The organism is Pseudoalteromonas sp. TAE56, from assembly GCF_000497955.1.
Taxonomy (GTDB): Bacteria; Pseudomonadota; Gammaproteobacteria; order Enterobacterales; family Alteromonadaceae; genus Pseudoalteromonas.
The window spans coordinates 1-57,671 of the sequence record NZ_AUTN01000082.1; the positions used below are offsets into that span (position 1 = coordinate 1).

Here is a 57,671-nt window from a genome sequence, read left to right on the forward strand (position 1 = left end):
CTAGGGGCTATTTACTCTTTGTTGCTCGGTTTTTACTTAGCCCACTAGGTTACAAACCTCGCGCCGCGATTAAATAGCCCCTAGTCTGAACAAATTTTAATCCGCAAAGATCAACAGACCCTAGCAGAGTTAAATTTACTTACAATAGGGGTAAGGTTAAGTAACTCAGCTAAAGACATCTCACTAAAAAACCACTAAAATACCTGCCAATGAATACATCAACTCCCTCTTCGAGCACACTAGTGCGTAAACCCGAAACTGTCCTCAAACAAGTGTTTGGCTACAGTGAATTTCGCGACGGTCAAAAAGCAGTTATTGACGCTGCTATTAATGGTCAAGACTCTCTGGTATTACTACCCACCGGCGGCGGAAAATCAGTATGCTATCAAATTCCTGCTTTAGTGCTTGAGGGTGTAACTATTGTTATTTCTCCACTTATATCGCTTATGCAAGATCAGGTAACACAACTGCAAGCACTTGGGGTAAAAGCAGCTTACGTTAATAACAGCTTAGCGCGAGAAGAGCAGCAATTAGTGTATCAACAGCTTCATCAGGGGCAAATTAAGCTTTTATATGTCGCACCTGAAAAAGTATTACAACGCGAATTTTTAGAACGTTTATCGCATTTAAATGTGAGTTTATTTGCCATTGACGAAGCGCATTGTGTGTCGCATTGGGGTCACGACTTTAGGCCTCATTACTTTAGATTAAATGAATTAAAGCAGCGTTTTGCACACGTCCCCATGATGGCGCTAACTGCAACTGCCGATAAAGCCACCCGTTTTGATATAGTTGAACAACTAAAACTACAACAGCCTTATATTCATACTGGCAGCTTTGATCGCCCTAATATTCGCTACACCATAGAAGAAAAATTTAAACCTATGGTGCAATTGCTTCGTTACTTAAAAGAGCAAAAAAGCCAAAGTGGTATTATTTATTGCACCAGCCGTAAACGTGTAGACGACATTGCCGAAAAATTGGCTGATGCAGGGTTAAACGCTGCCGCTTACCACGCTGGTATGAGTAATGAGCAACGACAGTTTGTTCAAACTGGTTTTGCCCGTGACGATATTCAAATAGTGGTCGCAACCGTTGCCTTTGGTATGGGTATAAATAAGCCTAACGTGCGTTTTGTGCTGCATTACGATATTCCAAAAAGTATAGAGTCTTACTATCAAGAAACAGGTCGAGCTGGGCGAGATGGACTCGCAGCTGAGGCCATAATGTACTTTGATCCAGCTGATATTGGCCGTGTAAGACGCTTTTTTGAAGACATAGACGACGAACAACGCCGCCGCGTAGAAGAACAACGCTTTAACGCAATGGCAAGCTTTGCAGAAGCACAAACGTGTCGTAGGCAAATATTACTTAATTACTTTAGTGAATATCAACGCGAGCCTTGCGGCAACTGCGATATTTGCTTAAACCCGCCAAAAAGCTTTGATGGTACCTTAGTCGCCCAGCAAGCACTTTCGTGTGTATATAGAGCTGACCAACGCTTTGGTCTTGGCTACATTGTTGAATTACTACGTGGTGCAAATACTAGCCGCATACGCGATAACAATCATCATGAGCTAAGTACTTACGGCATAGGTAAAGACAAAAGCAGTGAATTTTGGCTCAGTATTTTACGCCAGCTTATTCATCAAGGCTTACTTAGCCAAGATATAACGCAAGGTGCGTCACTTAGATTAACCGAAGCCGCGCGTGCAATTTTAAAAGGCGAGTACGCACTGCAATTAGCCGAACCACGCTTGCAAGCCAAACACGTTTATCAAGATAAGTTAGCGCAATTTAATTACGACAAAAAACTATTTGCTCGCCTGCGCGCACTACGTAAAGAACTTGCTGATGCCGATGATGTACCACCTTATGTGGTATTTAATGATAAAACGCTAGCCGAAATGGCGCAGCTTATGCCAACAAACGACAGCGAATTTTTAAAAGTGTCGGGGGNGGGGTAGGTTTTACCAAATTAAATAAATACGGCGGCGAATTCTTAACTGCAATTCGTAATTACCTAGCTACAAATTAAGAAAGTTATGACTCAAATAGAATATGACCACGCACACAAATACATTTTAATTACACCAGTCGAGCCGCCAAACGATGAAGACTTTGAGTTGTGGAGTACTCTATTTTTACACTCAGATGATGTAACACTCAACGAGTATTCTGCAGGTGCCGATCGCCATCAAGTTCGCTTTACCTATCATCAGCAAACCTTTAATTTAAACTATGAGCATTATAGCCAAAGTATTTGGATTAATGCCGAAGGCCGTGAAGCTGAGCACTTATTAGCCGCTTTAGCATTTTATTTAAGCTAGCTTTAATACCTCGCGCACAGGCGGCTCTAAACCAGGTTGGTTATTAACAAAAGTGAATATGAGTAACAATTAATTAGTTTCAAAATCCATACCTTTTACTTACATTATAATAACAATGATGTAAGCTGATATTACGGTAGTCATTTGCTACGTAGCAGTAAAGAGGTTTAATGGTGAACAAGAAATGGATAGCACAGTGTTGTATTAGCTTAACGGTTTTAAGCTCTTATGTGCCTAATGCATTCGCACAACAATCTTCAACGAAAACAGATAACTGCCTTGTAGAACAGACAGATTTAAGCACAGATAAAAACTTACGCCGAGAAGTCCAAGACAAAACATCCCTCACAAATAGTAACAGTAACGCAAAAATAGCCTCAATAAAGCTCAAGCAACTTAATGTATTTAATACTGAGCTTGAAGAGGAAAATAATGCACTATTTCGATTTGCTAACCGCGCTCATATTCAAACAGAGCCCGATGTAATCAATAACCTTTTATTATTCTCCCATGGTGACAAATACGACGCTAAAAAGCTTGCTGAATCTGAGCGTTTACTTCGTAAAGAAAGCTATTTATATGATGCACAAATTAGTGCAACCGAAAATTGCGACGGCAATGTTAATGTAGAAGTGGTTACCCGCGACTTATGGACACTTTTACCAGAAGTAAACTTTAGCCGTAGCGGTGGAGAAAACAAATCGAGTATAGGTTTTAGAGAATCAAACCTGCTTGGGTGGGGTAAGCGCCTTTCTTTGTCACGCACGACCGACAGCGATCGTAGCGGCTATTTATTTGTTTACGACGATCCTAATATTTTATCTACCCGCTACCGCGGCCGTTTAGAATATGCAGATAACAGCGATGGCAAGCGCCACTTACTTGAGCTTACCTACCCATTTTACGCAATAGACACCCCTTTTAGTTACGGTATTTTAAGCTATTCTGAGCAGCGCGAAGAGTCGCTATATAAACGCGGCGAAGAGTTTAGCGAATTTGATCAAACTACCGATTTAAACCGTGCATTTATAGGGCACTCAAAAGCACTTAATAATAATTGGACCCAGCGCTTAACCTTAGGTTACACCGACGAGCAACATACCTTTGAAGCAATAGACACAACCTTGGCACCACTTGCCGATGACAGAAGCCTAAGCTACCCCTTTATAAGCGGCCATTGGTTTGAAGATAACTATATAAAAGTACGCAATTTTGACAGCATATCTCGCACAGAAGATTTAAATTTAGGCTGGAATATTAAAAGCTTAATTGGCTATTCAGACGAGTCATTAAGTAATGACGACAGCCGCGCAGTGTATTCATTTAACTTCAAAAAAGCCCACTTTACTAACGATAATACTTTATGGCGCTTTAGCGCAGATATTGATGGCTATTGGAATAAAGAGCAGAAAAAGCTCGAAAACTTTATGGCCACCAGCCAAATACAATATTATTTAAATACCAGTGAAGACCAATCTTGGTATGTTAAAGCCCGCGTGCAGTACGCCAAAAACCTTACTGCTGATCAACAACTTACTTTAGGCGGCGAAACAGGCCTACGTGGTTACCCTATGGATTATCAACATGGCGACCGTAGTTTTTTAGTTAATTTAGAAAAGCGTTATTACTGGGAATACGATTTACTGCAATTATTTAAAGTGGGTGGCGCAGCTTTTGTAGATGTAGGCAGAGCATGGTTTAACGATAAAGATAACGGTGAAAACGCACATGTATTAAAAAATATAGGTGTGGGTCTTCGTTTAGCACCGAGTCGTGCAAACTCAGGAACTATGATCCACATTGATATTGCAGCCCCAGTTGATAGCTACGATGATGTAGACTCAGTACAGTGGCTCGTGAGCGTTAAAAACACTTTTTAAATAATACAAACGCGTTAAACTAATATCAATTGCATTAAATTAAATTTTTATAAAAGCTCAGGGCCTAAAGTGAAAATAATAGAAGTTTTAGAATTGTTTGCATCACAATATAAGTTAATTGTCACTGTAATCGCTATTTTGGTTTTCCCTCTGCTATTAAAAATAACCAAAAAATTACTCGAAAAAGCAATTAAGGGGAAGGTAGATTTACACCGAAAATACCGTGCAGAGCTCTTACTAAAAATAATACTCGCCTTTGTAGTGCTGTGTTTAGTTTTAGTATTTTGGGGTATAGAGCTGCGTGGCTTATTGGTTTTAGGCTCCTCTTTATTTGCCATGTTAGGCGTAGCGCTTTTTGCCGCTTGGTCATTACTGAGTAACCTAACCGCATTTTTACTGATGTTTATTCAAAATGACTGCAGAGTTGGCAATTGGGTACGAATTATTGACGGTGCTAATCATGTTGAAGGTCGAATAGTAGAAATGGGCTTGATGAATGTAGTGCTTGAACACATTGATGGGCACCGTGTAATTTATCCTAATAATTTATTTGTGACACGCCCTGTCATGGTTTTAAATAAAGAACCAAAGCCAACAAAAGCGCCCATTATAAAGCGTATTATTGGCCCTAAAAAAACATAGTTTAAAAAGCATCGTTTATAAAGCAGTATCCACAAAAAAGCCGCAGTAAGTAATTACCTACTGCGGCTTTTTAATGCTTAGCTAAACAGAATTTAGTTTAGCTATTAGTTATTTAGTTCAGCTGTTTTAAGCTCGTCATCTAAATCGTTTATTTCATCAATAAAGTTCTCTAGTTGCTGCTCTACTAAACTATTGTCATTTGCAAAGTAAGCAAGGTGGAATACCGCATCACCTTCATTTACTAATGGCATAGTTTGCTGACCAATAACAATCCCACCCTTAGGTGCTAAAAGTTCAAGCTCAGAGTCGCCTAATGGGCTACTAATATAAGCAAGTACTTGCCCTTTAGTCACATGCTCACCTAGTGATACTTGTGCACGCACAATGCCATCAACCTCTGCACGTATCCAACTAGTCGAACCGGCAATGATAGGATCTGGTAACTTTTTAGGACGCTTGCCACGGATCATTTTTAAATGACGCATAACATAATCAACACCCTGCACACCTGCCGCAATAGCTATAGGATCAAAACGCAGTGCTTCACCTGCTTCATAGGTTATAACCGGTATACCTAGGTTTGCAGCTTCACTTCGTAATGAACCATTACGCAATGACGCATTTATTACCGCTGGTGTACCAAATGCTTTAGCCATATCAGCCGTTGCTTCATCTTCTAAATTAGCGCGAATTTGCGGTAAGTTAGTTCGATGAATAGCGCCAGTATGTAAATCAATAATGTGAGTACAATGTACTGCCACTTGATTAAAAAACATATAAGCCATACGCCCAGCAAGTGAGCCACGCTCAGAACCTGGGAAACTACGGTTCATATCGCGTCGGTCTGGTAAATAACGCGATTTATGAATAAAGCCAAACACATTCACAATAGGCACAGCTATTATCGTACCGCGCAGTTGGCTTGGGTCTATTTTAGCAATTAACTGACGCACAACTTCTACGCCATTTAGTTCATCACCATGAATTGCCGCACACACCATAAGCACAGGACCTTCCATTACACCGTTAACCACTTCAATAGGAATATTAAGTGGTGAATGGGTATAAAGTTTAGCTGCCTCTAAGGCAAGTGTTTTACGCTCGCCTACGCCTACACTCTCTCCTAATAAGGAAAAAGGACGGTTAATTTTAACCTTTGCCACGTGTTGCTGTTCCTTTACTTGAAGCATTTTTTTCGATGAAATCAATTACCATGCCTGCAATGTCTTTACCTGTTGCTATTTCAATGCCCTCTAAACCTGGTGATGAGTTTACTTCCATCACAAGTGGTCCACGAGATGAGCGAAGTAAATCAACTCCCGCTACGTTCAAGCCCATTGATTTAGCCGCCGCTACTGCCGTTTTACGTTCTTCTGGAGTAATGCGAACTAACGTAGCGCTACCACCACGGTGAAGGTTAGAGCGGAACTCACCTTCTTGTGCTTGACGTTTCATTGCTGCTATTACTTTATCGCCTAGTACAAAACAACGTATATCCGCGCCACCTGCTTCTTTAATGTATTCCTGAACCATAATATTAGCTTTTAAGCCCATAAATGCTTCAATAACACTTTCTGCCGCTTTGCGTGTTTCAGCAAGTACAACACCAATGCCTTGTGTGCCTTCAAGTAATTTAATTACAACAGGTGCACCGCCTACCATCTCTAGTAAGTCTTTTACATCATCTGGTTTGCTCGCAAAACCTGTTACTGGCATACCAACGCCTTTGCGCGAAAGTAACTGAAGTGAGCGTAATTTATCGCGCGAACGAGAAATAGCGACTGATTCGTTTACTGGGTAAACACCCATCATTTCAAACTGACGAAGTACCGAACAGCCATAAAATGTAACCGATGCACCAATACGCGGGACGATTGCGTCAAATTCTTTTAAGTTTTCACCGCGATAGTGAATTTCTGGTTGCTCCGAGTTTATATTCATATAGCAGCGTAATGCATCAATCACCTTAACTTCGTGACCGCGTGCTTCTGCCGCCTCAATTAAGCGACGTGTTGAATATAGTTTTCTGTTGCGAGATAAAATACCGATTTTCATAGTTAAACCTTACGACCTAATAGTTGAGATAAAGCCGGGTCAACGACTATACGATTTTCCATGGCTGTACGCCCTAATAACATTCTAAACTTCATTGTTGCACGGCTTGTTAAAGTAAGCTCTATCGGCCAGCTATGCTCGCCTGCATGCAATGTCGTTTCTATAAAGTAGCGTAACTCTTTTTGCCCACTTGAGCTGGTTACGTACTTCATTTTTTTAACTTTTGCCTTGCAAGTGACTTGCGTTTGCTCATCATCCTGCAATGGTTGGGCCGTAAATTTAACCCATTTCTCTGAGTCAACTTCGTATTCTTCAATGTTAATTGCATGAATACATGAAGTGCGAGCGCCTGTATCAATTTTTGCTTTTATATCGTTAATACCAAGCTCAGGTAAACTTAACCACTCACGCCAACCAACTGTAATCTTTGCTGTCATAAATGTGCCCTTAATAAAAAAGTGACTTATACGCTACAGGTAAAAAAACACCAACGAAATAAATTTATCTAGTCGATTAGTAAATTAAATTGATCTTTTTAAACAACTAGTCACACAATGCACGCCTTACTGAACAGTACTTTATGCTACTTTGCTCAGCCCCGAGGCTCTGCATTTATTTAGTTGTTCAAACTTAACTTATTAAAAATAAAGGTAAGTTTAAAATACTTAAGTAGATACACTATAGTTAACGGTATTAAAAATACACTATTATGAGAAATAATTATGATTAATGGTTTACTACATGCACTTGTACTTGATGGACAAGGCGGCGCTCGCCCTATTGAAAGCACGAATGAGCTAAATAGCTGGCGACCAAGCCAAGGGAAACTTTGGGTGCACATGGACTATAGCCAAAGTGAGGCGGTTGAGTGGCTCAAGGCACAGCCTCATTTAAACGATTACGAATTAGACTCTTTAATTGCTGATGAAACACGACCACGTATTACAGCAACAACTAATGGGCACATGTTATTTTTACGTGGTGTAAATTTAAACCCAGCACAAAGCCCTGAAGACATGGTTTCAATTCGTTTATTTATTAGTGAAAATATCCTTATTACCACCCGTAAGCGCCGTTTATTATCGGTGCAAGATACGCTTGCGTGTTTAAATGAAAACAAAGGTCCATGTAATATTTCTGAGCTAGTATGCTCCATTACACAAAAACTAACCTCTCGCATGCAAAGCGTTATTGATTCACTCGATGAAACACTCGATGAGTTTGAAGAAGAAATAGATGAACCTAGTAAAAGGTTTGATAACCAAGGTTTATCACAGTTACGCCGTCAAACAATTGCCTTAAAACGCTATTTAAAACCGCAAAAAGAAGCCCTTAGCTCAATGGTAAATAATCACTATTCCTGGCTGTTGGATGACGATAAAGCAAAACTTAATGAAACGACTAACTTACTTATTCGTTATTTAGAGGAGCTTGATAGCTCGATTGAGCGTGCGCAAATCATTCAGCAGACAATCACTAACCAAGTCTCTGAACAGTTAAACCAGCGAATGTATGTTATGTCAGTAGTAGCGGCACTTTTTTTACCGTTAGGCTTTTTAACTGGCCTGTTAGGTGTAAACGTAGGGGGTATTCCGGGTACCGAAAGCCCTTATGCATTTAGTGCTTTTGTCATATTTTTAATTGTGCTTACTGGCGGTATTGGTGTGTATTTTAAAAATAAAAAATGGCTATAAATTAAAGCAATTTTAGTATGGCCACTCAATTGAGTGGCCATGATTGAGTAGCTAATTAGTTAGTTTCTCGGGTATAACTAACATTTGTCATCGTTACTTTAGATTCTGTAATCCCTAAATCTTCAAAGCACTCTTTGAAAGAATCCGAATTACCCGATTCCCCACACTCATCCAATGTATCAGGGTCTTGTGATTGTAGGTAATTACCAAATTTAAAGTATGACTCTGAGTCATCTTCTACAGGTATACCAAATGAGCGACCTAGTGCGCTAACATCAACATCGCCATAATTATTTTCAACACGTAGAGTAAACGAGCCACCACTAGTAATAGTACCAAGGGCAAATTTTTCTTCGTTACCGCTTGTATTTCGCAGACGAACATAAACGTCAAAAATGCCATTTCCAGCTACACTGTCATCAAATCCAGATTCATCTGTATCTGAAACATACACTTTAGAAATTGTCCCGGTATCGCTAGCATGGTGCTGAGAGATAATTGTTTTACCACCATCTGACATTTCAACTTTTACAGTTGCCTCAAAAACCTCATAGGTTTCGGTCATTGCAACACGTGCACTTTCTTTAACTTTATATTCATGACGCCAGCCATTCCCGTTTGGAGTGATATGACGCGCTTCTAAAGGAACAAACTCCAAAGTATCGCTATTTACTAATGGATGAGGATCATTACCTTCAAGATCAAAAATACTACCGTTGGTGATGTTACTCGCTATACCAGAGCCACTACCCGTATCACCGCCGCCAGTATCACCACCTGTGTCTCCACCGCCAGAAGAACTACCCTTAGTTAACGAAAAGTCATCAAAACGAACATCGCTTGAACTCTGATCATGCTTAGCAAATACTTGTAGTGAACCAGTGTTAGCCGTGGTGAAAGTTTTAGATACTTTTGTCCATGAAGAAACATTGAATTTCTCACTTTTAAACAAACCATTAAGATCATTGATCCCGATTTGCCCCTTACCGAGTACATAGGCACTTAACGTGTACTGAGTATTTCGATCTACATCTACATTTTGATAAACACGCCCTGGGCTACCTTGTATTTTCAGTGATTTAGAGCCTTTATACGAATCTGAAGATAGCGCTGCAGGCTCTGTTTCATTCCAATTACTCCAGCCACCTTCAAAACCTGAATTTTCAATCGAGGCAGCGTGCGCAAAAGAAGTACTTGCAGCAACTGCAGAGCAAATAAGTAACTTTTTAAATTTAACCATTATTTTTATTCCTTTAAACCTGAATAATAAGCAACCTTACAGCTTAGCTTGGCGATAAAAACCAAACCTAGATCGCATCATGTAAACAGACTTTTAAACCCAAAAAATTGGTAACAACAAAAAAGAATTTGAAAAGAAAAAACCTTTAAATTGGTATTACCAAATCCATCACCTAACCGGCAAAACAAGGCTATATTTTTTGTTACCAATATGTCAACAAGTTAATTGTTACCATGAAAACTATAAAACCTCTAAAGGGATATATTTAAAATACAAAAAAACACCTTAAAAACAATAGGATAAAAACGTATTGATTTCTATTTACACTATGTAATAAATTTTAAATTTAAGAAAATAGTAGTACCCAAAATAAAAACCACTATTACCAATATTTAACACAAAACTTAATGCCTTATGAATAAACACCGTTATTTCCTGATAAAATTGTTACCAAAACAGACTGGTAATACCTGTTAAATTTAATTTAACTTTAGTTATAAAGATAAACTTGCATGACTAAAATTTAAAAATACGCGCTTATATAATTTAAAATTTCAAAATATTAGTACAAATAAATAATTAAAAGTAAATTTTATATGTGAGATTAACCTTTCAAATTAATAGGTGATGATGAAATTGAAATACTAAACAGGTACTAATTTTGAGATTTCTTTGGAGTGAATAACACTTTGTTGTTTATATGGATACAGATGAGGGGCGTGAGCAGAACGCGGAAGCTGCGCTCGGTTAACTTATTCTTACATGGATGTAAGCAAGCTTGAATCATGTAAAATTAGCACTCCCTAATTCGAGACACAAAAAAGCGAGTACTTTTACAATACTCGCTTTCAAATTAATAAATCTAGACTCTAGTTAGCTGCATTACTCTTGAAAGTAAGTGCCCCAACCGTCGTACTCAACTTCGCATTCTACGGCTAGTTGCGCTAGCTTATCAACGTCTTCCATAATTACGTCTACGTCTAGCTCAGCTTCTACTACTATGTCGAAGCTCCAAATTTTGCTGCCGTCTTCAAGCTCAAGCTCTGCTGGCTCTTCAACATCGTAGCCTAGTTTAAAAGCAGCCAATGCTGCTTGCTCTAGCTTAGGGAAGTCTTCACATACAAAATGGTGTTCTACTTCATAAAGTATTTCAGGATCTGATCCATCTTCAAGTAGTGAACTTACGATGTCTTCACTTATTTCACGCCAGTTTTCCATTATTTATCTCTCACTTGAGCATCTAATTCAGTTATTTTAGCAGCCATAATGCTATGCACGCTTTTAGCATGCTCACGCGCGCTAGTGTTTTTATCAAGCGATATAGGTGCTAACATTTCGATGTGAATTGTACCATTATCCCAACGATTTAGCTTAATGGTTTTATGTGTTGTATTCATACATACTGGAATCATGGGTACATCTGCGCTCATTGCGGTGTGAAACGCGCCAGTTTTAAACGGCAATAAACCTCTTCCGTAACTTCGTGTACCTTCAGGAAACATCCATACAGATAAGCCATTCTTCTTAATTTTTTCGGCTGCTTTTGAAATAGTTCCCGCCGCTTTGGAGCGATTAGATCTGTCTATTAATATATTACCCGACAACCAGTAAAGCTGACCAAAAAACGGAATCCACTTTAAGCTTTTTTTACCTAAACTTACGCAATTTTTTGGCACCATTGCTGGCACTGTAAATAAGTCGTAGCTATTTTGATGATTAGCAACATAAACCGCAGGACCTGGATCAACGGCATCTTTATGACGTGTTAAAACTAACTCAACGCCAATCATTTTAGCCATTGAGCCAAACCAACCCGCTATTATATGTACATTATTAGGATGAAATGGTCTTACAATCGAAAGTAATAAACCAAAAATACAACTGAATAATATAAACAGCAGCATAATAAAAACGCGTATGACAGCTAGCAAATGGGCTTCTCCAAAAATCAATTATGATTATTATAGCGTTATTTTGTGACACAAACGAGTCAATAGCGCACAAGTGTACGCTGAAATATTTAAGCTGCTTGTTTTAATATTGCTTTAAAATGGTTTTAAAACAAAAACGGCCTGCAAATGCAGACCGTTTTTATTTGTACAAAAGAAGTCATTCGCTACTCTTCGCTAATGACTTCTTTTGGTTCATCATCTTGAGGTGTTAACTCAACAACCGCTTCGTCAACACGCTGTAAGCCACGTGGTAGTTTATTACCCCTACGCCCTCGCTCACCATGATAATGCTCTAAGTCACTTGGTTTAAGTGTTAGTTTTCGCTTACCAGCATGAAGCGTAACACTGCTACCTAGTGGCACAACAGCAAGCACTTTTACAAACTCTTCCCGGGCTTGTACTTTAGCACCCGGTATAGAAATGATTTTATTACCTTTACCCTTACCTAATTTTGGTAAGTCACGTAGCGGGAATAAAAGCATTCGGCCTTCGTTAGAAATAGCCATACAGTAATCGCTAGCAACATCGTTCACTCTAATAGGCGAAAGTAATATTCCACCCTTAGGGACACTTACCAGCGCTTTACCATTTTTATTTTTACTAACTAAGTCTTTAAAGTCGGTAATAAAGCCGTAACCTGCATCTGACGCCATAAGCAATACTTGCTCGTCTTCACTCATTACCACGTGCTCAAAATTAGCACCTGGTGTTAAGTTAAAGCGACCTGTCATTGGCTCCCCTTGGCTACGCGCCGAAGGTAGACTGTGTGCATCGGTTGCAAACGCCCGCCCTGCTGAATCTAAAAATACTGCAGGTTGATTACTCTTACCACGAGCCGAGGCTCTAAAGCCATCACCTGAGCGATAATTTAAGCCTTGTACATCTAAGTCATGACCTTTACCAACGCGTGCCCAGCCTTTGTCTGATAGCACAACAGTAACTGACTCTGATGGAATTAAATCTTTTTCGTTAAGTGCTTTTGCTTCTGAGCGCTCAATCACTGGTGAGCGGCGATCGTCACCGTACATTTCAGCGGCTTCTTGAATTTCTTTTTTAAGCAGTGTCGACATACGACGCTCAGAACCCAAAATTTGCGCTAATTTATCACGCTCTTTGGCTAGTTCATCTTGCTCACCACGAATTTTAAACTCTTCAAGTTTTGCTAAATGACGAAGTTTTAATTCTAAAATTGCTTCTGCTTGCGTATCAGTTAAATCAAAGCGCTCCATTAATACAGGCTTTGGTTTATCTTCACTGCGAATGATTTCAATCACTTCATCAATATTTAAAAAGGCGGCTAATAAACCCTCTAAAATATGTAGACGCGCTAATACTTTATCTAAGCGATACTGCAAACGACGACGCACTGTTTCGCGTCTAAATATTAGCCACTCACTTAAAATACAGCGTAAGTCTTTAACTTGCGGGCGGCCATCTAGGCCTAGCATATTTAAATTTACTCGGTAATTTTTTTCTAAATCAGTGGTTGCAAATAAGTGCGCCATTAATGGCTCAGCTTTAATGCGATTTGAGCGCGGAATAATTACAATGCGTGTTGGATTTTCATGATCTGACTCGTCACGTAAATCGGCAATCATTGGTAACTTTTTAGCGTTCATTTGCGCTGCAATTTGCTCAAGTACTTTACCACCAGAACATTGATGCGGCAGCGCTGTAATAACGATATCGCCATGCTCTTCGGTGTAAACCGCACGCATTTTGATAGACCCGCGCCCGGTTTTATATATTTTATGTATATCGGCTTTGGGAGTAATTATTTCAGCATCTGTTGGGTAATCTGGTGCATGTACAAGCTCAAGTAATTCTTCAAGCTCTGTTTTTGGTTTATCAAGTAATAAACAACATGCGCTAGCCACTTCACGTACGTTATGTGGCGGAATATCAGTTGCCATACCTACAGCAATACCGGTTATACCGTTAAGTAAAATATGCGGTAAACGAGAAGGCAGTACAACAGGTTCATCCATTGTGCCATCAAAGTTTGGTGTCCAGTCGACGGTGCCTTGACCAAGCTCTTTAAGCAGTACTTCTGAAAACTTAGATAAACGCGCTTCGGTATAACGCATTGCTGCAAACGATTTAGGGTCATCTGCCGCACCCCAGTTTCCTTGTCCATCTACCAAAGGGTAGCGGTAAGAAAACGGCTGCGCCATTAATACCATCGCTTCGTAACATGCACTATCGCCGTGTGGATGGTATTTACCGAGTACGTCACCCACTGTACGGGCTGATTTTTTGTACTTGGCATTAGCCGACAAACCCAGTTCGCTCATCGCATAAATAATACGACGCTGTACTGGTTTTAAGCCATCACCTACATGCGGCAAAGCACGGTCCATAATTACGTACATGGAATAATTTAAATAGGCGTCTTCGGTAAAGCGCCCCATTGTTTGTTGCTCAATTCCTTGCATTAGCAAGGTATCTGTATCACTCATTAAAGCTTACCTAGTTTTTCTTATAGCTTACACGGTAGATTACGTTGGCGTAATCATCGCTTACTAACAGACTGCCGTCACCTAATTCTGCAAATGCAACAGGGCGTCCAAATGTTGTTTCGTCTTTCATAAAGCCAGTAATAAATGGCGTATATTTAGTTACGCGACCTACTTCAATTGTTGCTAGCCCTACTTTATAACCTGACTTTTTAGAACGGTTCCATGAGCCATGTTCAGCAACAAATAATTGTTGCTTATAGCTTGCTGGAAATTGCTTACCGTTATAAAAATGAATACCTAATGGCGCTACATGCGCAGGAAGTGCAAGTGCTGGTGACGTATAATCGGCAATGTTTTTACCTTCACCAAACTCAGGGTCAATAATTGCACCGGCATGAACATACGGAAAACCAAAATGCTCCCCTTCTTGCGTTGCACGATTTAACTCATCAGGCGGAATATCATCGCCCATCATGTCGCGACCGTTATCACTAAACCATAGAGCTTGAGTAGCTGGATGAAAATCAAAACCCACTGTATTTCTCACGCCCTTGGCTATTGTTTTTATTTGTTTTGTTTCTACATTAAGCGCAAAAATACGGCCAAAACGTTCATCTTCAGCACAAATATTACACGGTACACCCACCGGAATGATTAGCTCACCCGTTGGTGCAAAACGCAGAAATTTCCAACCATGATGACGCTCGCTCGGTAGCTTGTTATAGACCACATCAAACTTTGGGTCTTTTAATTGGGTATCAATGTTTTTAAAGCGAATAATACGATGTACTTCGCCTACATATAAATCGCCATCTTTAATTGCTATGCCAGAGGGCATATTAAGGCCTTTAGCCACAACAATTTTTTTATCTGCTACACCATCGCTATTATGATCAATAAGTGCATATACGTTGCCCGCTTTACGAGAACCTACATACACAATCCCTTTTTTTGAAACGGCTATTTGACGTGCATTTTCTACATCGCTCGCAAATAAGCTTATTTCAAATCCCGGTGCTACTGTGAGCTTATCGAGTATATTTTTAGCCATTACAGGAGCGGTAGTCAGCCCAAGTAACAGCAAACTTCCTAGTAGTTTTTTCATTCGCCTCTCCTAGTGTTAAGCACAGGTAATTAAACGAGTGCCTTGTTACCATGATCTTCTAACCATTGACGACGATCAGGCGATCGTTTCTTAGCAAGCAGCATATCCATCATTTCCATGGTCTCTACTTCTTCATCAAGCGTAAGCTGCACTAAACGTCGGGTATTTGGATCCATCGTAGTTTCACGAAGTTGTAACGGGTTCATTTCACCCAGACCTTTGAATCGTTGTACGTTTACTTTACCGCGTTTTTTCTCGGCTTCTATGCGCGCCAAAATAGCGGTTTTTTCTTCTTCATCAAGTGCGTAATAAACTTCTTTACCAATATCTATTCTAAATAATGGCGGCATTGCTACATACACATGCCCTGTTTTTACTAACTCTGGAAAATGACGAACAAACAGAGCACATAATAACGTCGCGATGTGTAGTCCATCCGAGTCAGCATCGGCCAATATACAAATTTTATTGTAGCGCAGTCCCGACATATCCGTTGACTCGGGATCAATACCCAATGCCACTGAAATATCGTGCACTTCTTGTGATGCGAGTATTTGGCCTGACTCAACTTCCCAAGTATTTAAGATTTTACCACGTAGCGGCATAATTGCCTGAAATTCACGGTCTCGCGCTTGTTTAGCAGAGCCACCAGCAGAATCACCTTCCACTAAAAATAATTCGGTACGGTCGTTATCGGCCGCGCTACAATCTGTTAGTTTACCCGGTAAGGCAGGACCTGCAGTAACACGTTTACGCACTACTTTTTTAGCTGCACGCAAGCGAGTTTGCGCATTTGAAATACATAACTCAGCTAATAATTCTGCTGTATCTGTATGTTCATTTAACCATAAACTAAACGAGTCTTTTACAACCCCCGATACAAACGCAGAACATGAGCGTGATGATAGTTTTTCTTTTGTTTGACCGGCAAATTGAGGGTCTTGCATTTTAACCGACAACACGTAACTACAACGATCCCAAATGTCATCAGGAGTTAATTTCACACCACGAGGGAGTAAGTTTCTAAACTCACAAAATTCACGCATTGCTTCAAGCAAGCCTTGGCGTAAACCATTTACATGCGTACCACCTTGCGCGGTAGGAATAAGGTTTACGTAGCTTTCAGCTATTGATTCACCACCTTCTGGTAGCCATACAACAGCCCAGTCAGCGCCTTCAATTGAACTTTTAAATTCGCCTACAAATGGGTCTTGCGGTAATGTTTCAAAACCTTTAATTGCTTCAACTAAATAATCTTTTAAGCCTGTTTCGTAAAACCATTCTTGGGTTTCTTTTGTTTGCTTATTAACAAACTTAATTCGCAGTCCTGGACACAAAACTGCTTTGGCTTTTAATAAATGATTAAGTTTGGTAATTGAGTAGTTTGGTGAATCAAAGTAGCTAACATCAGCCCAAAAACGAACCGTAGTACCGGTGTTACGTTTACCCACTGTACCAATTACATTTAAGTCTTCTACTTTATCGCCGCTTTCAAATGCCATTCTGTATTGTTGAGCATCGCGTCTTACTGTTACTTCTACACGCGTAGATAACGCATTTACTACCGAAATACCTACGCCGTGTAAACCGCCCGAAAACTGATAGTTTTTGTTGGAAAACTTACCACCGGCGTGTAGCTTAGTGAAGATCAATTCAACCCCAGGGATACCTTCTTCTGGGTGAATATCAATAGGCATACCGCGCCCATCATCGCTTACTTCAAGCGAATTGTCTTCGTGGAGTATTACGTCGATACGGGTAGCATGGCCAGCCATAGCTTCATCGACACTGTTGTCGATAACCTCTTGACCTAAATGATTGGGACGTGTTGTATCTGTGTACATCCCTGGGCGTCTTTTTACCGGATCTAATCCATTAAGTACTTCAATGGCTTCGGCGTTATAATTTTGATCACTCATAGTTTTTGTCTTTATATCCGCTAAGGCTCTAATACGTTTTACTAGTTTTATTGTTATATGCGCTAAAGCGTTAATATAGTAACTAACCTTTGTTCAGGTTAACTAGTTTTACGTGATTTTAAGAAAATCTACAATACTTGCAAAGGTGCGTTCAAATTCAACGTAGCTATGATCGCCACCAAATTCTATCAATTGCTTACATTGTGAATAATATTTTACCGCGTGTTGAAAGTTCAACACTTCATCGCCTGTTTGCTGTAATAAGTACAGTAACTCAGGGTGTGCTAATTTATCTACAGCGAGTAATTTAAGTGCCTCAATGTGACTGTTATTTAGGTCGTAATGATAATCTTGATACGGATTATAATTAGGCCCAAGTAACGACTGTAATAAATTATAGGGTGCGACCGCGGGATTTATGACCACTGCAGGAATTTGATAACGCTGCGATAAATACGTGGCAAAAAAACCACCTAACGAGCTACCTAATAAAACGGTATTTGGCGTTAGTAATTGCTCAAGCTCAATTATAGCTTGTAGGGGCTCGTGGTTTAAGCTCGGTACACAATAATCAACGTCATAGTTTGCCATAAGCTCACCAAAGCGCACAGCTTTATATGATTTTTGTGAACTATTAAAGCCATGAATATAAATTACGCGTTTAGCCATACCACTTCCGTTTTTACTTCTACTTTATCTTTTTTACTGTTTATATTGAGAATTCTGTAAGCTGGGCCCGCATTTTTTTGCTCCCACTGTGAAGTATGCTTTACAAACTGTATTGAGCTGGCTGGGGTCGCATATATGGGCAATCCTCTAAAGCTTTGCTGGTAATCATTATGAACATGACCATGGAAAAGCGCTGATGTGTTGTTACTGTTTACTAAAATATTTAAAAGCTGTGGACCATTTTCTAATAAGTGCTTATCAAGGTAGCCATTTATTGGCAGCGGATTATGATGACAAAATATAACCTTACTATTATTAGAGTCGACTAAAACGTCCGTTATTTCATCTAAGTGCGCACCAGTAACCCATCCTGCAGGCGTAGGTCCTTTAGAATTAACTAGAAGTAGCTCAACCCCATTAGCAATAATATGTTTAGCCGGACTTATTTGCCCACCACTTATGCGATTAAGCATCGCGAGTTCATCATGATTACCTGGTACCCAAAACACAGGGCAAGTTATGTCACTGGCATTTATAAGTTCACTAAATAGTAAGTACGATTCAAAGCTATGATCTTGCGTTAAATCGCCACCAAAAATAATGCAGTCTATTAGCTGCTCAGCAATGTGTGCTAAGGCTTGTTCAAAATGAGCTGCGGTATTTATATCAAAGTATTTACCGCTTTTGTCTGCAAATAAATGGCTGTCAGTAATATGCGCAATGCACAAAGATGATTTATCAAATGTGTACGAATCATCAAACCAAGCCATTATTTACATCCCAATTTAATGTCGCTTGTCCATGCTCTACACAGGCTACTAACCAGTCGTATAAAAAAGCATTAAGTTGATACTTTTCATCTTTTTGATGCATTTTAGGGTTAGGGTAACCATATGATGGTTTTATGCGTTGATGGTAATCGTGGTGAACAATTTCTGCTACTTTTGCATCGTGATATAAGCGCACTGTTAAATACAGCGGTGTTATCCCTTTAACCATTCCTGTTAGCTGCTTAATTGAAATATCCATAGTGTATTTTGCGCTGCCATCAATTTTTGTAGCAAATTCACTGTTGCCAAGTTTTACTTCACGAATGCTTCCTAAATTGCGCTCGCTCGGTAATAACTTTAATAGTCGCACATAGTTATGCTCACAAAGTGTTAAATACTTTGGGAGGCTCTGAATATATCGCTTTGTTGCTAATTGTGCTGTCAAAGTACCGCCATAATTTTAGTAAGAGTTTATGCCCATTTGTTTGCCATTTTTTCGCGATTAAGCGCAAGCCACTGCATACAAATAACCGTTGCCGCATTATCCATTTCACCGTTATTGAGGCGCATTAGCGCATCATCAACTGATAAAATGTGAGTTTTTATATCCTCTCCTTCAGTTTCAAGACCATATACACCTGATTTCACTTGGCTTAAGTCAGTACGCGCTAAATATAAATGTAAGCGCTCAGTTGTACCACCGGGGCTTGATAAGTATGAAAGCATAAATTCAAGTTCAGTTAATTCAAGTCCAGCTTCTTCATACGCCTCTTTTTTAACAACTGATTCGTAATCTTTGCTGCCGTCTGTCATTCCGGCTATACATTCTAGCAGCCACGGCGAATGCTTGCTTTTAATAGCGCCAATACGTATTTGCTCAATTAAAAGAACAGTATCTGATATTGGGTCGTAAGGGAGTACTGCAATTGCATCACCACGCTCTAATATTTCGCGGCTAATTATTTTAGATTTTCCACCTGCAAATAGTGCATGTTCAAACTGGTACAAATCAACCTGAAAAAAACCTTTATAGAGGTTTTTTATTGGCTTTAAATTTACATCTTCATGTGTAAATTGAACGAGTTTTTTATCAACCACGTACCTAGCTCCTACTTATCTAAATCTTTAAAATGCGTTAATATATTCTGTTACACTTGAACATACTGTTTTACTAATTATTTTTTTTGTTATGCAGTAAAACAGGTTAACATGCTTTTAGTACAAAAATTGTCTAAGGACCGAACCCCACATGAAAAAGAACATTCTTGCGGCGCTAGTTAGTTTATCATGCGCACTAGGTGCAACAGCAGTGAAAGCTGAAGATTTACTACAAGTTTTTGAAATAGCGACAGCTAACGATCCTACTGTTTTAAAAGCAAAAGCCCAAGCCGATGCACAGTCTTATCAAAGCGATTTGGCGATGAGCACACTACTGCCTCAAATTGGTTTGACTATGAGTTATACAAAAAGCGATGCAACGTCTTATCAAAGCGTTGGCGACTTATCTAACCAAGTGAAAGTTGAAAGTGACACAGACCAATTCTCTCGTGGTGTAAGCTTAAGCCAAACTTTATTTGATTTAGGTGCCTGGAACACGTTAGATATTGCCGACAAGCAAGCGCTTCAAGCAAGCGGCCTATACGATGCAGCTAAACAAAATTTAATTGTACGCGTTGCTGAAGGTTATTTTAACGTATTAAGTGCAAGCGATAACCTTGAATTTGTTGAAGCTGAAAAACGTGCAATTGAACGTCAACTTGAGCAAACAAAACAACGTTATGCAGTAGGCTTAACGGCTATTACAGACGTACACGAAGCACAAGCTCAGTTCGATAACTCTGTAGCTCAAGAAATTATTGCAGGTAATGCTGTAGAAACAGCACGCGAGCAACTTCGTGAGATTACAGGTAAATATCACGAAAAATTAGATTTTTTAAATACAGATACTTTCTCAACAACTAGACCAACTAAGCGCTCAAGCGACTTTGTTAAAGTAGCTGAAGATAAAAACATAAACCTACAAGTGTCTAAAGTAACAGTTGATATTGCAAAAGATCAAATTGAATTAGCGAAAGCGGGCCATTATCCAAAACTAACTCTAAGTGCAAGTTATGGTGATTCTCTTACAGACAATCAAATAAATGGCGCTAACTTTGATGATCAGCCACGTTCAGACTCAAGCTCTGTTGGTCTTAACTTTAGCGTACCTTTATATTCAGGTGGCGCAACGGTTGCTGCAACAAATCAGGCCCGTGCGTTTTACGTAGGTGCTAGCCAAGACTATGAAACAAATTACCGCGCAGTAACTCGCACAGTGATTACATCATATAATCAAGTTGTTTCAGACATCGCTACTTATAAAGCGCTAGAGCAAGCCGTTGTTTCAGCTCAAAGTGCGCTTAAAGCAACTGAAGCCGGTTTTGAAGTAGGTACGCGTACAATTGTTGACGTACTAGTAAGTACGCAAAATTTATACGATGCAAAGCGTAACCTTGCTGATGTACGTTACCGTTATGTGCTATCTACCCTTCGCTTAAAGCAAGCTGCGGGTACATTAACAAGTGAAGATTTAGTGGCTATAAACCAAGGTTTAAAAGCCGCTTAAATCGCATAATTCATGTAGTTAAAAACATTGGAAGCCAGCTAAATGCTGGCTTTTTGTATTTTACAGCGCTTAGCGTTAAACTATCGTTTTTATTCTCAGAGATATTTTTGTGGTCACCTCATCTCCTTTTAAAGCATCTTTTTTAGGCCCTCGATACTGGTTAACGTGGATTGGCGTTCTATTTTTATATTTAATTTCTTGGTTACCGCAAAAACTACAATTGGCAATGGGTAAACAGCTTGGTCGCTTAGTTCATAAATTTATGAAACGCCGTCGCCATATTGCAGAAGTTAACATTAAATTATGTTTTCCTGATATGAGCGCAGCAGATCAAAAAGACCTTGTGCTCAAAAATATGGAAAACACCGGTATTGCAATGGTTGAGACTGGCATGGCCTGGTGGTGGCCGCAGTGGCGAGCACAAAAAGCATTAGGGTCTTTCAAAGGGCTTGAGCACTTTGAACGTGTTCAAGCGTCTGGTAAAGGTGTTTTATTGCTTGTACCTCATATTCTGCATCTTGAAATGGCTAGCCGTATTATGGGCTTAGAGTGTCAGGGTGTTGGCTTTTATCGCCCTCATAACAACCCTCTAATGGAATACTTTACGACTAATGGCCGCCTTCGCTCTAACGAATACCTAATTGGCCGAAAAGATGTAAAAGGCTTACTAAAAGCATTAAAGAATAAAAAAGTATGCTATTACTTACCCGATCAAGATTACGGCCGTAACCGATGTGAATTTGTTCCATTTTACGCAGTCCCTGACGCGGCAACGACAACCGGTACTCTTATGTTTGCTGGTAGTAAAAACTGCGAAACAATGAGCTTAATAACTCGCCGAGATGAAAATGGTAAATATCACTTGGAAATACTATCAGAGCTTGAAAACTTCCCTAGTGGTGATGATAAGGCTGATGTAACGCGTGTGAATCAACGAATGGAACAATCTGTTAATGCCGCACCAGAGCAGTATATGTGGCTACACCGTCGCTTTAAAACTCGACCTGATAAAAATACCCCTTCTTTTTATAAAAAGTAATGGTATAACAATAATAGGAACAAATAAGGTGGGTAATAATCATGTGGTTTTGGATTAGACATTTATCATTTGCAGCCGTGCTAATTGCACTCGCCGTATACTTTTTAGTGGGTGATGGTTCTGTATTTGATATTAAAAAATCTAAAAATGCAGCCGCCGAAGGATTATCACGCTTTTACTCCTCCATTCGTAACCAAGTAAAAAGTGATACAGAACGAGATCAATTTGTTTTAAAGCTTAAAACACCAGAACAAACCTTAGATAGAGTATTGGCTGAACGTGCGCGAACAGTTGACCCGATGCCGACTAATTGGACTGGAGAAGTTGAGCCTAGGCGCTTTGAAAATGGCACAACACTTAAAGACGTACTCAATCAGTACGCTAAAAATGAAGGCATTGAACTTTACTGGTATTTAAGTAAAGACTACGTAGTTAAAGATCATTTTAGAGTAGACAGCAACTTTACTTCAGCACTTTATCAAATTGGTCGTGCTATAAATGACGACTTTGAGCATGAGGTTTATACTTACTTTTGCCATAAACAACGGGCAGCGGTTATTACAGAGTTACCATCAGAATTTGTACGTACAAACTGTTTAAAACTAAAGGTCTAAAGGTTTACTCGCACAAAAAACCCAAGCAAGCGCTTGGGTTTACAGTTCAACTTAACTCAAAAATACTATTCCAAATATTCGTCACGTTAGTAATATCTTGCAAGAAAGCTTCTCGCGAGATCAACTTGCCTTTTTGATCCAAGCTCAACACGTGATAACACGAGCGATAATCAATATACGCTTTAATCAACTGCTGCTTTTGCTCTTTAGTAATACAGCCTATATTTGCTGCATCCGTTAATATTCTTACGTTATCTGAGTAAACTGTAAGCTGTTCAAACTCATTGGCGTGTTTAAGTACTAAATATTGCGTAATAAACTCAATATCAGCCATACCACCAACATCTTGTTTTAAATCAAATTGCTCAGTATTTCCTTTCGCTAAATGGTCGCGCATTTTTTCGCGCATTTTTATTACATCTGCTTTTAAGACTGTATGATCGCGCTGTTGGCAAAGTATATTTTTACGAATTTGTGAAAAACGATCTATGAGATCGTTTTGGCCCAAAATCAACCGTGCCCGCACAAGTGCTTGATGTTCCCATGTCCACGCTTGAGTTTGCTGATAGTGATTAAAGCTCTCTAGATTGATAGCCAGTAAACCTGATGCACCTTCAGGGCGTAATCGCGTATCAAGCTCATACAAAATACCCGATGCAGTACGAGTATTAAATAAATGCATTAAGCGCTGAGCGAGTTTTAAATAAAACTGGCGAGAATCTATCGGTTTTTCACCATTGGTTTGGCTTGAGCCATCATGATTATGCACAAACACCAAATCTAAATCTGAGTCATACCCCACTTCCAAGCCGCCCGTTTTACCATATGCAATAACAGCAAAGCCTTTGTTTTCATCATCAGTGCCAGGTGGCATACCAAAGCGCTTAACAGTGTTATGCCATGCAATATTAACAGCTTGATCAACAATCGCCTCAGCGAGTACCGTTAAGTGATCGCTTACTTTCATTACATCGAGAACGCCGGTTGCATCTGCAGCTGCAATTCGTAATTGATGCGTTTGCTTAAATTGCCTAAGCGACTCCATTTGCAGTTCTAAATCGTCATGCTCTATTCGTAAAAAATACTGTCTTATTTCATCTTTATAAGCCGTTAATGGTGTCGGTTTATAAAGAACCGCTGGGTCTATTAGCTCATCAAGTAATATAGGATAGCGAGAAATATGCTCACCTATCCATTTGCTATGACAACAAAGTAAAACGAGTTGCTTTAACGCACCTTGGTTTTCGTACAGTAATTCTAAATAAGCAGTGCGTGAAATTATTTTATTAAAAATTTGGCAAACCATCGTAAAAGCAGCTTCGCTGGCATTAAAGTCATTTAACTGACTTAATAAAACAGGCATTAATTTATCAAGGGTGTCGCGCCCTCGGTTACCGATGTTTACCTTAGACAGCCTTAATTTAAAATCGTTAAGGGGAGTTTGCCATTCATCTCTAGCCTCTTTTAAAAACCCCACATCACCATGATCCCAAGCACTAATAAATGCGCCTTCACAAGTATCAAGTGGTGCGGTTTCCTCGCCTATGACCAGTGCAAACTCACCGTTAACTTGCTTCATCACTTTTTCAATAGTGCTTAAAGTAGCAGTAAAATCCGCTTGTTCTAATAATAAATTTAAGCGCTGCTGATTCAATTCATCATCAGGAAGTGTTTGCGTTTGTTGATCATCAAATATTTGTAAGTACTGCTCAACTTTTCGCAAATAAAGATAATTGCGCTTAAGCTCACTTGCTTCTTGCTCATCTATAACTTGGCTAAGTGCCAACTCATTTAATGCTTTAAGTAATGATTGAGTTTGTAAATTAGCCTCTCGGCCACCTCGTACCATTTGCAGGGCTTGCACTATAAATTCAACTTCACGAATACCACCAGCGCCTAATTTTATATTATTAGTTAAGCGTTTACGGCGAACCTCTTGTGCGATCATTAACTTCATTTTACGCAAAGATTCAATTACCGAAAAATCAATATACCGGCGATAAACAAACGGCTTTAAAAGCTTAATAAATTCATCCCAATATTTATTAGGGGTGCCAATTAGGCGCCCTTTTAACATTGCGTAGCGTTCCCAGTCGCGCCCTTGCTCCTGATAGTAATCTTCAATAGCATTAAAGCTCATAACCAAAGGGCCACTTTCGCCAAACGGGCGTAGGCGCATATCAACTCTAAATACCTGCCCGTCACCGGTGGCTTGGTTAAGTGATGCAATGAGCTTTTGTGCAACTTTAGTGTAAAATACTTGGGCCTCAAGGCTTCTGCGACCACCTTGGGTTTTTGTACTGCGCGGATACGCAAAAATGAGATCAATATCAGAGGAGTAATTTAGCTCTTGCCCGCCGAGCTTCCCCATCCCTAGAACCATTAATGGCATTGCTTGGCTTTGCTCATCAAGCGGCTCACCATTTACTTTTGCCACCTGCGCATGCGCCCATTGGTTAGCGCTATCAATTAGCATATCAGCCAGTTGGCTTATGTAATTAATGCTATCGGCAATAGGGTTATTACAACATAAATCTAAAAAGGCGACTTTAAGCCAGTATTTTTCGCGGTACTTTCGTAAGATTTGATTACACTTAGCATCGTCAATATCACTAAGTTCAATGCTATCAAAGGGAGAGGTAACATGCCTGTTTTGAATTTCATCTTTGCACAGCAGCCAGTCTTTTAACGTTGGTTGTGATTCTAAACAGCGCCAGGCAAAGTCGCTCAAGGCGAGTAATCGTATAACTTCGCTTTCATTACTTTGCTGTGGATATAATTGTTCGAAGCGCTCTAAGCCAAGTTTTTGTAATTGAATAGGAAGTTGCTTTACGTTACTCATCAATCCTCTCTTTTATATCATCAATAACCGTACTAGAATGACTAAAACCTAGAAAGGTTCACTTAATTAGGATCACCATGTCATATTTGTCTTTATCTAACACTAGTTTTATTGCGATTGCTATTAGTTTTGCGGTTATTTGTATAACTATTTTTAGTTTACGAGTTGTCACTCAAATCAAAGCAAAACAAGCGCTTAAAGATGAACTTGCGCAGCACGATAACTTTGCCATGGGTATTAGCTTCGCATCTGAAATATCAGTTGTCATAGCCACTATGGCCTTCTTATTTGATGAAATAAGCATAAGCACCGCGCAATCCAATCCATTAAAAGTTTTGGTCATTATTATTTTATTATTTACATTTATTAAGGTAGGTCACTTAATTCATCGTAAATGGATATTGCACAGGTTTAATGAAGAAGCTGCAATATTAAAGCAAAATGTATGTGCTGCACTGGTGGATTCGGGCATGTTAATCGCCAACTGTATTATTGCACTTGGTTTATACACGTGGACACATACCCAAGGGTTTAGTAACTTACTTATTGCTTGCGTTAGCTTTTTTACACTTCAGGGAATGTTTGCACTGGATAGTAAAATACGAGAATATCGTTTTGCCAAAGCAAACCAAGGCGCTTCGCTACAAAGTAACTTCAACTTAGAAAACACCTCTATAGGTATAAGATATGCTGGAAAATCAATCGGTTTAGCATTATCTGTGTACGCTGGTTTATCTAGCGCAGCATTTCAAAACGGTAAAATGGTAGAAAACATATTTACACTCGTTATGCATTGCGGTGTAATGTGGATACTACTCTACAGCTTAACGTATGTTATAAAAGTTATCTCTTTACCAAATATTGATACAGCTCTTGAAATAGACCATCAAGATAATATTGGCGTAGCATGTATAGAGTTTGCTGTTTTTTGTGCTATAGGTTATTTACTTATTAGCATGTTTTCTCTTTAGACCTTTTTACTAAAAATACAGCAATTAAAACGTCTGCATTTAAGTAATAATGGTAATTACTTAAATGTAACAAGGCCCGAGCTCTATGCCACTTGAAGCTACTAACTATTTGTTAATTGACATAGACAACGAATTTAGCCGTGCATTTGCCGAATTCTATGTTAATAATGGCAAAACCAAAGCGAGTACGCTTATTGCAGCAGGCAATAATACCCGTCAGTTAGTAAAAATGATGTTTGACGAGCTTATTAAAGACTATAGTTATTGCGATCTTGAGAACGAAATCAGCGTTTCTGAATTAATTAACTATCTAAAAGAGCATCACGATTTACACGGAGTACTTTTTAATAATACCGATTACTTACTCGCAAGTGATAAACAACGCTTTATTTATAACTCCTTACATGAAAAACGCTTTTTAATAAACCTTGATGATACAGGCTATACACTAAGCCAGGTTACTGACGAAACATTAACCGAACCTTCGCAAAATCACCATGATATAGCACACACACCACAAGATTTAATAGATCTCGCCGAGCAACTTAATAAAAATAAATAATTGCGCACAGCTCCCAGCTTACTTACCATAGCAGTATATATTTTTATGCTAAGTAGTAAGTGACGCACTATGCGAGTTCCTCATATTTATCAAACATCGAGTATTGCCCTAAACACCCCTGTAACCTTAGATGAGGATGCTGCAGGGCATATTGGCAGAGTGCTGCGCATGAAAGTAGGCGAGCATGTATCTATTTTTAATGGCGAAGGCGGCGAATACCTTAGTGAAATAATTGAAGTAACAAAAAAAACAGTCGTCGTAATGCCATTAGAGCTTAATCCCCACGATGTAGAATCTCCGCTTAAAATTCATTTAGGCCAGTGTGTATCCCGTGGTGATAAAATGGACTTTACAATTCAAAAGTCAGTTGAACTGGGCATTACCGAAATCACCCCACTTTTTAGTCAGCGCTGTGGTGTGAAACTAATGGGCGATCGCCTTGAGAAAAAACACCAACAATGGCAAAAAATTGCAATTGCAGCGGCAGAGCAATCTGGGCGTAATTTTGTGCCAATCGTTCATCCTCCTGTAGATTTAAAACAATGGCTTGCACAACAAACCAATGCAATTAAGCTCACTCTCCACCCTCGTGCTGACCACAGCATTAAAACCATTACGGTACCTAAAGATGGCGTACGCTTTTTAGTCGGCCCAGAAGGCGGCTTTACCGACGATGAAATGGCACTAACTAAACAACTAGAATTTGTAGATATTCGCTTAGGCCCGCGCGTTTTACGAACGGAAACAGCCGCTTTAACGGTCTTAAGTGCATTACAACTTCAATTTGGCGATTTAGCTAATTGAAATAACTAAAAGCACCCTCATATAAACAGTAACATTTATAGTAAGGCACAGCGCATGGCAATTAAGTTAGGTATTATTTCAGATCCTATTAGTGGATTTAACATCAAAAAAGACACCGGTTTTGCAATGATGATGCAAGCGCAAGAACGCGGCTACGAAATTTATTATATGGAGATGGATGATTTATCTCTTCGTAAAGGTAAGTCGTACGCTACAGCGTCTAAAGCGCAAGTGTTTAATAATGCAGAAAAATGGTACGAGCTTGAAGAAAAAGCCACTATAGCGCTTGCCGATCTTGATGTGATTTTAATGCGTAAAGATCCTCCTTTTGATACTGAATACATTTACGCGACTTATATTTTAGAACGTGCAGAACAAGAAGGTACGTTAATAATTAACAAGCCACAAAGCCTTCGCGATGCTAACGAAAAGCTATTTACAGCATGGTTTAGCGAACACACGCCAGATACCCTGGTTACACGCAGTCAAAAACAAATTCGTGAGTTTTTAGCCGAGCATAAAGACATTATTTTAAAACCCCTTGATGGCATGGGCGGCGCATCTATCTTCCGCCTTAGAGAAGACGATGCCAACATTGGTGTAATTTGTGAAACGCTAACCGAGCACGGCAGCCGCTTTGCTATGGTGCAAAATTACATCCCAGAGATCAAACAAGGCGACAAGCGCGTATTGGTTATTGATGGCGAGGTTATTCCGTATTGTTTAGCGCGTATTCCACAAAATGGTGAGACACGCGGTAATTTAGCTGTTGGCGGTCGAGGCGAAGCGCGCCCACTTAGTGAATCTGATTTAAAAATTGCGCAAGCAGTCGCGCCAACGCTTAAAGAAAAAGGCTTAATATTTGTAGGTTTAGATATTATTGGCGATAAATTAACTGAAATTAACGTAACTGCACCAACGTGCGTGCGCGAAATTGAAGCGGCTTATGATATATCTATTACAGGTATTTTGTTTGATGCAATTGAAAGAAAGTTAGATAAATAAGCATCTATCTGTCGTTATTAAAAGCACTTTCGTGTCATGAATTTTAATATAGTTGTTAACTATTAATCTTTAAACCGTATGAGAGTGCTTTTTTAGTTTTAAAAACAAAGGTATGTGCCATACTCAAAGTTCATTAACTAAAAAGGGTGAAGTCTATGCAATCATTAGAAAATCATTTTTTAATCGCAATGCCGTCGATGCAAGACCCTTTTTTTAAACGTGCTGTTACCTATATTTGTGAGCACAATGAAGATGGGGCTATGGGCTTGGTAATAAACCAACCTATTGATGTTACTGTTGGCGAACTTTTAGATAAAATAGAAATTGATAACGACAAAACTCAAAACGCAGCAAAAGTAAGTGTGTTTGCAGGCGGACCCGTTAAAACTGACCGTGGTTTTGTACTGCACTCTCCTCAACCGGGTTATTCAGCGAGTCAAAAGCTCAGTAGCGATATTATGATCACTACCTCAAAAGACGTTTTAGCAAGCTTAACTACCGCACAAGCACCTGAGCAATTTATTATTACACTGGGTTATTCAGGGTGGGAGCAAGGACAACTCGAACAAGAGTTACTTGATAACAGCTGGTTGATCATAGAAGCAGATCCAAAGATCATTTTTAATACCCCCGTTGAAAAACGGTGGGAAAAAGCAGTTTCAATGTTGGGCTTTGATATTAGCCAACTCAGCCTTGAAGCTGGTCACGCATAACAACTTAAAATTTAAACAAGATACACATGACAAAAAAATCGCTTAAGCCGCAAGGCGAACGCACTGTAATGGGCTTTGACTTTGGCACCAAAAGTATTGGTATTGCTATTGGGCAAGAGCTAACAGGCAGCGCGTCTAGCCTTAAGGCTGTAAAAGCACAAGATGGTATTCCTAATTGGGACCATATTGCTGTGCAAGTGGCCGAATGGCAGCCTGACTTAATGGTTGTTGGCTTACCACTAAATATGGATGGAACGTCACAAGAGGTTACCTTTAAAGCAAAAAAGTTTGCCAACAGATTGCATAATCATTATGGCATTCCTGTGCAAACACAAGACGAGCGTTTAACGACCGCGGATGCTAAAGCGCGACTTTTTGAAAGTGGCGGCTATAAAAACTTAGGCAAAGGTAACGTAGATAATATGTCTGCGGTTATTATTTTAGAAAGTTTTTTTGAGTCTAGTTACGGTGAATAAGCCTGCTATATAAACAACTCGTTATATACAAAAAAAGCGCCAATTGGCGCTTTTTTTGTATTAATGCTTAATAGAAAATTCGTTTGTTTATTGATCGCCATTTTTATCGTCAAGGCCATCAATAGTAACGCCTTGTAAAAAGCCCGCACCTTGCTGTTCGTTATTGCGCAGTTTAATCATTAAGCGTAAATCATTCGGCGAATCAGCATGATGCAGTGCATCAGCGTAATTAATTCGCTGCTGTCTGTACAACTCAAATAGCGCTTGGTCAAAGGTTTGCATGCCCATCTCTTTCGATTTAGCCATTGCCTCTTTAATACCACCAATATCACCGTTTTTAATCAGTTCAGCAACCATTGGTGAGTTAAGCAATATTTCAATAGCTGCAACACGACTTTCACCATCAGCAGTCGGTACTAATTGCTGAGCTACAATGGCGCGTAAGTTAAGTGCTAAATCGTACTTAAGCTTATCGTGTTTTTCTTTGGGGACTAAATGCATAATACGGTCAATTGCTTGGTTGGCATTATTAGCATGCAGTGTTGCAACACACAGGTGACCTGTTTCGGCAAAGCTTAGTGCATATTCCATAGTTTCTTGAGAGCGAATTTCACCAATCAAAATTACATCGGGCGCTTGACGTAATGAGCTTTTAAGTGCTGACTCAAAGCTTTCGGTATCAAGCCCGACCTCGCGCTGAGTTATAATACTTTTACGATGCTCATGAACAAATTCAATCGGATCTTCAATAGTCAGTATATGACCACGTTGGTTACGGTTTCTGTAGCCAATAAGTGCAGCTAGAGAGGTTGATTTACCCGTGCCAGTACCACCGACGAACAAAACAAGGCCACGCTTAGACATAATTACATCGGTAAGAATTGAAGGTAGGCCTAGCTCACTCACATCAGGTATTTGCGTCACAATACGGCGAATAACCATACCTGCTTTATCGCGTTGCCAAAAAGCAGAAATACGGAAACGTCCTTCGTCGGTAGCAATCGCAAAGTTACATTCTTTTGTTGTATGAAACTCTGCTTTTTGTTTTTCGCTCATTGCAGATTCAACTAGCTCAAGCGATTGCTCATCAGTAAGCCTATCATCGCTTAGAGCTATTAACTCACCGTTTATTTTTGCGCTTACAGGTAGCTGACTCGATACAAATAAGTCAGATCCTTTTTTCTCAATCATGATAAGTAAAAAGTCGTTTAAAGATAAAGCCATAATAGTTTCTTACCCACCAAATTGTGTTTTGTCTTGTGCTTTTTCTTTCGCTGCAGCATTTGTAACAATGCCGTGATTAACTAAATTAGTTAAACATTGATCCATTGTTTGCATGCCCACAGACGCACCTGTTTGAATCGACGAGTACATTTGTGCAATTTTATCTTCACGAATCAAGTTACGAATAGCAGGTACTGCAATCATAATTTCGTGTGCCGCAACTCGCCCGCCGCCAATCTTTTTAAGCAGTGTTTGCGAAATAACAGCACGCAAAGATTCAGATAACATTGAACGTACCATTGACTTTTCCTCACCTGGGAATACATCGATAATACGGTCAATGGTTTTTGGTGCAGACGTAGTATGTAGCGTGCCAAACACTAAGTGGCCTGTTTCGGCTGCGGTCATTGCAAGACGAATTGTTTCTAAATCACGTAACTCACCTACAAGTATTACATCGGGATCTTCACGCAATGCACTACGTAGCGCGTTTGAAAAGCTATGTGTATCGCGATGTACTTCACGTTGATTAATAAGGCTTAATTTATTATCGTGAACAAACTCGATTGGATCTTCGATTGTTAGAATATGGTGATGTTTATTTTGATTTATATAATCGACCATAGCGGCAAGTGTTGTTGATTTACCAGAGCCCGTTGGGCCTGTCACTAACACGAGTCCACGTGGGGTATCGGAGATTGTTTTAAAAATATCTGGCGCACCTAAATCATCAAGCGTTAACACTTCACTTGGTATGGTACGAAATACCGCAGCAGGCCCGCGATTAGAGTTAAATGCATTCACACGAAAACGTGCTAAATTAGGCACTTCAAACGAAAAATCCACTTCGAGATTTTGTTCGTAGTCCTTGCGTTGATTATCGTTCATAATATCGTAAACCAGACTGTTTACGTCTTTATCTGCAAGGGCTGGTATATTAATGCGGCGAACATCACCGTCTACGCGTATCATAGGTGAAACACCCGATGATAAATGTAAATCGGATGCTTTGTGTTGCACACTAAACGCTAATAATTCGGTAATATCCATTTATGACTCCACAACTAACTGATAAATATATGGTTACAATAGCAGAACGACTCACATCCGCCTACGCTAGAATTGCAGACGCGGCAAAAAACGCACAGCGAAACACTAACGAAGTTACTTTACTGGCAGTGTCTAAAACTAAACCAAGCGAAGATGTTATTGCAGCTTATGAGCATGGCCAGCGCGAATTTGGTGAATCTTATGTTCAAGAGGCTATAGATAAAATAGCTCAACTACAGTCATATAGCGATATCATTTGGCATTTCATTGGACCAATTCAATCAAATAAAAGTGCATTAGTGGCTGCCAACTTTGACTGGGTGCAAAGTGTTGATCGTATAAAAATAGCCAAACGATTAGATTCCCAGCGCCCAGACGATAAATCGCCTCTTAATATACTTATTCAAGTAAATATAAGCGAAGAAGAAGCCAAATCGGGTTGTAGTGTTGGGCAAATTTCTGAACTTGCCGATTTTATTAACCAATGTAAGCACTTAACACTTCGCGGTTTAATGGCAATTCCGGCTAAAAGTGACGATCTGGATACGCAAATTCAATCTTTTGAGCAATTACAAACTTGCTTTGATAAACTAAAGACCCAATATCCTCAAGTAGATACTTTGTCGATGGGTATGAGCGGTGATGTTGAAGCTGCCATTAGTGCAGGTTCAACCATGGTAAGAGTCGGCACAGACATTTTTGGAACACGAACTTAAAAGGTGATAACAGATTTATGTCAGATAAAAAAATCGCATTTATAGGCACAGGTAATATGAGCTACGCCATTATTGGTGGCATGGTAAAAAACGGTTTTAACGCAAGTAACATTATTGCGACTAACCGCAACCAAGAAAAGCTTGCAAAGGTAGCAGCCGATTTCAAGGTGCAAACCACCAGTGACAATAACGAAGCCCTGCGCGATGCTGATGTAATTGTTTTGTCTGTTAAACCACAAATGATGGGCGATTTATGTAAATCGTTTCAAGATTCGGGCGTAGATTTTAGCGACAAACTGTTCATTTCGGTTGCTGCGGGCTTAACTGTAAAACGCCTTCGCGAAATGCTAGGTCAAGACGTTAAAATGGTACGCTGTATGCCAAACACACCGTCTTTATTAGGCCGTGGTGTATCAGGTTTATATGGCGCGGGCGAAACACAAAGCGAACACGAGTTTGTACAACAAGTTTTTGAATGCACTGGCATTGTTGTATGGGTTGAAAAAGAATCACAAATTAACGACATTATTGCTGTGACTGGCTCTTCGCCTGCTTACTTTTTCTTATTTATGGAAGCCATAGAAGAAAAAGCCAAAGCGCTGGGCTTTAATGATGAAGACGCTCGTCGCCTGGTACAACAAACAGCCCTTGGCGCCGCCGAAATGGCACTTAGCCAGCCTGATATTACTATTTCGCAACTACGTTCAAACGTAACATCTAAAGGCGGTACGACTCACGCAGCTGTTGAGCACTTAAAAGATGAAGGCTTAACTAAAACCGTTGGCGATGCAATGGATGCGTGTATTGCGCGTGCAGAGCAAATGGAAAAAGAACTCTAAAACCACTTTTTTATTGAAGGTTACACTATGAATGCCATGCAATTTTTGATCAGTACCCTGTTTGATTTGTTTTTAATGGTGGTATTACTGCGCTTTTGGCTGCAGTGGGCAAAAGCCGACTTTTATAATCCAATGAGCCAGTTTGTGGTTAAAGCCACGTCGTTTGCGGTAAAACCACTGCGTAAAATTATTCCGGGGTTTGGCGGACTTGATTTAGCATCTTTGTTGTTGGCATTTATAGTGGCTGTAGCCAAAATTAGTACTTTAATGCTTGTTATATATAATGCGTGGGCAATACAGCCTGTACTTATTCAAGCACTTATAACGGTACTAAAAGAAGGCCTTAACTTAGTTTTTTGGGTACTTATTATTCGCGCTATTTTAAGTTGGGTTAGCCAAGGTTATAACCCTATAGAAGCGGTTTTCCATCAGCTTACTGAACCAATGCTAAAACCAATTCGTAAAATATTACCATCAATGGGTGGCTTAGATTTATCAGTTTTAGTGCTTATTATTGGTATTCAGTTTTTGCAAATGTTGCTTATGGACTTTTTAGTCTAAGCACTTAATTTTTGAGTAAAAGAGGCCCAAAGGCCTCTTTTTTATATGTTTTGAGGAATACATAATGAACCGTTTAATTAAGTTTTGTTTTATTGCTTGTTTGGCATTTGCATTTAACGCGCAAAGCGAAGAAATGCAAGGCGCACAATACAAAGAGCTTGGCCCTTGGCAAGTGCATTACATCGCTTTTCCTTCTACTTTTATTCAGCCAAAAATAGCAAAAGCGTATGGCCTTGAGCGAAGCGGATACAAAGGCATTGTGAATATTTCTGTTTTAAAAAATGATGCCGAAAACACAGCCCAAACGGCAAAGCTTACAGGCACAGCTAAAAACCTACTTGGCAACAAGCAAACGCTTACTTTTAAAGAAGTAAAAGAAGGTGAGTCAATTTATTACCTTGCCCAAGTTGATTACACCAACGAAGAGATTTTACGCTTTGAGATTGAAATACAACAAAGTAATCAATTTCAAAAATTACAGTTTCAGCAAAAATTTTACGTAGATTAATAACATGACCAAAACTTTAGTACTTGCTACAGGTAATCCTGGCAAAGTAAAAGAACTAGCTAACATGCTAAGCTCTCTGAATATTAATGTAGTCCCACAGAGCGATTTTAATGTAGGTGAAGTTGCCGAAACCGGCACTACCTTTGTTGAAAATGCCATTATTAAAGCACGCCATGCCGCTAAAATTACTGGCATGGCAGCTATTGCCGATGACTCTGGTTTAGAAGTTGATGGCTTAAATGGCGCACCCGGTGTTTACTCAGCCCGCTTTGCAGGCCTAGGTGCCAGCGATCAAGATAACATTGATAAGTTACTCGTTGATTTGGGTAATAACCCTATCCGTAGTGCACGTTTTTGGTGTGTACTGGTATTAATGCGCCACGCAGATGACCCTACTCCACTTATTTGCAGTGCAAGCTGGGAAGGCGAAATTACGCTCACTCAAAATGGCAACGGTGGCTTTGGTTACGATCCGGTGTTTTTTGTAGCAGAGAAAAATTGTACGAGTGCTGAGCTTACAAAAGAGCAAAAAAATGCAGTGAGTCATCGCGGACAAGCGCTACAAAAATTATTGCTAGAGCTAAAGCAAAAAGGCGGCCTGTGAACCTTCCACCACTGAGCTTATATGTGCACGTGCCTTGGTGCGTGCAAAAATGCCCGTACTGCGATTTTAATAGCCACGGACAAAAAGGTGAAATACCTGAAGCTGAATATGTTCAGCATTTAATTGATGATTTAAAAGCTGATTTGCACTTAGTGCAAGGGCGTAAAATTCACAGCATTTTTATTGGTGGCGGCACTCCAAGCTTATTAACTGGTACAGCTTACACCCGCTTACTAAAAGAAGTCGATAGCCTAATTGGACTTGAAGACAACTGCGAAATTACCCTTGAAGCCAACCCTGGCACAGTAGAAACAGGTCGTTTTAAAGATTACGTAAAAGCAGGTATTAACCGTATTTCTATTGGCGTGCAAAGCATGCAAAACGACAAGTTAAAAGCACTTGGTCGGATTCATGGCAGCGACGAGGCTAATTATGCTGCGCAGCAAGCTAAAGAAGCCGGTTTAAACAGCTTTAACCTTGATTTAATGCACGGCTTACCGGGGCAAACACTTGACGATGCACTGAGTGATTTAAAGCAAATAATAGCGCTAGATCCTCCGCATATATCTTGGTATCAACTAACTATTGAACCTAATACTCAGTTTGCATCAAAACCTCCAACCTTGCCACAAGACGAAACACTGTGGGACATTCAAGAACAAGGGGTCGAGTTACTAGCTCAAGCAGGTTACATACAATACGAAATATCAGGCTATGCAAAACCAGGCTATCAGTGCCAACATAACTTGAATTATTGGCGTTTTGGCGATTATCTAGGTATTGGCTGCGGCGCGCATGGTAAGGTTACTGATGCAAATACAGGGCTTATTACGCGTACCGAAAAGGTTAAACACCCACGCGGCTATATGGATTTAATTAAACCGTATATGTACAAAAGCTGGCATGTAGAGCAAGACGATTTAGCGTTTGAATTTTTTATGAATCGCTTTCGCCTTGTTGAGCCTTGCCCAATTAATGATTTTAATAAATTAACAACACTGCCACTGCAAAGTCAGCAAAGTGCATTAAACCAAGCAATCAATAAAGGTTTATTGACTCAAACAGGCAGTCATTGGCAGGTAAGCTTAAAAGGTCATCGCTTTTTAAATGACCTGCTAGAATTATTTGTGTAGCGCCCAGCGCTACACAAAAAATAAATATAAAACACCCTAATGGGTTTCTAACAACAAAAGGGAAAACAATGCGTAAACTTACCTTTATTGCGGCCGCAGTAAGCGTTGCACTACTTGCTGGTTGCCAGCAAACAACACAACAAGCGACTTCAGCTCCTATTGCACAAGCAGCAGTTCAATCACAACAAAGTGAAATAGACAAAGCCAATGCGTTTTTTGAAGACACATTTAACCGCGATGTAATGAGCAGTCCTGTATATCAAACATACATGGGTATTAAGCAAGATTACGATAAGTGGGACGATGGCAGCGAAGAAAGACAGCTTAAAGATTTAGCGCAAACAAAAACTGACCTCGTTGCACTAAAAGCAATTAGCCGTGATTTATTAGATGATGCAACAAAAGTTAGCTACGACTTAAAAAAACAAGATCTTGAAAGCTCAATTGCTGACTTTAAATGGCGTTACCATAACTACCCTGTGAACCAAATGTTTGGTACGCATTCTATGATCCCTGCATTTTTAATTAATCAGCACTCAATTAGTAATGTAAAAGAAGCTAAAGACTACATTTCACGTTTAAATGGTGTAACTGGTGTTATTGATCAGCTTATTATTGATTTAACTGTACGTGCAGAAAAAGGCATCATTGCCCCTAAATTTGTGTTCCCACATGTTATTGATTCAAGCAAAAACATTATTCACGGTGCACCGTTTGAAAAAGGCGATGATTCTACATTGCTTGCTGACTTTAAACGTAAAGTAACAGCGCTTGAGATTAGCCAAGACGAAAAAGACTCGTTAATCAGCGATGCATCAGATGCATTAAAATCGGCTGTTAAACCATCTTACTCTAAGCTAATTAATTACCTAGCGCAGCTTGAGAAACGTGCTGATGATCGCGATGGCGCATGGAAACTACCTGACGGCGAAGCGTTTTATAACAACGCACTTAAGCGCACAACTACAACAGATTTAACGGCTAAAGAAATTCATGCAATTGGTCTATCTGAAGTGACACGTATTCATGATGAAATGCGTGAAATTAAAGACAAAGTGGGCTTTAAAGGCGACTTAAAAGCGTTTATGCAGTTTATGAAAACTGACAAGCAATTTTACTACCCTAATGATGCACAAGGTAAACAACGCTATCTTGATGAAGCCACTGGGCTTATTGATACAATGAAAACGCGTTTAGATGAGCTATTCATTGTTAAGCCAAAAGCTGATTTAAAAGTAAAAGCAGTTGAAGCATTCCGTGAAAAAGCGGCAGGTAAAGCATTTTACCAACAGCCAGCTCCGGATGGTTCACGCCCAGGTGTTTACTACGCAAACCTTTACGACATGGAAGCAATGCCAACGTATCAAATGGAAGCACTGGCTTACCACGAAGGTATTCCAGGACACCACATGCAAATAGCTATTTCGCAAGAGTTAGAAGGTGTTCCTAAATTCCGTAAGTTTGGTGGCTACACAGCGTATATTGAAGGCTGGGGTTTATACTCAGAGTTCATTCCTAAAGAAATGGGCATGTACTCAGACCCTTACTCAGATTTTGGTCGTCTTTCAATGGAATTATGGCGCGCATGTCGTCTAGTAGTTGATACGGGTATTCACGCAATGAAGTGGACTCGCCAAGAAGGTATTGATTACTACGTAAATAACACGCCTAATGCAACATCTGACGGTGTTAAAATGGTTGAGCGTCACATTGTAATGCCTTCACAAGCAACGGCTTATAAAGTGGGTATGCTTAAGATTCTAGAACTTCGTGAAGACGCTAAAAAGCAACTGGGTGATAAATTTGATATTCGCCAGTTCCACGACGTAGTACTTAAAAATGGTCCTGTACCACTAAATGTACTAGAAAATTTTGTAAATGAATGGGTAGCAAGCAAAAAGGCTTAAAACCAATTTAAACAATTGCTTTAAATATGAAAGGTCGCATTTGCGGCCTTTTTTGTTTTATAGTAGTAAAAAAGATTTTTGGAAATAATAATGGATTTAAGCATACAACTACTTAATGCGCGTATTTCAAAGCAGCAGTTAAATGAGCTCGATAACGACTTTAAGCAGTTAAGCCCTGCTCAGCAAACTTTGCAGCTTAACCATTTATATGACAGTGCCCAACGGTTGAGTGTTAAGTATGACTTTATGCAAAACATAGCAACCCGTATACTAAGTACTAATACAGCACCTTCTCCATTTATTAATCAACTCACTAATATTGACGCATTGAGTTTTTTTACCCCAGCGCTGAGAGTAAATAAAGGCTTTTTAGTACAAGATACACAAGGAAATAACGTACTGCACAATGTGTTTAAGCATGCCGATGCTACAAAGCTGCCATTTAACTATGTGCGTTCTTTAATGTTGTTTGAATCAAATGATGACTTAGTTAAAGCGCTTGCGCAGCCCAACTCAGAGGGGTTAACACCTGTTGCCTGCTACATTGCCTACGCAAATAAACCAAGCACACCGGTAAAGCATGAATTTTCAGCCCTGTTAGCGTTAATGGAAATAGAACAAAAACAAAATCCGAACGCAAAACAGCAGCTTATTAACGTATTAAAAGGACAAAAACTTAACGAAACCACAATTTTACTGAGCGCCGCTTACTTGCAACGTTCGACGGCGCAAGTTGCTCACTTAATCAAGGCGCTTTAATTCACTCACAACTTCTGTACGCACACTATCTATGGCATGTGTAATAGATTGCGCAGCACTTTCGTGATCAACCATATTTGGCCAATTTGTTTGCCAGACCTTTTGTAAGTCTTTTGTTTTTAAATGTACTTTATCAACGGCTAAGTAGCTTAAGTCATGAATTAAGTTAACTTTAACCCAGCCTTTTCGAGGGCTACCATCTATTTTGTTATTATCGTAATGCGCCGCAAATACAATAAGCTCAAGCTCCGCTAGTTCTTGTAATATTTGAAAGCTAGCAATACGTGTATTGTTATTTTCTTCACTTGCCTCCATTCGCCATGCATTATAACTAAAGCCTATAAACGCAAATACTACGCTCGCTATAGCAGTAAAAAAATACGAACGGGGCGCCAGTACAAACTGACCATATTTAGACTCTGACATATTATTTCCTAGGGCCTGTTTATCTTTCGAGGTTAAATTTGCAGCAGTATGTTTGGTATTTAGGCAAGGCAGAGCCTATGCAGTGTGGTTATTCCCCATAAATAGGCGATAACGTGGAATAAATGCCAAACATGCGCTGCCCGAAGGGTTCTGCCTAGGGGCAATTTACTCTTTGTTGCCTACATGGATGTAGGTAAGGGGCGTGAGCAGGACGCGGAAGCTTTGCTCGGTTTTTACTTAGCCCGCTAGGTTACAAACCTCACGCCGCGATTAAATCGCCCCTAGATTGAACAAATTTTAATCCTGAAAGGTCAACAGGCCCTAGTCATTTAAATAATATTCAACACTGGTTACCACTCTTATATTTTTTATTTGCGGTGTGTTTGAATCTCGATTACTGATACTAAATTGCCCTTGGCGAGCTGTTTTTATTTTGCCTAATTTTGAATTAGAGTCTTTAGCAAATTTATTAGCGACTTCACGCGCTTTTTCAGTTGCTTCTTGCACCATCGCAGGTTTTACATCATTGAGGCCTGTAAAAATGTATTCAACTTTTGTTTCGTAGCTGTCCTGCACTATTGCGATATCTTGTTTAGCAAGCTGGCTTACTTTGCTCAGCGCATTTTGTACTTTATCTGGCGCAGCAGAATAAACAATAATATTTGAGCGCACTATGTATCTAAACTGCTGATTTTCGTTACTGTATTCACGTGCTTGCTTATCAATAACTGACTGGCTGCCTATTGTTATTTCATCGTCGTCAAAACCATGCAGTTTTAAAAAAGCAGTTACAGCATCATTTTTTTTCTCAACTCGGCTGACTAATTTTTCAAGATTATTGTCGGCATCACTAAATTGCAGAGGCCAAATTACTGTATCGGCTATTACTTCTCGCTCGGCCAACCCCTTAACCTGCACAGTACGTTCCATCTCTTTTACACTCAAAGCTGTACTCTTTAAAATAAACCCTAAGCTAATTAAGCCTATACTTAAACAAATAGCCGCTATAACAATGTAAAAACCGGGGGTTTTATTCACAATAATCTCCTTGATTGATATCAATAATAAGCATCTAGACGCTCGAAATAACACAGTAAACAGGGTACATTGAGACTATAAATAACGCAAAATTTAATCAGCCTAGGAAAAACCATGAGCCTTAAGCGCATTACCCAGTTTTTTAACCCAAGCTCAGTGGCCGTTATTGGTGCCTCTAATATATCAACTCGTGCTGGTTTTGTGGTTATGCGCAATTTGCTTCAAGGCGGCTTTAAAGGGCCGATAATGCCTGTTACTCCAAGCCATAGCGCAGTACATGGCGTGCTTGCTTACCCCACTATTGCTGACTTACCAAAAGTACCCGACCTTGCTGTTATTTGTACTAACAAAAACACCTTAATTGATATTATTGAGCAGCTTGGAGAACTTGGCTGCAAAACAGCGATTGTTATTGCTGATGGGCTTTCTGGAGAGCAAAAAAGCACGCTCAAAGCATGCGCTCAAGCCAAGCAAGTTACTTTGCTTGGGCCAAATTGTTTAGGCTTGCTGATCCCTCATATTGGTTTAAATGCGAGCTTTTCACATACTGTGGCAAGCCCAGGTAAAATTGCATTTGTATCGCAATCAGCAGCAGTATGCTCAACCATTTTAGATTGGGCTAAAAACAAAGAAATTGGCTTTTCATATTTTGTATCGGTAGGTGACTGCCTTGATATTAACTTTAATGAACTACTCGACTTTTTAGGTCGTGATGCTAAAACCAAAGCTATTTTACTCTACATTGATAACATTGAGGATATTCGTGGTTTTATATCAGCAGCAAGAGCTGCGGCTTTTAGTAAGCCTGTAATTGCGATTAAAACAGGTAAAACAAGTGCGGGTGCACTTGCAGCCGAAATTCACACCGGCGGTAAGCAAAGCTCTGATGCTGTTTACGATGCGTTATTTCAACGTGCAGGTATGCTGCGCGTAAATGATTTACGGGAGCTATTTGCAGCGACACAAACACTTGCCATGCATCCAAAATTATTAAAAGTAGAGCAGCTAACTATCTTAACTAATGGTGGCGGGCCGGGAGTTATGGCCGTTGATGAGCTTATTCAAAATTCAGGAAAGTTAGCAGAGCTAAGCATTGAAACTCGAAATGCGCTAAATAAAGTAATTCCACAATCAGAAACCACCTCAAACCCTGTGGATATTTTTGGCGACTCTGCTCCTGCTCGGTACAAACAAGCGCTGGAGATTTTATTACACGCTAAAGAAGTTAAAAATTTACTCATAATTCATACCCCATCAGCACTTGCACTCAGCGAAGACTACGCCAACGTTATTGTAGAAACCTTGCAAACATTACCCAAAATGGCGCGCCCTTACGTTATAACTAACTTTATGGGGGAGGATGCATCTTATGCTGCAAGAAAAGTATGCTCTAATAATGCTATACCGACTTATCGTACGCCCGAAGGCGCTGTTGGCGCATTTATGCACTTGGTAACGTATCGTCGTAACCAAAAGCATTTAACGCAAACACCTGAGTCGAACACTGATGACGCAAAAATAAATAAAGTGCCAGCTAAAGCACTTATTAATGAATTTTTAGATGAAGGACAAAGCTACTTACCTACCCATCAGGCAAGCCAAGTATTAAACCATTACGGTATTAAATGCATTCAAACTGAGGTTGCCTACACACCAACAGAAGCGAGAGAGCAAGCCATAGAGCTGGGTTTTCCAGTTGCGTTAAAGCTCATTAGCCCAAGTATTGCCTCAAAGTCTGAAGTAGGTGGTGTGGTGCTTAATTTAAACGACGCCAACGAGGTTGAACAAACCGCTTTTGCAATGCTTATACGTATTAAAAACACGTATCCGGATGCGATTATTGAAGGGTTCTCATTACAAAAAATGGCGCCGCGAGCAGGCGCAAATGAGCTGCGAATTGCGATTAAAACCGAGCCTAATTTTGGCCCTGTTATATTATTAGGTGAAGCAGGAACCGGCCTTGAATATGCACAAGCCGCTGTTGCTCTGCCTCCACTGAATATGAACTTAGCAAAGTATTTAATTGCCGCAGCGCACGATAAAGGCGTACTAAAGGAGCGCATATTACCCGAAAAGGTTGATAAGTATCGTTTATGTGCACTGCTAACACGTATTTCTCAGTTAATTATTGACCAACCTGACATAAGCTCTATGGAACTAAATCCTATCCTTGCCAGCAACGGGCAGTTTTTAGTACTCGATGCCACTATGACCCTTAACCGCTATCAAACTCAGAGCAATCGTAAGCGCTTATCTATTCGTCCCTACCCTATTGAGCTTGTTGAAGTAGTAACACTTAAAAATAACACCCAAGCTACGCTCAGGCCTATAAAGCCAGAAGATGAACAAGCTCATAAAGCATTTGACGAGTCACTTAATAAAGAAGACAGATATAAACGCTTTTTTGGCGAACTACCACAATTTAACCACGATCAACTCGCTAAAATGACGCAAATTGATTACGACCGTGAAATGGCCTTTATTGTTTGCCAACGCTTTGAAGGTAAAACCCGCACACTAGGTGTATCTCGCGTCATTATGGATCCCGATAACCTACATGCTGAATTTGCTATTGTAGTACGCTCAGACTGCCAAGGTTTAGGGCTTGGTCGCATACTAATGAGTGCTGCAATCAACCACTGTAAACGCCAAGGTGTGGAGTCGATTGAAGGCATAACCTTACCAGAGAATACGGGGATGATTGAGCTAGCCCGAAAGTTAGGTTTTAAAATTAGTCGCGACTTTGAAGAAGGCAGTATTAATATGGTACTTAAACTTAAATAATGAATGAACCACATACTTTAAGACAAAAAATGGCCTGCCTCTTTGAAGGCACAGGTCAATACCATCGAGCAGGACATATTCTTGATATCGCGCTCATTAGCTTAATAATGATTAACGTTGTAGCCATTGTTATTGAATCAATCCCAAGTGTGGCAGAGCAGTATTACAACGAATTCTTAGTTTTAGAAATTGTCTCGGTCGCTATTTTTGCTATTGAGTACTTAGCCAGACTTTGGGCTTGCGTAGATAAAACACAATATGCAGCAATGGAAGGGTCTCATACCAAACGTCGGCTTAGCTACTTTTTCTCCCCTTTGGCAATTGTTGATTTAATTGCGATTTTACCAAGCTTAATGATGTTTTTATTTCCTCTCGATTTACGTTTTTTACGTGTGCTTCGACTATTAAGGGTATTTAAACTCACTCGCTACTCACGCGCCATGCAGCTACTTTTAAAAGCCTTTAACGATGAAGGTAGTTCATTAATGGCTGCTTTTTTTATTATGGCCGTCGTGCTTATTTTAGCTTCATGCGGAATTTATTTAATTGAGCATGACATACAACCCGATAAATTTGGCTCTATTCCCGCGGCTATGTGGTGGGCAATGGCAACACTAACGACTGTTGGTTATGGCGATGTAGTACCTATAACGCCATTGGGTAAATTTTTCGGCGGCGTAATTACACTACTAAGCATGGGAATGGTTGCGATACCTACCGGTTTACTCGCGTCTAGTTTTTCAGAACAAATACGTAAACGCCGCCAATTTTTTGAAGATGCTGTACATGAACAAATTCAAGACGGCACTCTTAATGATACTCAACAAGAACACCTAGAAGAACTACGCTATAAACTAGGCTTGAGTAAACTAGAAGCTAATAAGGCCATTAAAACGCAGTTAAATGAGCATAATAGCCATTTATTTTGTAGGCACTGCGGTAAAAGGCCTTAAATGAGTACTGCCATTATCAATTAAATATATCACTCCAATTGCGATTAATAAGCGGTAGTACTTCGTTATTTGGTACTGGTTTACTAAATAAGTACCCTTGGAAATGCATGCACCCTCGCGCCTTTAAAAAGGCGAGTTGGTGCGAGCTTTCTACGCCTTCAGCCACGCATTCTTTACCTAAACTATCAGCAAGCGCGAGTATTGATTGAATAATAGCTTCATCGTCAGAATCTATGCCTATGTCTTGCACAAAGCTTCTATCTATTTTTAATACATCAATAGGAAAACGCTTTAAATAAGTAAGCGATGCGTAACCCGTACCAAAATCATCCATATACAATCTACAGCCCAACTTTTTAAGTTGTTCCATACTATGTAACGCTTCTTTGGAATCACGCATTAATATTGATTCAGTTATTTCAAAAACAATTGCCTCAGACGATACCCCTGCGTTACTTAACGCTTTTTTTATTTCGGGAACAAGGTCTTTAAACTCAAAATCAAGTGCCGATAAATTAATAGATAAATACAGGCTAGGTGAGGCTTTTCGCCACTCTTTTAGCGCTAGTAAAGCGCGCGCAAAAGTCTGCAGCATAATTTTTGTAATTAGGCCTATACCTTCTGCTGCCACCGAAAACTCTTGAGTTTGCACAAGCTTATTTTCAGGCCAACGCAGCAGTACTTCAAAACCTTCTGTTTTTTGACTTTCAGCGTTAATGATAGGCTGGTAGTAATTACAAAACTCTTCTTCTTGATACGCTCTTGTAAGCTGAGATTCAAGGTGCAGCGCTCTTTGAACATGCTGATTCATCTCTTGCTTATAAAACTGATAACGCCCCTCTAAAGAGTCTTTTGCATGATATAACGCTATGCTCGCAGCTTTTAAAAGCGCTGATCCTTGCTGCGCATCATCTGGTGATATAGACACGCCAATACTTAAATTAACGTTTACAACTTGACCATTAATCGTAATATTTTGATTCACACAATCCATCAACTTAGTACATATAATGAGCACTTGTTCTATTTGATGAATGTCTTCTACCAGTACAACAAATTCATCGCCACCAAATCGAGCAACACTGTCAGATGGACGCAAGGAGCATTTTAAACGCTCAGCTACCTCTTTAATTAGCTCATCAGCAACTGCATGCCCTAAAGAATCATTAAAGTATTTAAAACGCTTAATATTTATATGTAATAAAGCAACTTTACATTCGTGAAATTTTGCTTGCTCAAGGGCGTGTTCAACGCGGTCATTAAACAACGTACGATTTGGCAGCCCAGTTAAAGCATCGTAATTGGCTAATAAGTGCAGCTCGTTTTCAGCTGATTTTTGTGCGTTTATATCGGTTAAAATAATGACATAGCTATTAAGACGCTGTTCGTTATCGGCTACTGCACTTATTTTCACAAGTACATGGCGTGGCTCACCATTTGCTAAAACCACACTGTCTTCACACGAAAAGTGCTCCCCAACAGATAGCTTTTGCATTATGCGTAAATAATCAAAACGATTACTGCGCGATATACCTAAATTTAATGCTCGACTAGATAACGACTCAGCAGAGAAGCTAAAGGCGGTCTGCAGGGATTTATTGGAGGCCCTAATATTTAAATTTTTATCGAGAATAAACACCCAATCACGTGTTTGTTCAAACGCTGCGGTAAATAATAATGCATGTTCTTCAAACACCATCTCACGGGTCATATTTGTGTAGGTACCCGCTACTTTTTGTGGCGTTTTATCATCCCACTCAACGACTTTCCCAAAATCCTTATACCAGCGCCAATAACCTTTTGCATGGCGCAGGCGGTAGGTGCAATTAAAATAACCTTTATCGGTAGATAAAAATTCAAGCCACTCTAAGCGAAATAGTTGTTTGTCTTGCGGATGAATTTTAGATAAATATTCATCTAGGCTCACGGTTTCATTTTCGTAGCCTAATTCACTCGCTAAGCGAGGTTGATAAATACTTGGATTACTTGATTCCCAATCCCAAACACCCGACTCGCTGCCTTCAAGCGCTAGCTTTAAACGCGCTTCGCTTTCTTTACTTTCTTTATTTGCTGCTAATAAAATACGCTGGATTTTATTACGGCGCATAACCCACATAGCAACAAAGCCAATAAACAACATGCCATAAAGCACCATAAAATAAGGTGCACGCCAAAGCGGATACTTTACTTTTATTTTTAAAATAGCGGGCGAAGTATATTCGCCAGTCAGCGGATCTTTAGCCCAAACTTTTAATTGATAATTACCGGGATTTAATTTTGGAAACAATACGCGGTTGTTATTTCGAGTATAACTTTTTTGACCGTTATCGAGTTGATACTCATAAATGATGCGTTCTTGATTACTGAATGCCATGGCCGAAAATGCCACTTCAAGCCCTATATCATCATGATTTAACACAACCTCGTTGAGCGGCTGTTTTAAATCAAGCGATAAATCTCGAGACATTAAATCAACTCGCGTAATATTTACGTGATCAATAAGCGACTGGTAATTTTGGTTTTCCATTGGATGAAAATAAGTAAATCCTTTTAAGCTACCATACGCAATATGGCCATCTTTGAGCTGTGCCATGGCGTTACTATTAAACTCAGCTGAAAGTAGCCCCTCTGATGTAGAAAATTGCTGAAAATGAAGTGTTTCTGGGTTTAATCGCCAAATACCTTTATGGCTGCTCATCCAAATCATACCATCATCATCTAGCACCATATCGTAGAGCAGTGTGCCTAATTTATTTTTCTCTAAATCGATTGTATGGACTAATTGGTAGGTAGATGCGTCAAGGCCTATCAAGCCAAAATTAGAAAGTGATATCCACAATATATTGTTGTTATCAATTAAGTAAGAAAGCACACTAATGGCTACGTTTTCATGCTGTTTTGGCACTTTGTAAATCATTTTAAGTGCTAAATCACTTGGGTTTACTTGGTATAAAATACCGGCATTAAAAAACAATGGTGAGTCTGGTTTATTGCTCAGCGCAGGTAAAAAGCCATGAGCTAAAAAGGGTTCAAATTGATCAAATTGGCCACCCAAACGCGTTATTACTTGAGAGTCTATATTGTATATAAATACCCCATGATCTGAGTGCACAAAGTATAAGTTGCCATTTGGCATTAATGTAACGCCATGCACCCTACCGGTAATTAGCTCTAGATTAGCAGGGTCATGCACTTTAGGTTCGCTAACTTGATGCGTTACAGGATCAAAAATAAACAAACCACGGTTTGTATAAAGCCATAAATTGTCTTTATAAGGTGTTATTTCGTATACGGTAAACTCAGTGGTGAGTAAGTCGACTTTGTAGTCTTTTAAATAAACTTTGCCAATATTTGTTTTTAAATCAACTTCAGTAATACCATTGTGCGTTGCAAGCCAGAGTTTATCTTTATATTCAGTAATACCCCAAATAGAGTGATGTGATAAACCATCGCCCCCGAGTAAAGTGCCATCGATATTATTAAAATGATAACTGTCATGAGATAAATAAAATGCCCCATCGGTTTTAGTCGCAACCCAAGTACCACCCGATTTATCTTTAGCCATATCAATAATACTGGTATCAGCAAGTGTGTACTTACTTTGGGCTATTCGGGTGTTTTTAATCATTTCCCCAGTGCTTAAATCAAATTTAAACAAGCCTTTATCAGTAGCTAAATCTATTTTTCCGTGTTCGTTTACTATGCTCCACACATTTAAATCAGTTAGTAATACCTTACTTTTAAACGGTAAATCTGGACGTTCAAACATTTTTGATAAGTTACTAATATCAACTTCGTATAAGCCTTTTACCGCCCCTACTAACAACTGTTTATTTTCACCTAATGCGAACGACTTAACATTATTTTGATAAATATGCTCAGCTTCACCTTTTAAGTGTTGTAGTGGCCTAACCTGCTCTGTTGCAATATCAAATACATATGCACCATGGCTTGTACCAATAAATATATAACCATTGTAGGCAAACAGCTTTCTCACAAGGGTATTTTTATATTTAGCGGGTAGCTCAAAGATAGTTGTAATTTCTCCGGTCGCAATATCAAGCTTTGCAAAATCGCGGCCTCGCCCAATCCAAAGTGTTTTTTTATCAACGGCCACCATACTAAAAACAGATTGATTGATAATTTCTTCTTCACTGGTGGGTTTTTCTAAAAACTGCTGATATGAATCTGTTACGGGGTCGTATCTAAATAGGCCTGCAAGTAAAGAAGCTATCCAAATGTGCCCTTGGGTATCTTGGTAAATACGATCAATGATCGCTTCTTCTAATTCACCATTAGGGCCGTTTATTGGAATAACTTGATAGCCATCATAACGATTAAGCCCAGCCTCAGTAGAAAGCCAAAGGTAACCATTAGTGTCGATGAGCATTGTATTAACGTAGCTTTGCGATAAGCCTTCGCTTGGAGATAAACGTTTTACTTGTGCGCCTACTTGGCAACTTAGGATAGCGATTAAAACTACAAAGCAACTAATGATCCCGTTAACGCATTTACTCATGCTTATTCCATATTATTATTTATTATTATGGGTACTCTAGAGCGACTATATTTCGATGTTTGTAAGTATCAAAAAGTACTTGTAAAGCAAGAGTATATGTTAACACCTGGTTAAAACCAATAGCACAATATAAATCAACTACGTTTTTATATGCGAAGGTATTAATCTTCTTATCTTGCGACTTTAAGAGTGTTGATAATAGCTGCTTAGCAACACCTTTACCGCGATGCTCCAGCGCAACAAACACGGTAGATAAAAATAAAAAATCTGTTTTATCTTGTAACCTACATGCTGCAACTATTTCATTATTATAGTAAGTAACCCATACTTTATCTTGTTTATTAGCCCGTCCTCTTACATTATGTTTTTTATAAAATTTATTAACGAGTGGAATTTTTATCTCATCCAATAATTCAACTATATGCATATTTATATCAACACTTAGCTAAGCATCAAGGCTAAATATTGCTCAAACTTTTGCTTTAACACCATTTGCTCTGCCATTGGGCGGCTATGAATTGTATTATAAACTTGCTCTCGCGTTTTTTTGTTTCGCTTAATTTGATACGCCCAAAAAGACGCTTCATAATCTAACTGAATTTGGTATTTTTCTTCACGTGGCAATAGGCATAAATTAAAACTCACAATACTTCCTCATTCGCTTTTAAAATTATTTGATTAACCCCGAAACTGGGCAAGAGGTAATCTCCTTGTTATTATACGCGTCTTATTTTATTTATTTCTGTAGTAATTGGAACTGATAATGAATAGACATTTTAGTATCTTGTTATTATTGGTAAATTTATCTTTTAGTGCCTCTTGTTTTAGTCATCAATACAACCTCACTTTTAATCGTCCGCAAAGTACACCACAAGCTGATTATGCCTTAGAGCTATTAAAGTTAGCATACGCAGATATAGGTTTTAAAATATATATCATCGATTTTAGCCACCAAAATGCTTTGCTAGCTGCAAATAATGGCGTACTTGATGGACAGTTAGGAAGAGATGTAAGCGTTGAAAAAAATTACGAAAACTTAATTAGGGTCGATTATGAGCTATTTAAGTTTGACTTAGTGTTATATAAAAACTGTTTACCTAGCAGTTTAGAGCAACTAGATAGCGTCGCAATTGTTGATGGCTACCCTGTCCAAGAACATTATTTAGCAAACACTCAATTTGCAGGAAATATTATTAAAGTTAAAAGTATGAATGCCCAGCTTAATTTACTAGCTCAGCAAAAAGTACAAGGGGCTTTAATGATTAACTTTATAATGCAAAACAACGATCTCCCTACACCGCAAGGTTGCTTTGAAAAAGAAGTGTTGAATACGTATCCGCTTTATCATTATTTAAATAAGCGTAATAAAAACCTAGTAGAAAAACTTAAAATGTCATTAATTAACTTAACTAACAATGGCACTGTGTACGCACTAAGAGCCAAATATGGATTAAGCTTTTAAAAATCGAACCCTTGTTGCTCTGCCTGTGTACTTGGCACTGCATTTTGCTGCTTTTTTTGAAGATAGCGTTTGTAGCGCTGCTGGCACAAACTAAGCACCTTCTTTTTTTGGTCGTTAGTTAAGCTATTCCACGAAAAACGTTCATCGCGACTACGATAACACCCCTTACAATACCCTCTGTTATTAACTAAGCAAATACTTTTGCAAGGGCTTGGAATATCAAATATTTCAATTTGTTGCATAGCATTCGCACCGTTTAATTAGAGGTACTTAGTATAGCGTCATTTTTGAGCAAAAAAAAAGCAGCAATTAAATTGCTGCTTACTTTTATTAAGCTATGAGCATTAATGCTCGCAGCTATTTGTGTTTATCTCTGTTTTACGGTGAAATGGCTTAGCATACATAGCTAGCACTAATGGTTTTAACTCTTCAGGCACACAGGCTAAACGTTGTTCAAATGTCGCTGTATCAGGAGAGTCTATTACCGCCTCTTTACAGCCACCAGCAATGTAATTGCCTGGGTGTAAATAAAACGAATCAACAATTTGCCTATCAATCGTTTTAGCAAGCTCTTCAGCACTATCACATTTAGATTCAATTGGTTGCCCAAATGCTAAATGCACATGCCCTTTAGCAGTACTAAAGCCTTCAACAATGCTCGCAATATCTTCACCAGCCGATTTAACGTACTCACCATGGTGTTGTTTATGGTAAAGCTCTTTGGCTTTAGCAATTGCACACGGCTCATATTGATAAGAAATAGAAACCGGCACTATTTTTAACTCTTTAATATAATCGCCAAACTCTTTCTTTTGTTTACGCCCGTTTAATTGCAACATTTTTAGAAGCGCAGGATCAGTTTGATCAAAACCGTCTTTTGCACGCCCTTCTTTTTGCGCAATCCAAATAGAATTTCCACCCACTACAGAATCGTAAATGTATGACGATAATTGAGTCAGTGCTTTTAGCATCTCTTTTGGTGCTTTAGCAGAGCGCTTAACGATAAAGCTTTTATTTAGACGCATAAGCTCAGTAATGTAAGGTATTTGCAATAAATTATCGCCAATAGCAATGCGCACTGTTTTCATTTTATGTTGATATAAACCCCAGTTTACTAATGCAGGATCAAGCACTATGTCTCTGTGGTTTGAAATAAATAAATAGGCCTGGTTAGCATCTAATTGATCTAACCCAGAAAAGGTTACTTTTGACGTGGTGCGCTTTACTAATTTATCTAAGTATTGCGCAACTTCGTTTTGCACGTCTTCGACGGTGCTTACTTTACCCCATTTTTTGCGCAATTGGCTTCTAACCAATGGACGAGCTATAAATGGCACAGACGATAAAAAGCGTGGTAGATTATATTTTGCGATCACATCAATAAACGCATTATCGTTCATTAAACGCGAAAGCGAAGCCGTAACTTCATCATCGTTATAAGGTCTTATATCAGCGTACTTATCTTCTAATTCACTCATTACTACATCTATAATGTTAAAAAACGGCACACGAAAGCGCCGCATTTTGGGATTATTATTCTCTAACTGATTATAACTCAGCCAATATCAAATAAGAAATAGCTCAATTTATACCAATTGCATTAAATAAGTGATTATTATATCGCGAAGAAAATAACACACTAACAAGGCGAAAATTGTGACATATAGTTGTTCTATATAAATAATTTTCAACACAGTTAGTGAGTTATTTAATGCGATAGAATGATCATGTTTTTAATAAAGTTGGTATTAGTTAGTGTTTTATTTTCTTCATATACCAATTGACCATTAAACGCAGCATAAGTGCAATTAAAACGATGCTACATAATAAAGTAAGCCAGTTAGGCAGGATATCATATTCTTCTCCTATAAGAGGGCTGACCACAAAGCCATATTTTTCAACTAAAAAATCGGTTAAAAAGCCAAATACCACTGCTACGCCTATTACACCAATTAAATAAGCTACAAGGGCACGCTTTCCAAGCTCATTGGCTACAACACCAAGTGTCGCAATATTTGTTGCAGGCCCCGCCAACATAAAAACTAAAATAGAGCCTGGCGAAAGCCCGCTCATTAATAAGCCTGCTGCAATAGGCGTTGAAGCTGTCGCGCAAATATACATAGGGATACTGACTAATATCACAACGAGCATAGCCAAAACGCCACTTCCCCACTGGGATAAAAAACTCTCAGGAACATAAGTTTGTACTAATGCGGCAAAAAACAAGCCAATCAATAACCACTTCATCGTATCTTCTAAAAGCTTATTACAACTGAAACTGATTGCAGCTTTTAATTTAAGCCATTGCGCAGTGTGTTTAATTGAGTTTACTGAGCATCCGAGGGGATCTTCTTTTTCAATATTACTGGAACAACATGAATCGCTCAGTGGTTTTTCGTTTTCATTATTCGTACTATGAGTTGATTGTTGAGGCACTTTTGATTGCGTATCACAACATAAGGAAGGCGCCGTTTTTGCATCACTCGCACTACAGCTATCGCTCTCATTTTTACGACTATTATTAAAAGACCCTTTTTTATCATTTTTACTTTCGCGCCCAACTAATACCCCTGCCACAATAGCACTACAAATAGCTGCTATCGGGCGAATAACCGCCATAAATGGACCGAGTAAAATATAAGACACCGATACAGAATCAACCCCCGTTTCAGGTGTCGAAACTAAAAATGCAGTGGTCGCACTTTTAGAAGCACCCGCTCGCCTCAAACCAATAGCTGCAGGGATAACTCCACAAGAGCATAAGGGCAAAGGAGCGCCTATTAATGCGGCTTTAACGGTAGTCCAAAATCCTTCTTTACCTAAATGTTTACTCAATAAGTTTTCAGGTAAATATACATTCAATAAACCTGCAATCAAAAGCCCTAACATTAGCCAAGGTGCTGATAATAAAAATAACTGCCAAAAATTATTAAGTAACGTCATCTATATCCTCCAAAACACTTAAAATTGAACAATTTTCTGCTATATGCTGCGAGCCACAACACTTATCTGCCAATGTGGTTAATGATTGATGAAATTGTTGGAGTTCTTTTATACGCTGCGCGACCAAATCTCTTTTTTCAAGTGTAATTTTTTTAACTTCAGAGCAGGAATGTGATGATTTTTCAAATTTAATAAGTAAGAGATCTTTTATCTCTGCCAAGCTAAAACCTATATTTTTAGCTCTAATGATAAAATGCATCACTTTTAAATCGTTATTATCATATAGTCTATATCCAGCAGAATTTCGCCTGTTAGGCGTTAACAATCCCTGCTTTTCGTAGTACCTTAAAGTATCGTTAGAGATACCTAGTTGGTGTGATAGTTCACCTATTCTCATATTTCTCTCTCCGATTTATTTTAAACAGACTATAAACCCTAGAGTTAAGACTAAGGTCAAGGGTTTCATTTATTTTTAGGAAAAGCATGAACATCACCATTCTTGATAACGCTACGTTAGCTAAAACGTCTCTTACTTGTATTGAACAACTTGGTAAATTAACAACTTATGAACTAACCAGCCCAGAGCAAGTTATTGAACATTGCCAAGGCGCTGATGTATTGATCACTAATAAAGCGGTTTTAAATCGCGATACGATTAGCCAGCTAACACAGCTTAAATTGATTTGCGTAAGTGCAACCGGTACTAATAATGTTGATTTAGAAGCCGCTAAAGAATTTGGTATTGCCGTAACTAATGTAGCTGGCTATTCAACCCCTTCTGTTGTTCAACATACATTCTCTTTAATTACTAACTTACTGGGTAACACACATCGCTATCAGGCGGATTGCCAGCAAGGCGCTTGGCAAAAAAGTGAAATGTTTTGCATACTCGATTACAGCTTTAACGACTTACAAGGCAAAACATTTGCCATTATAGGCGGTGGTACGCTAGGTAAAGGCGTTGCTAAAGTGGCTGAGGCATTTGGCGCAAATATTATTGTTGCAGAGCGCAAAGGTGCTGCATGCCGCGATGGTCGTACGCCTTTTGAGGACGTTATTAAAACAGCCGATATAATCAGTGTTCACTGCCCACTTACCGATGAAACACGTGATTTAATTGCACTTAATGAGCTTAAAATGATGAAGCCAAGTAGCATTATTATTAACACTGCTCGTGGTGGCATTATTAACGAAGCCGACTTAGCTACAGCACTTGAGCAAAACCTAATTGCTGGAGCCGGGGTTGATGTACTAACTAAAGAACCTGCTGAGCTTTCAAACCCACTTGCTAATTACAAAGGCAATAACTTATTACTTACTCCACATATTGCATGGGCAAGTACTGAATCTATTGTGCGTTTAATTAATGAGGTAAGTTTAAACATTGCGGCATTTAATAAAGGCGAATCACGCAACCGCTTGGTGTAACTGCACTGCGGGAAAATAGTTAAAAAAACTAAAATGTGGCTGTTTTTACTAATTATTTTTGCAAATGATTAGTAAAACATAGTCCTTAAAATCTAACCAACTGAATTAAAAAGCTTTTAAACTTGGCCTACTACTTGCCTTATATGATCAAAATATTAAAAACTCATTTAAGGAATATTACAATGAAAAAATCTCTATTAGCAGCAGCCCTTATTGCACCATTTTTAACTGGCTGTGTTATTGCCGTATCTGATGGTGAAGCTGAGACTCATTGGGCAGGGAAAAACTCATCAAGCTGGCAAGCACAACATAAAAATAATCGTGAAGCTATATCAGAGCTAAAAATGGATAGCAGCTATCAATCTGTTTTAACGCAATTAAAAACACCTAATTTCACAGAGCTATTAAAAAAAGATGACGATATATACCAAGTACTTTTTTATGTAACTCATAGCAAGCATTCAGATTCTAAAACAACGAAAGATGAATGTACGCCACTTGTATTTAAAAATGATAAGTTAGTGGGCATTGGTGACACTGCTTTAGGTATGATCACGCAGTAACAATAAAAGTAGTTTGATACTAAAAACGCCAATATAAATTTTGGCGTTTTTTATATTAAATTTTTACCGTGCGACTATTCTATCTCGCCCCGCATCTTTAGCAGCATATAACCCTAAATCCGCCTCTTCTAATAATGCTTGCTCAGCATACACTTTACCACTTTGCGTGGTGGCGATACCTATACTAATAGTGATGTGGTCTGCATTTAATGAGGCTTTGTGTTCTATATTTAAAGCATTTACAGCATTGCGTAATTTATTAGCAAACTCCAAGGCTTCATGCTTATCAATTCCCGGTAAGACGGCTGCAAATTCTTCACCACCATAACGAGCTATGAAGTCACTACCACGTTCACACTGAGCTGCGAGTGCTTGCGCAACATCCTTTAAGCATTCATCACCAGCACGATGTCCGTAGCAATCGTTGTAACGTTTAAAGTGGTCTATATCCATAAGCAACACAGATAGTGGTGTTCCGCTTCGTTTACTGCGGCGCCATTCTCGAGCTAAGTTTTCGTCTAGGTAGCGTCTATTTGGGATTTCAGTTAAGCCGTCAATCGAGGCTAGCATCTCTAGCAGATCATTTTTTTGCTTTATAAGTAATTGGTTACGTACTCTAACGCGCACAATAGAAGGGCTAAATGGCTTAGTTATATAGTCCATAGCACCGAGCTCTAGGCCCTTAGCTTCGTCGTCGTGGCTACGATTAGCTGATATAAATATAACAGGGATCGATTGAGTTATCGGATTTTCTTTAAGTTGTACAAGCACTTCATAGCCGTCAATTCCTGGCATAATCACATCAAGAATAATTAAATCAACTTGCGCAGTTTTTACAAAGGTCAGTGCTTTTTCACCACTTTCAACTAAGAATACGTCGTGTTCTACTTTAAGTGTTTTTTCAAGTACTAATCGGTTGATTGGATCATCATCTACAATAAGTACTTTAGCTCTTTTCGACATCCCTAGCCCCTACCCCTTTTATAAAAACAATTACCTGTTCTAACTGCATAATAAGCTCTTTCAGTGTTATTTCAACAGGCTTGTTAGTTGTTTTAAGTGTTCTTTCACACAATAAAGCGCAGTGAGACAATCGTCTAAAACCTAAATTCCCTGCTACACCTTTTATACTATGCACTAAGCGTACCAAATCATCCTTATTGGTTGTTTCTTCTATTTGCGATAGCTGGGTTTCACATAAATTAGCAAACTTATCAATCATTGTATTGAGGAGCTTTTCATCCATACTAAACTGCGTTAAAGCGAATGATTTTTCGAAAAAGCTTGGTTTCACTACGTTTAAATCGGCAATTGCATCAATAAGCACTTTAGCAACAACCGGTTTAGTTAAATGCTTATTCATACCGCACTTTAAAGAACGTTCAATATCAGCAGGCTCACAATGAGCCGTTAAGGCAAAAATAGGCAGCTGCTTTGCGTCAAACTGTTGGCGAATTAAGGCTGTTGCTTGGCAGCCATCTATTTGCGGCATTTGCACATCCATCAATATTAAGTCGGGCCTTAAAATTTGCAACAATTCCATGCCAATAGATGCGCTTAAAGCAGTCACTACATTTACGTTTGCTTGGCGAAGTACACTGCTAATTATTTCTAAATTAAGTTGATTATCATCAATAGCTAATACAAGTAGACCCGATATATCAGCTTTAATTTCAGCAACGTTGTGTATTACCGCATTGGTACTCGCTTTAGGCTTTTGCTGAGAGTTCAAGCTAAATAGCCTTTGTCCCAATGCCGATGCTTTAACGTGGTGCGCAGCTAAATGCTCACTTGTTGGTAAATTAAGCGTGTGCTGATGATTAATAATAATTACCGATGTTTCTTTAGCTGATAACGAATCATTAATTGCTTCAATATTTAAAAGTGCAGGTAAGTCGGCTGCATCTA

Annotated in this window: 53 protein-coding genes and 1 pseudogene (1 of these 54 running past the window's edge); 27 read left to right on the forward strand and 27 right to left on the reverse strand. The window is 39.2% G+C overall.

All coding sequences use genetic code 11. The annotated features are described in order from the left end of the window. Nucleotides 1–209: 209 nt before the first annotated feature. The 4 genes and pseudogenes from recQ (at nt 210) to L656_RS0108410 (ending at nt 4,852) form a co-directional block, all read left to right on the forward strand. A pseudogene (recQ, locus tag L656_RS01000000122070) lies at nt 210–2,038 on the forward strand (DNA helicase RecQ). A gap of 7 nt (nt 2,039–2,045) precedes the next feature. Next, a complete protein-coding gene (locus tag L656_RS0108400) occupies nt 2,046–2,330 on the forward strand; it encodes a DUF3630 family protein (RefSeq protein ID WP_024598872.1) in 285 nt (94 codons plus the stop codon). Nucleotides 2,331–2,500: 170 nt separating this feature from the next. After that, the gene (locus L656_RS0108405; RefSeq protein ID WP_024598873.1) at nt 2,501–4,210 is read left to right on the forward strand and encodes a ShlB/FhaC/HecB family hemolysin secretion/activation protein; all 1,710 of its coding nucleotides are present in this window, start codon (nt 2,501–2,503) and stop codon (nt 4,208–4,210) included. Nucleotides 4,211–4,279: 69 nt separating this feature from the next. Next, on the forward strand, nt 4,280–4,852 hold the full coding sequence (locus L656_RS0108410; RefSeq protein WP_024598874.1) for a mechanosensitive ion channel domain-containing protein: 573 nt from the start codon (nt 4,280–4,282) through the stop codon (nt 4,850–4,852). A gap of 104 nt (nt 4,853–4,956) precedes the next feature. On the opposite strand, the gene L656_RS0108415 is transcribed toward L656_RS0108410, so the two are convergent. Genes L656_RS0108415 through L656_RS0108425 form a run of 3 tightly spaced genes read right to left on the reverse strand, consistent with a single transcriptional unit; the run spans nt 4,957 to nt 7,344 of the window. Continuing rightward, nucleotides 4,957–6,015, reverse strand: a complete 1,059-nt coding sequence (locus L656_RS0108415; protein ID WP_024596237.1) for a succinylglutamate desuccinylase/aspartoacylase family protein — start codon at nt 6,013–6,015, stop codon at nt 4,957–4,959. Continuing rightward, nucleotides 6,002–6,907: a 30S ribosomal protein S6--L-glutamate ligase gene (gene rimK, locus L656_RS0108420; protein WP_002961977.1), complete on the reverse strand. Its 906-nt coding sequence runs from the start codon at nt 6,905–6,907 to the stop codon at nt 6,002–6,004. The genes L656_RS0108415 and rimK overlap by 14 nt, the downstream gene beginning before the upstream one ends. A 2-nt stretch (nt 6,908–6,909) precedes the next feature. Beyond that, nucleotides 6,910–7,344, reverse strand: a complete 435-nt coding sequence (locus L656_RS0108425; protein WP_024596236.1) for an ATP-dependent zinc protease family protein — start codon at nt 7,342–7,344, stop codon at nt 6,910–6,912. Between the two features lie 285 nt (nt 7,345–7,629). Between L656_RS0108425 and L656_RS0108430 the strand changes: the two genes are divergently transcribed. Next, nucleotides 7,630–8,601: a zinc transporter ZntB gene (locus L656_RS0108430; protein ID WP_024598875.1), complete on the forward strand. Its 972-nt coding sequence runs from the start codon at nt 7,630–7,632 to the stop codon at nt 8,599–8,601. Between the two features lie 55 nt (nt 8,602–8,656). Here L656_RS0108430 and L656_RS0108435 read toward each other — a convergent pair whose 3' ends face one another. From L656_RS0108435 to L656_RS0108480, 10 genes are all read right to left on the reverse strand, one after another. Next, entirely contained in the window at nt 8,657–9,841 is a 1,185-nt protein-coding gene (locus L656_RS0108435; protein WP_024598876.1) for a polysaccharide lyase family 7 protein, read from the reverse strand. 882 nt (nt 9,842–10,723) lie between these two features. Next, nucleotides 10,724–11,059 carry a ribonuclease E inhibitor RraB gene (gene rraB / locus L656_RS0108440; protein WP_007376503.1) on the reverse strand — a complete coding sequence of 112 codons (336 nt, stop codon included), beginning with the start codon at nt 11,057–11,059 and terminating at the stop codon, nt 10,724–10,726. Further along, nucleotides 11,059–11,772 (reverse strand): 1-acylglycerol-3-phosphate O-acyltransferase, encoded by a 714-nt coding sequence (locus tag L656_RS0108445; RefSeq protein WP_024598877.1) that lies wholly within the window; start codon nt 11,770–11,772, stop codon nt 11,059–11,061. The genes rraB and L656_RS0108445 overlap by 1 nt, the downstream gene beginning before the upstream one ends. Before the next feature lie 185 nt (nt 11,773–11,957). Then, nucleotides 11,958–14,252 (reverse strand): DNA topoisomerase IV subunit A, encoded by a 2,295-nt coding sequence (parC, locus tag L656_RS0108450; RefSeq protein WP_024598878.1) that lies wholly within the window; start codon nt 14,250–14,252, stop codon nt 11,958–11,960. 10 nt (nt 14,253–14,262) lie between these two features. Continuing rightward, a complete protein-coding gene (locus L656_RS0108455) occupies nt 14,263–15,357 on the reverse strand; it encodes a PQQ-dependent sugar dehydrogenase (RefSeq protein WP_024598879.1) in 1,095 nt (364 codons plus the stop codon). A 29-nt stretch (nt 15,358–15,386) separates the two neighbouring features. Continuing rightward, complete coding sequence (gene parE, locus L656_RS0108460; protein ID WP_024598880.1) at nt 15,387–17,276, reverse strand: DNA topoisomerase IV subunit B; 1,890 nt, start codon at nt 17,274–17,276, stop codon at nt 15,387–15,389. A gap of 108 nt (nt 17,277–17,384) precedes the next feature. Then, entirely contained in the window at nt 17,385–17,945 is a 561-nt protein-coding gene (locus L656_RS0108465; protein ID WP_024598881.1) for a YqiA/YcfP family alpha/beta fold hydrolase, read from the reverse strand. Further along, a complete protein-coding gene (locus L656_RS0108470; protein ID WP_024598882.1) occupies nt 17,930–18,715 on the reverse strand; it encodes a metallophosphoesterase in 786 nt (261 codons plus the stop codon). The genes L656_RS0108465 and L656_RS0108470 overlap by 16 nt, the downstream gene beginning before the upstream one ends. Further along, the gene (locus tag L656_RS0108475) at nt 18,702–19,160 is read right to left on the reverse strand and encodes a DUF1249 domain-containing protein (RefSeq protein ID WP_024598883.1); all 459 of its coding nucleotides are present in this window, start codon (nt 19,158–19,160) and stop codon (nt 18,702–18,704) included. The genes L656_RS0108470 and L656_RS0108475 overlap by 14 nt, the downstream gene beginning before the upstream one ends. A 26-nt stretch (nt 19,161–19,186) precedes the next feature. Next, entirely contained in the window at nt 19,187–19,813 is a 627-nt protein-coding gene (locus L656_RS0108480) for an NUDIX domain-containing protein (RefSeq protein ID WP_024598884.1), read from the reverse strand. 151 nt (nt 19,814–19,964) lie between these two features. Here L656_RS0108480 and tolC point away from each other — a divergent pair, with 151 nt between their 5' ends. The 3 genes from tolC to L656_RS0108495 all read left to right on the forward strand — a co-directional run bounded on the left by tolC (nt 19,965) and on the right by L656_RS0108495 (nt 22,973). Further along, nucleotides 19,965–21,320, forward strand: coding sequence for an outer membrane channel protein TolC (tolC, locus tag L656_RS0108485; RefSeq protein WP_024598885.1), 1,356 nt, complete (start codon nt 19,965–19,967; stop codon nt 21,318–21,320). 109 nt (nt 21,321–21,429) lie between these two features. Then, the gene (lpxL, locus tag L656_RS0108490) at nt 21,430–22,359 is read left to right on the forward strand and encodes an LpxL/LpxP family Kdo(2)-lipid IV(A) lauroyl/palmitoleoyl acyltransferase (RefSeq protein ID WP_024598886.1); all 930 of its coding nucleotides are present in this window, start codon (nt 21,430–21,432) and stop codon (nt 22,357–22,359) included. A gap of 41 nt (nt 22,360–22,400) precedes the next feature. Beyond that, a complete protein-coding gene (locus tag L656_RS0108495; RefSeq protein ID WP_024598887.1) occupies nt 22,401–22,973 on the forward strand; it encodes a toxin co-regulated pilus biosynthesis Q family protein in 573 nt (190 codons plus the stop codon). Nucleotides 22,974–23,019: 46 nt separating this feature from the next. Here the strand turns inward: L656_RS0108495 and glnE are convergent, their stop codons facing one another. After that, the gene (glnE, locus tag L656_RS0108500) at nt 23,020–25,815 is read right to left on the reverse strand and encodes a bifunctional [glutamate--ammonia ligase]-adenylyl-L-tyrosine phosphorylase/[glutamate--ammonia-ligase] adenylyltransferase (protein ID WP_024598888.1); all 2,796 of its coding nucleotides are present in this window, start codon (nt 25,813–25,815) and stop codon (nt 23,020–23,022) included. Nucleotides 25,816–25,892: 77 nt separating this feature from the next. Here glnE and L656_RS0108505 point away from each other — a divergent pair, with 77 nt between their 5' ends. The 6 genes from L656_RS0108505 to ruvX all read left to right on the forward strand — a co-directional run bounded on the left by L656_RS0108505 (nt 25,893) and on the right by ruvX (nt 30,346). Further along, nucleotides 25,893–26,786, forward strand: coding sequence for a DUF350 domain-containing protein (locus L656_RS0108505; RefSeq protein ID WP_024596224.1), 894 nt, complete (start codon nt 25,893–25,895; stop codon nt 26,784–26,786). A gap of 85 nt (nt 26,787–26,871) precedes the next feature. Beyond that, nucleotides 26,872–27,348 carry a hypothetical protein gene (locus L656_RS0108510; RefSeq protein ID WP_024598889.1) on the forward strand — a complete coding sequence of 159 codons (477 nt, stop codon included), beginning with the start codon at nt 26,872–26,874 and terminating at the stop codon, nt 27,346–27,348. 69 nt (nt 27,349–27,417) lie between these two features. Further along, on the forward strand, nt 27,418–28,152 hold the full coding sequence (gene rsmE / locus L656_RS0108515; RefSeq protein WP_024598890.1) for a 16S rRNA (uracil(1498)-N(3))-methyltransferase: 735 nt from the start codon (nt 27,418–27,420) through the stop codon (nt 28,150–28,152). Nucleotides 28,153–28,206: 54 nt separating this feature from the next. Beyond that, nucleotides 28,207–29,157, forward strand: coding sequence for a glutathione synthase (gshB, locus tag L656_RS0108520; RefSeq protein ID WP_007585399.1), 951 nt, complete (start codon nt 28,207–28,209; stop codon nt 29,155–29,157). 155 nt (nt 29,158–29,312) lie between these two features. After that, entirely contained in the window at nt 29,313–29,870 is a 558-nt protein-coding gene (locus tag L656_RS0108525) for a YqgE/AlgH family protein (protein WP_024598891.1), read from the forward strand. 26 nt (nt 29,871–29,896) lie between these two features. Continuing rightward, nucleotides 29,897–30,346: a Holliday junction resolvase RuvX gene (gene ruvX / locus L656_RS0108530; protein ID WP_002961947.1), complete on the forward strand. Its 450-nt coding sequence runs from the start codon at nt 29,897–29,899 to the stop codon at nt 30,344–30,346. 87 nt (nt 30,347–30,433) lie between these two features. On the opposite strand, the gene L656_RS0108540 is transcribed toward ruvX, so the two are convergent. Together L656_RS0108540 and L656_RS0108545 are read right to left on the reverse strand one after the other, a co-directional pair. After that, entirely contained in the window at nt 30,434–31,570 is a 1,137-nt protein-coding gene (locus L656_RS0108540) for a PilT/PilU family type 4a pilus ATPase (RefSeq protein ID WP_024598892.1), read from the reverse strand. A gap of 9 nt (nt 31,571–31,579) precedes the next feature. Then, nucleotides 31,580–32,620 (reverse strand): type IV pilus twitching motility protein PilT, encoded by a 1,041-nt coding sequence (locus tag L656_RS0108545; protein ID WP_007585408.1) that lies wholly within the window; start codon nt 32,618–32,620, stop codon nt 31,580–31,582. A gap of 2 nt (nt 32,621–32,622) precedes the next feature. On the opposite strand from L656_RS0108545, the gene L656_RS0108550 reads away from it, so the two are divergent. The 8 genes from L656_RS0108550 to L656_RS0108585 all read left to right on the forward strand — a co-directional run bounded on the left by L656_RS0108550 (nt 32,623) and on the right by L656_RS0108585 (nt 39,647). Further along, nucleotides 32,623–33,336, forward strand: a complete 714-nt coding sequence (locus L656_RS0108550; RefSeq protein WP_024598893.1) for a YggS family pyridoxal phosphate-dependent enzyme — start codon at nt 32,623–32,625, stop codon at nt 33,334–33,336. Between the two features lie 17 nt (nt 33,337–33,353). Continuing rightward, nucleotides 33,354–34,175: a pyrroline-5-carboxylate reductase gene (gene proC, locus L656_RS0108555; protein WP_024598894.1), complete on the forward strand. Its 822-nt coding sequence runs from the start codon at nt 33,354–33,356 to the stop codon at nt 34,173–34,175. Nucleotides 34,176–34,202: 27 nt separating this feature from the next. After that, complete coding sequence (locus L656_RS0108560) at nt 34,203–34,736, forward strand: YggT family protein (RefSeq protein ID WP_002962568.1); 534 nt, start codon at nt 34,203–34,205, stop codon at nt 34,734–34,736. A gap of 64 nt (nt 34,737–34,800) precedes the next feature. Further along, nucleotides 34,801–35,244 (forward strand): DUF4426 domain-containing protein, encoded by a 444-nt coding sequence (locus L656_RS0108565; protein ID WP_024596215.1) that lies wholly within the window; start codon nt 34,801–34,803, stop codon nt 35,242–35,244. Nucleotides 35,245–35,248: 4 nt separating this feature from the next. Beyond that, nucleotides 35,249–35,848 (forward strand): RdgB/HAM1 family non-canonical purine NTP pyrophosphatase, encoded by a 600-nt coding sequence (rdgB, locus tag L656_RS0108570; protein ID WP_024598895.1) that lies wholly within the window; start codon nt 35,249–35,251, stop codon nt 35,846–35,848. After that, the gene (gene hemW / locus L656_RS0108575; protein ID WP_024598896.1) at nt 35,845–36,981 is read left to right on the forward strand and encodes a radical SAM family heme chaperone HemW; all 1,137 of its coding nucleotides are present in this window, start codon (nt 35,845–35,847) and stop codon (nt 36,979–36,981) included. Before rdgB ends, hemW begins: the two co-directional genes overlap by 4 nt. A gap of 68 nt (nt 36,982–37,049) precedes the next feature. Next, a complete protein-coding gene (locus tag L656_RS0108580; RefSeq protein WP_024598897.1) occupies nt 37,050–38,888 on the forward strand; it encodes a DUF885 domain-containing protein in 1,839 nt (612 codons plus the stop codon). 90 nt (nt 38,889–38,978) lie between these two features. Beyond that, nucleotides 38,979–39,647: a hypothetical protein gene (locus L656_RS0108585; protein WP_024598898.1), complete on the forward strand. Its 669-nt coding sequence runs from the start codon at nt 38,979–38,981 to the stop codon at nt 39,645–39,647. Here the strand turns inward: L656_RS0108585 and L656_RS0108590 are convergent. Then, nucleotides 39,630–40,073 carry a hypothetical protein gene (locus L656_RS0108590; RefSeq protein ID WP_024598899.1) on the reverse strand — a complete coding sequence of 148 codons (444 nt, stop codon included), beginning with the start codon at nt 40,071–40,073 and terminating at the stop codon, nt 39,630–39,632. The genes L656_RS0108585 and L656_RS0108590 overlap by 18 nt on opposite strands. Before the next feature lie 321 nt (nt 40,074–40,394). Next, nucleotides 40,395–41,111: an SIMPL domain-containing protein gene (locus tag L656_RS0108595; RefSeq protein WP_024598900.1), complete on the reverse strand. Its 717-nt coding sequence runs from the start codon at nt 41,109–41,111 to the stop codon at nt 40,395–40,397. Between the two features lie 114 nt (nt 41,112–41,225). Between L656_RS0108595 and L656_RS0108600 the strand changes: the two genes are divergently transcribed. After that, the gene (locus tag L656_RS0108600; protein WP_024598901.1) at nt 41,226–43,895 is read left to right on the forward strand and encodes a bifunctional acetate--CoA ligase family protein/GNAT family N-acetyltransferase; all 2,670 of its coding nucleotides are present in this window, start codon (nt 41,226–41,228) and stop codon (nt 43,893–43,895) included. Next, nucleotides 43,895–44,848 (forward strand): ion transporter, encoded by a 954-nt coding sequence (locus L656_RS0108605; protein ID WP_024590672.1) that lies wholly within the window; start codon nt 43,895–43,897, stop codon nt 44,846–44,848. The genes L656_RS0108600 and L656_RS0108605 overlap by 1 nt, the downstream gene beginning before the upstream one ends. A gap of 16 nt (nt 44,849–44,864) precedes the next feature. On the opposite strand, the gene L656_RS0108610 is transcribed toward L656_RS0108605, so the two are convergent. From L656_RS0108610 to L656_RS0108620, 3 genes are read right to left on the reverse strand one after another with little or no spacing between them, the layout of a single operon-like run. Further along, nucleotides 44,865–49,367 carry an EAL domain-containing protein gene (locus L656_RS0108610; RefSeq protein ID WP_024598902.1) on the reverse strand — a complete coding sequence of 1,501 codons (4,503 nt, stop codon included), beginning with the start codon at nt 49,365–49,367 and terminating at the stop codon, nt 44,865–44,867. 25 nt (nt 49,368–49,392) lie between these two features. Beyond that, a complete protein-coding gene (locus L656_RS0108615; RefSeq protein WP_024598903.1) occupies nt 49,393–49,794 on the reverse strand; it encodes a GNAT family N-acetyltransferase in 402 nt (133 codons plus the stop codon). A 14-nt stretch (nt 49,795–49,808) separates the two neighbouring features. After that, nucleotides 49,809–50,012 carry a DUF3283 family protein gene (locus tag L656_RS0108620; RefSeq protein WP_002962585.1) on the reverse strand — a complete coding sequence of 68 codons (204 nt, stop codon included), beginning with the start codon at nt 50,010–50,012 and terminating at the stop codon, nt 49,809–49,811. Between the two features lie 118 nt (nt 50,013–50,130). On the opposite strand from L656_RS0108620, the gene L656_RS0108625 reads away from it, so the two are divergent. After that, nucleotides 50,131–50,829 (forward strand): transporter substrate-binding domain-containing protein, encoded by a 699-nt coding sequence (locus L656_RS0108625; protein WP_024598904.1) that lies wholly within the window; start codon nt 50,131–50,133, stop codon nt 50,827–50,829. Here L656_RS0108625 and L656_RS0108630 read toward each other — a convergent pair. The 4 genes from L656_RS0108630 to zntR form a co-directional block, all read right to left on the reverse strand. Then, the gene (locus L656_RS0108630) at nt 50,826–51,071 is read right to left on the reverse strand and encodes a DUF1289 domain-containing protein (RefSeq protein ID WP_024598905.1); all 246 of its coding nucleotides are present in this window, start codon (nt 51,069–51,071) and stop codon (nt 50,826–50,828) included. The two genes, L656_RS0108625 and L656_RS0108630, sit on opposite strands and share 4 nt — an antisense overlap. A 102-nt stretch (nt 51,072–51,173) precedes the next feature. Then, nucleotides 51,174–52,307, reverse strand: a complete 1,134-nt coding sequence (locus L656_RS0108635) for a 1-acyl-sn-glycerol-3-phosphate acyltransferase (protein ID WP_029750705.1) — start codon at nt 52,305–52,307, stop codon at nt 51,174–51,176. A gap of 274 nt (nt 52,308–52,581) precedes the next feature. Further along, nucleotides 52,582–53,772 carry an SO_0444 family Cu/Zn efflux transporter gene (locus tag L656_RS0108640; RefSeq protein ID WP_024598907.1) on the reverse strand — a complete coding sequence of 397 codons (1,191 nt, stop codon included), beginning with the start codon at nt 53,770–53,772 and terminating at the stop codon, nt 52,582–52,584. Beyond that, on the reverse strand, nt 53,759–54,169 hold the full coding sequence (gene zntR / locus L656_RS0108645; protein ID WP_004335460.1) for a Zn(2+)-responsive transcriptional regulator: 411 nt from the start codon (nt 54,167–54,169) through the stop codon (nt 53,759–53,761). Before zntR ends, L656_RS0108640 begins: the two co-directional genes overlap by 14 nt. Nucleotides 54,170–54,255: 86 nt before the next feature. Here zntR and L656_RS0108650 point away from each other — a divergent pair, with 86 nt between their 5' ends. Then, nucleotides 54,256–55,200 (forward strand): D-2-hydroxyacid dehydrogenase, encoded by a 945-nt coding sequence (locus L656_RS0108650; RefSeq protein WP_004335462.1) that lies wholly within the window; start codon nt 54,256–54,258, stop codon nt 55,198–55,200. Between the two features lie 182 nt (nt 55,201–55,382). Then, nucleotides 55,383–55,763, forward strand: a complete 381-nt coding sequence (locus tag L656_RS0108655) for a DUF3192 domain-containing protein (RefSeq protein WP_024598908.1) — start codon at nt 55,383–55,385, stop codon at nt 55,761–55,763. 63 nt (nt 55,764–55,826) lie between these two features. Here L656_RS0108655 and L656_RS0108660 read toward each other — a convergent pair whose 3' ends face one another. After that, complete coding sequence (locus L656_RS0108660) at nt 55,827–56,726, reverse strand: diguanylate cyclase (RefSeq protein ID WP_004335468.1); 900 nt, start codon at nt 56,724–56,726, stop codon at nt 55,827–55,829. Then, a protein-coding gene (locus tag L656_RS0108665) for a PAS domain-containing hybrid sensor histidine kinase/response regulator (protein WP_080668960.1) crosses the window boundary here: on the reverse strand, nt 56,710–57,671 show its 3' portion. Its footprint extends 2,848 nt past the window's final position; 962 of the gene's 3,810 nt are visible here — the last part of the coding sequence; its start codon lies off the right edge, out of view; its stop codon occupies nt 56,710–56,712. Before L656_RS0108665 ends, L656_RS0108660 begins: the two co-directional genes overlap by 17 nt.

What these genes read in the sequence shown, in the direction of transcription:
- L656_RS0108400 (WP_024598872.1), top strand. Translation starts at nt 2,046, where the DNA reads ATGACTCAAATAGAATATGACCACGCACACAAATACATTTTAATTACA.
- L656_RS0108405 (WP_024598873.1), top strand. Translation starts at nt 2,501, where the DNA reads ATGGTGAACAAGAAATGGATAGCACAGTGTTGTATTAGCTTAACGGTT.
- rimK (WP_002961977.1), bottom strand. Translation starts at nt 6,907, where the DNA reads ATGAAAATCGGTATTTTATCTCGCAACAGAAAACTATATTCAACACGT.
- L656_RS0108425 (WP_024596236.1), bottom strand. Translation starts at nt 7,344, where the DNA reads ATGACAGCAAAGATTACAGTTGGTTGGCGTGAGTGGTTAAGTTTACCT.
- L656_RS0108430 (WP_024598875.1), top strand. Translation starts at nt 7,630, where the DNA reads ATGATTAATGGTTTACTACATGCACTTGTACTTGATGGACAAGGCGGC.
- L656_RS0108435 (WP_024598876.1), bottom strand. Translation starts at nt 9,841, where the DNA reads ATGGTTAAATTTAAAAAGTTACTTATTTGCTCTGCAGTTGCTGCAAGT.
- rraB (WP_007376503.1), bottom strand. Translation starts at nt 11,059, where the DNA reads ATGGAAAACTGGCGTGAAATAAGTGAAGACATCGTAAGTTCACTACTT.
- parC (WP_024598878.1), bottom strand. Translation starts at nt 14,252, where the DNA reads ATGAGTGATACAGATACCTTGCTAATGCAAGGAATTGAGCAACAAACA.
- L656_RS0108455 (WP_024598879.1), bottom strand. Translation starts at nt 15,357, where the DNA reads ATGAAAAAACTACTAGGAAGTTTGCTGTTACTTGGGCTGACTACCGCT.
- parE (WP_024598880.1), bottom strand. Translation starts at nt 17,276, where the DNA reads ATGAGTGATCAAAATTATAACGCCGAAGCCATTGAAGTACTTAATGGA.
- L656_RS0108465 (WP_024598881.1), bottom strand. Translation starts at nt 17,945, where the DNA reads ATGGCTAAACGCGTAATTTATATTCATGGCTTTAATAGTTCACAAAAA.
- L656_RS0108470 (WP_024598882.1), bottom strand. Translation starts at nt 18,715, where the DNA reads ATGGCTTGGTTTGATGATTCGTACACATTTGATAAATCATCTTTGTGC.
- tolC (WP_024598885.1), top strand. Translation starts at nt 19,965, where the DNA reads ATGAAAAAGAACATTCTTGCGGCGCTAGTTAGTTTATCATGCGCACTA.
- L656_RS0108495 (WP_024598887.1), top strand. Translation starts at nt 22,401, where the DNA reads ATGTGGTTTTGGATTAGACATTTATCATTTGCAGCCGTGCTAATTGCA.
- glnE (WP_024598888.1), bottom strand. Translation starts at nt 25,815, where the DNA reads ATGAGTAACGTAAAGCAACTTCCTATTCAATTACAAAAACTTGGCTTA.
- L656_RS0108505 (WP_024596224.1), top strand. Translation starts at nt 25,893, where the DNA reads ATGTCATATTTGTCTTTATCTAACACTAGTTTTATTGCGATTGCTATT.
- L656_RS0108510 (WP_024598889.1), top strand. Translation starts at nt 26,872, where the DNA reads ATGCCACTTGAAGCTACTAACTATTTGTTAATTGACATAGACAACGAA.
- rsmE (WP_024598890.1), top strand. Translation starts at nt 27,418, where the DNA reads ATGCGAGTTCCTCATATTTATCAAACATCGAGTATTGCCCTAAACACC.
- gshB (WP_007585399.1), top strand. Translation starts at nt 28,207, where the DNA reads ATGGCAATTAAGTTAGGTATTATTTCAGATCCTATTAGTGGATTTAAC.
- L656_RS0108525 (WP_024598891.1), top strand. Translation starts at nt 29,313, where the DNA reads ATGCAATCATTAGAAAATCATTTTTTAATCGCAATGCCGTCGATGCAA.
- ruvX (WP_002961947.1), top strand. Translation starts at nt 29,897, where the DNA reads ATGACAAAAAAATCGCTTAAGCCGCAAGGCGAACGCACTGTAATGGGC.
- L656_RS0108540 (WP_024598892.1), bottom strand. Translation starts at nt 31,570, where the DNA reads ATGGCTTTATCTTTAAACGACTTTTTACTTATCATGATTGAGAAAAAA.
- L656_RS0108545 (WP_007585408.1), bottom strand. Translation starts at nt 32,620, where the DNA reads ATGGATATTACCGAATTATTAGCGTTTAGTGTGCAACACAAAGCATCC.
- L656_RS0108550 (WP_024598893.1), top strand. Translation starts at nt 32,623, where the DNA reads ATGACTCCACAACTAACTGATAAATATATGGTTACAATAGCAGAACGA.
- proC (WP_024598894.1), top strand. Translation starts at nt 33,354, where the DNA reads ATGTCAGATAAAAAAATCGCATTTATAGGCACAGGTAATATGAGCTAC.
- L656_RS0108560 (WP_002962568.1), top strand. Translation starts at nt 34,203, where the DNA reads ATGAATGCCATGCAATTTTTGATCAGTACCCTGTTTGATTTGTTTTTA.
- L656_RS0108565 (WP_024596215.1), top strand. Translation starts at nt 34,801, where the DNA reads ATGAACCGTTTAATTAAGTTTTGTTTTATTGCTTGTTTGGCATTTGCA.
- rdgB (WP_024598895.1), top strand. Translation starts at nt 35,249, where the DNA reads ATGACCAAAACTTTAGTACTTGCTACAGGTAATCCTGGCAAAGTAAAA.
- L656_RS0108580 (WP_024598897.1), top strand. Translation starts at nt 37,050, where the DNA reads ATGCGTAAACTTACCTTTATTGCGGCCGCAGTAAGCGTTGCACTACTT.
- L656_RS0108585 (WP_024598898.1), top strand. Translation starts at nt 38,979, where the DNA reads ATGGATTTAAGCATACAACTACTTAATGCGCGTATTTCAAAGCAGCAG.
- L656_RS0108590 (WP_024598899.1), bottom strand. Translation starts at nt 40,073, where the DNA reads ATGTCAGAGTCTAAATATGGTCAGTTTGTACTGGCGCCCCGTTCGTAT.
- L656_RS0108600 (WP_024598901.1), top strand. Translation starts at nt 41,226, where the DNA reads ATGAGCCTTAAGCGCATTACCCAGTTTTTTAACCCAAGCTCAGTGGCC.
- L656_RS0108605 (WP_024590672.1), top strand. Translation starts at nt 43,895, where the DNA reads ATGAATGAACCACATACTTTAAGACAAAAAATGGCCTGCCTCTTTGAA.
- L656_RS0108610 (WP_024598902.1), bottom strand. Translation starts at nt 49,367, where the DNA reads ATGAGTAAATGCGTTAACGGGATCATTAGTTGCTTTGTAGTTTTAATC.
- L656_RS0108615 (WP_024598903.1), bottom strand. Translation starts at nt 49,794, where the DNA reads ATGCATATAGTTGAATTATTGGATGAGATAAAAATTCCACTCGTTAAT.
- L656_RS0108625 (WP_024598904.1), top strand. Translation starts at nt 50,131, where the DNA reads ATGAATAGACATTTTAGTATCTTGTTATTATTGGTAAATTTATCTTTT.
- L656_RS0108630 (WP_024598905.1), bottom strand. Translation starts at nt 51,071, where the DNA reads ATGCAACAAATTGAAATATTTGATATTCCAAGCCCTTGCAAAAGTATT.
- L656_RS0108635 (WP_029750705.1), bottom strand. Translation starts at nt 52,307, where the DNA reads ATGAGTGAATTAGAAGATAAGTACGCTGATATAAGACCTTATAACGAT.
- L656_RS0108640 (WP_024598907.1), bottom strand. Translation starts at nt 53,772, where the DNA reads ATGACGTTACTTAATAATTTTTGGCAGTTATTTTTATTATCAGCACCT.
- zntR (WP_004335460.1), bottom strand. Translation starts at nt 54,169, where the DNA reads ATGAGAATAGGTGAACTATCACACCAACTAGGTATCTCTAACGATACT.
- L656_RS0108650 (WP_004335462.1), top strand. Translation starts at nt 54,256, where the DNA reads ATGAACATCACCATTCTTGATAACGCTACGTTAGCTAAAACGTCTCTT.
- L656_RS0108655 (WP_024598908.1), top strand. Translation starts at nt 55,383, where the DNA reads ATGAAAAAATCTCTATTAGCAGCAGCCCTTATTGCACCATTTTTAACT.
- L656_RS0108660 (WP_004335468.1), bottom strand. Translation starts at nt 56,726, where the DNA reads ATGTCGAAAAGAGCTAAAGTACTTATTGTAGATGATGATCCAATCAAC.